62 protein-coding genes and 2 tRNA genes (1 of these 64 running past the window's edge) are annotated in these 55,838 nt (G+C 50.8%); 41 read left to right on the plus strand and 23 right to left on the minus strand.

Features of this window, described 5'->3' with window-relative positions; translation table 11 throughout:
* The 4 genes from BN3003_RS19025 to BN3003_RS00545 all read left to right on the plus strand — a co-directional run.
* On the plus strand, positions 1–231 hold a 231-nt coding region (locus BN3003_RS19025), incomplete at its 5' end, for a hypothetical protein (protein WP_058304793.1).
* Between the two features lie 712 nt (positions 232–943).
* On the plus strand, positions 944–1,906 hold the full coding sequence (locus BN3003_RS00535) for a DNA/RNA non-specific endonuclease (RefSeq protein ID WP_058304794.1): 963 nt from the start codon (positions 944–946) through the stop codon (positions 1,904–1,906).
* A 21-nt stretch (positions 1,907–1,927) separates the two neighbouring features.
* A complete protein-coding gene (locus tag BN3003_RS00540; protein WP_058304795.1) occupies positions 1,928–2,179 on the plus strand; it encodes a hypothetical protein in 252 nt (83 codons plus the stop codon).
* A gap of 141 nt (positions 2,180–2,320) precedes the next feature.
* Positions 2,321–2,761: a hypothetical protein gene (locus BN3003_RS00545; RefSeq protein ID WP_058304796.1), complete on the plus strand. Its 441-nt coding sequence runs from the start codon at positions 2,321–2,323 to the stop codon at positions 2,759–2,761.
* A gap of 97 nt (positions 2,762–2,858) precedes the next feature.
* Here BN3003_RS00545 and BN3003_RS00550 read toward each other — a convergent pair whose 3' ends face one another.
* The 4 genes from BN3003_RS00550 to ribF all read right to left on the minus strand — a co-directional run bounded on the left by BN3003_RS00550 (position 2,859) and on the right by ribF (position 8,032).
* Positions 2,859–3,617 carry a phosphodiester glycosidase family protein gene (locus tag BN3003_RS00550; protein WP_108721465.1) on the minus strand — a complete coding sequence of 253 codons (759 nt, stop codon included), beginning with the start codon at positions 3,615–3,617 and terminating at the stop codon, positions 2,859–2,861.
* 55 nt (positions 3,618–3,672) lie between these two features.
* Entirely contained in the window at positions 3,673–4,167 is a 495-nt protein-coding gene (locus tag BN3003_RS00555) for an SMI1/KNR4 family protein (RefSeq protein ID WP_058304797.1), read from the minus strand.
* A 95-nt stretch (positions 4,168–4,262) separates the two neighbouring features.
* Positions 4,263–7,052, minus strand: a complete 2,790-nt coding sequence (gene ileS, locus BN3003_RS00560; RefSeq protein WP_058304798.1) for an isoleucine--tRNA ligase — start codon at positions 7,050–7,052, stop codon at positions 4,263–4,265.
* A 47-nt stretch (positions 7,053–7,099) separates the two neighbouring features.
* Positions 7,100–8,032: a bifunctional riboflavin kinase/FAD synthetase gene (gene ribF / locus BN3003_RS00565; RefSeq protein ID WP_058304799.1), complete on the minus strand. Its 933-nt coding sequence runs from the start codon at positions 8,030–8,032 to the stop codon at positions 7,100–7,102.
* Positions 8,033–8,271: 239 nt separating this feature from the next.
* Here ribF and BN3003_RS00570 point away from each other — a divergent pair, with 239 nt between their 5' ends.
* Both BN3003_RS00570 and ubiD read left to right on the plus strand, forming a co-directional pair.
* The gene (locus BN3003_RS00570) at positions 8,272–9,018 is read left to right on the plus strand and encodes an amino acid ABC transporter permease (RefSeq protein WP_108721466.1); all 747 of its coding nucleotides are present in this window, start codon (positions 8,272–8,274) and stop codon (positions 9,016–9,018) included.
* A 97-nt stretch (positions 9,019–9,115) separates the two neighbouring features.
* The gene (gene ubiD, locus BN3003_RS00575) at positions 9,116–10,591 is read left to right on the plus strand and encodes a 4-hydroxy-3-polyprenylbenzoate decarboxylase (RefSeq protein ID WP_058304801.1); all 1,476 of its coding nucleotides are present in this window, start codon (positions 9,116–9,118) and stop codon (positions 10,589–10,591) included.
* 64 nt (positions 10,592–10,655) lie between these two features.
* Here the strand turns inward: ubiD and BN3003_RS18720 are convergent, their stop codons facing one another.
* Positions 10,656–10,850 carry a hypothetical protein gene (locus BN3003_RS18720; protein WP_147645281.1) on the minus strand — a complete coding sequence of 65 codons (195 nt, stop codon included), beginning with the start codon at positions 10,848–10,850 and terminating at the stop codon, positions 10,656–10,658.
* 27 nt (positions 10,851–10,877) lie between these two features.
* Here BN3003_RS18720 and BN3003_RS00580 point away from each other — a divergent pair, with 27 nt between their 5' ends.
* The 3 genes from BN3003_RS00580 to ettA all read left to right on the plus strand — a co-directional run bounded on the left by BN3003_RS00580 (position 10,878) and on the right by ettA (position 14,522).
* Positions 10,878–12,065 carry an extracellular solute-binding protein gene (locus BN3003_RS00580; RefSeq protein WP_058304802.1) on the plus strand — a complete coding sequence of 396 codons (1,188 nt, stop codon included), beginning with the start codon at positions 10,878–10,880 and terminating at the stop codon, positions 12,063–12,065.
* 192 nt (positions 12,066–12,257) lie between these two features.
* A complete protein-coding gene (locus tag BN3003_RS00585) occupies positions 12,258–12,557 on the plus strand; it encodes a hypothetical protein (protein WP_058304803.1) in 300 nt (99 codons plus the stop codon).
* A 297-nt stretch (positions 12,558–12,854) separates the two neighbouring features.
* The gene (gene ettA / locus BN3003_RS00590; RefSeq protein ID WP_058304804.1) at positions 12,855–14,522 is read left to right on the plus strand and encodes an energy-dependent translational throttle protein EttA; all 1,668 of its coding nucleotides are present in this window, start codon (positions 12,855–12,857) and stop codon (positions 14,520–14,522) included.
* A 95-nt stretch (positions 14,523–14,617) separates the two neighbouring features.
* Here the strand turns inward: ettA and BN3003_RS00595 are convergent, their stop codons facing one another.
* From BN3003_RS00595 to BN3003_RS00605, 3 genes are all read right to left on the minus strand, one after another.
* On the minus strand, positions 14,618–15,145 hold the full coding sequence (locus tag BN3003_RS00595; RefSeq protein WP_058304805.1) for a hypothetical protein: 528 nt from the start codon (positions 15,143–15,145) through the stop codon (positions 14,618–14,620).
* Between the two features lie 147 nt (positions 15,146–15,292).
* Positions 15,293–15,367, minus strand: a tRNA-Glu gene (locus tag BN3003_RS00600).
* An 11-nt stretch (positions 15,368–15,378) separates the two neighbouring features.
* Positions 15,379–15,455 (minus strand) — tRNA-Arg (locus BN3003_RS00605).
* 132 nt (positions 15,456–15,587) lie between these two features.
* Between BN3003_RS00605 and BN3003_RS00610 the strand changes: the two genes are divergently transcribed.
* Positions 15,588–16,955 carry a 3'-5' exonuclease gene (locus tag BN3003_RS00610; RefSeq protein WP_058304806.1) on the plus strand — a complete coding sequence of 456 codons (1,368 nt, stop codon included), beginning with the start codon at positions 15,588–15,590 and terminating at the stop codon, positions 16,953–16,955.
* A gap of 746 nt (positions 16,956–17,701) precedes the next feature.
* On the opposite strand, the gene htpX is transcribed toward BN3003_RS00610, so the two are convergent.
* From htpX to BN3003_RS00635, 5 genes are all read right to left on the minus strand, one after another.
* The gene (gene htpX / locus BN3003_RS00615) at positions 17,702–18,556 is read right to left on the minus strand and encodes a protease HtpX (RefSeq protein ID WP_058304807.1); all 855 of its coding nucleotides are present in this window, start codon (positions 18,554–18,556) and stop codon (positions 17,702–17,704) included.
* 471 nt (positions 18,557–19,027) lie between these two features.
* The gene (locus BN3003_RS00620; protein WP_058304808.1) at positions 19,028–20,287 is read right to left on the minus strand and encodes a glutamate-5-semialdehyde dehydrogenase; all 1,260 of its coding nucleotides are present in this window, start codon (positions 20,285–20,287) and stop codon (positions 19,028–19,030) included.
* Positions 20,288–20,301: 14 nt separating this feature from the next.
* Positions 20,302–21,120 (minus strand): YwqG family protein, encoded by an 819-nt coding sequence (locus BN3003_RS00625; RefSeq protein ID WP_058304809.1) that lies wholly within the window; start codon positions 21,118–21,120, stop codon positions 20,302–20,304.
* Between the two features lie 25 nt (positions 21,121–21,145).
* A complete protein-coding gene (locus BN3003_RS00630) occupies positions 21,146–21,706 on the minus strand; it encodes a DNA-deoxyinosine glycosylase (protein ID WP_082625475.1) in 561 nt (186 codons plus the stop codon).
* On the minus strand, positions 21,685–22,500 hold the full coding sequence (locus BN3003_RS00635; RefSeq protein ID WP_058304811.1) for a PPK2 family polyphosphate kinase: 816 nt from the start codon (positions 22,498–22,500) through the stop codon (positions 21,685–21,687). Before BN3003_RS00635 ends, BN3003_RS00630 begins: the two co-directional genes overlap by 22 nt.
* A gap of 83 nt (positions 22,501–22,583) precedes the next feature.
* Between BN3003_RS00635 and purN the strand changes: the two genes are divergently transcribed.
* Genes purN through BN3003_RS00670 form a run of 7 tightly spaced genes read left to right on the plus strand, consistent with a single transcriptional unit; the run spans position 22,584 to position 27,151 of the window.
* On the plus strand, positions 22,584–23,216 hold the full coding sequence (gene purN, locus BN3003_RS00640) for a phosphoribosylglycinamide formyltransferase (RefSeq protein ID WP_058304812.1): 633 nt from the start codon (positions 22,584–22,586) through the stop codon (positions 23,214–23,216).
* Between the two features lie 41 nt (positions 23,217–23,257).
* On the plus strand, positions 23,258–23,938 hold the full coding sequence (locus tag BN3003_RS00645) for a DUF3108 domain-containing protein (RefSeq protein WP_058304813.1): 681 nt from the start codon (positions 23,258–23,260) through the stop codon (positions 23,936–23,938).
* On the plus strand, positions 23,939–25,198 hold the full coding sequence (locus BN3003_RS00650; protein ID WP_058304814.1) for an RsmB/NOP family class I SAM-dependent RNA methyltransferase: 1,260 nt from the start codon (positions 23,939–23,941) through the stop codon (positions 25,196–25,198). It abuts the gene before it with no gap.
* Between the two features lie 9 nt (positions 25,199–25,207).
* A complete protein-coding gene (gene grxD / locus BN3003_RS00655; protein ID WP_058304815.1) occupies positions 25,208–25,516 on the plus strand; it encodes a Grx4 family monothiol glutaredoxin in 309 nt (102 codons plus the stop codon).
* 2 nt (positions 25,517–25,518) lie between these two features.
* On the plus strand, positions 25,519–26,163 hold the full coding sequence (locus BN3003_RS00660; protein WP_058304816.1) for a DUF2459 domain-containing protein: 645 nt from the start codon (positions 25,519–25,521) through the stop codon (positions 26,161–26,163).
* Between the two features lie 15 nt (positions 26,164–26,178).
* Positions 26,179–26,817, plus strand: coding sequence for a uracil phosphoribosyltransferase (upp, locus tag BN3003_RS00665; protein ID WP_058304817.1), 639 nt, complete (start codon positions 26,179–26,181; stop codon positions 26,815–26,817).
* 16 nt (positions 26,818–26,833) lie between these two features.
* The gene (locus BN3003_RS00670; RefSeq protein WP_058304818.1) at positions 26,834–27,151 is read left to right on the plus strand and encodes a DUF2322 family protein; all 318 of its coding nucleotides are present in this window, start codon (positions 26,834–26,836) and stop codon (positions 27,149–27,151) included.
* Between the two features lie 56 nt (positions 27,152–27,207).
* Here the strand turns inward: BN3003_RS00670 and clpA are convergent, their stop codons facing one another.
* On the minus strand, positions 27,208–29,481 hold the full coding sequence (gene clpA, locus BN3003_RS00675; RefSeq protein ID WP_058304819.1) for an ATP-dependent Clp protease ATP-binding subunit ClpA: 2,274 nt from the start codon (positions 29,479–29,481) through the stop codon (positions 27,208–27,210).
* Positions 29,478–29,801 carry an ATP-dependent Clp protease adaptor ClpS gene (locus BN3003_RS00680; protein WP_058304820.1) on the minus strand — a complete coding sequence of 108 codons (324 nt, stop codon included), beginning with the start codon at positions 29,799–29,801 and terminating at the stop codon, positions 29,478–29,480. Before BN3003_RS00680 ends, clpA begins: the two co-directional genes overlap by 4 nt.
* Positions 29,802–30,013: 212 nt before the next feature.
* Here BN3003_RS00680 and BN3003_RS00685 point away from each other — a divergent pair, with 212 nt between their 5' ends.
* Entirely contained in the window at positions 30,014–30,217 is a 204-nt protein-coding gene (locus tag BN3003_RS00685) for a cold-shock protein (protein ID WP_058304821.1), read from the plus strand.
* A 117-nt stretch (positions 30,218–30,334) separates the two neighbouring features.
* On the opposite strand, the gene BN3003_RS00690 is transcribed toward BN3003_RS00685, so the two are convergent.
* The gene (locus BN3003_RS00690; protein WP_058304822.1) at positions 30,335–30,847 is read right to left on the minus strand and encodes a hypothetical protein; all 513 of its coding nucleotides are present in this window, start codon (positions 30,845–30,847) and stop codon (positions 30,335–30,337) included.
* 76 nt (positions 30,848–30,923) lie between these two features.
* On the minus strand, positions 30,924–31,442 hold the full coding sequence (locus BN3003_RS00695) for a YbaK/EbsC family protein (protein ID WP_058304823.1): 519 nt from the start codon (positions 31,440–31,442) through the stop codon (positions 30,924–30,926).
* Between the two features lie 90 nt (positions 31,443–31,532).
* Here BN3003_RS00695 and BN3003_RS00700 point away from each other — a divergent pair, with 90 nt between their 5' ends.
* From BN3003_RS00700 to BN3003_RS00715, 4 genes are read left to right on the plus strand one after another with little or no spacing between them, the layout of a single operon-like run.
* A complete protein-coding gene (locus tag BN3003_RS00700) occupies positions 31,533–32,009 on the plus strand; it encodes a methylated-DNA--[protein]-cysteine S-methyltransferase (protein ID WP_058304824.1) in 477 nt (158 codons plus the stop codon).
* Positions 31,987–32,874 (plus strand): site-specific tyrosine recombinase XerD, encoded by an 888-nt coding sequence (gene xerD, locus BN3003_RS00705; protein ID WP_058304825.1) that lies wholly within the window; start codon positions 31,987–31,989, stop codon positions 32,872–32,874. The genes BN3003_RS00700 and xerD overlap by 23 nt, the downstream gene beginning before the upstream one ends.
* 22 nt (positions 32,875–32,896) lie before the next feature.
* Positions 32,897–33,967, plus strand: coding sequence for a DNA polymerase IV (dinB, locus tag BN3003_RS00710; protein ID WP_058304826.1), 1,071 nt, complete (start codon positions 32,897–32,899; stop codon positions 33,965–33,967).
* Positions 33,968–34,007: 40 nt separating this feature from the next.
* A complete protein-coding gene (locus BN3003_RS00715; RefSeq protein WP_147645283.1) occupies positions 34,008–34,835 on the plus strand; it encodes a glycosyltransferase in 828 nt (275 codons plus the stop codon).
* Between the two features lie 104 nt (positions 34,836–34,939).
* Here the strand turns inward: BN3003_RS00715 and BN3003_RS00720 are convergent, their stop codons facing one another.
* Entirely contained in the window at positions 34,940–35,431 is a 492-nt protein-coding gene (locus BN3003_RS00720; protein ID WP_234332977.1) for a 2-thiouracil desulfurase family protein, read from the minus strand.
* A gap of 88 nt (positions 35,432–35,519) precedes the next feature.
* On the opposite strand from BN3003_RS00720, the gene BN3003_RS00725 reads away from it, so the two are divergent.
* The 5 genes from BN3003_RS00725 (at position 35,520) to BN3003_RS00750 (ending at position 39,554) form a co-directional block, all read left to right on the plus strand.
* The gene (locus BN3003_RS00725) at positions 35,520–35,909 is read left to right on the plus strand and encodes a general secretion pathway protein GspG (protein WP_108721467.1); all 390 of its coding nucleotides are present in this window, start codon (positions 35,520–35,522) and stop codon (positions 35,907–35,909) included.
* Between the two features lie 9 nt (positions 35,910–35,918).
* Positions 35,919–37,103: a bifunctional phosphopantothenoylcysteine decarboxylase/phosphopantothenate--cysteine ligase CoaBC gene (gene coaBC, locus BN3003_RS00730; protein WP_058304828.1), complete on the plus strand. Its 1,185-nt coding sequence runs from the start codon at positions 35,919–35,921 to the stop codon at positions 37,101–37,103.
* A 458-nt stretch (positions 37,104–37,561) separates the two neighbouring features.
* A complete protein-coding gene (locus BN3003_RS00740; RefSeq protein WP_058304830.1) occupies positions 37,562–38,032 on the plus strand; it encodes a hypothetical protein in 471 nt (156 codons plus the stop codon).
* Between the two features lie 200 nt (positions 38,033–38,232).
* Complete coding sequence (locus tag BN3003_RS00745; RefSeq protein ID WP_058304831.1) at positions 38,233–38,616, plus strand: carboxymuconolactone decarboxylase family protein; 384 nt, start codon at positions 38,233–38,235, stop codon at positions 38,614–38,616.
* Positions 38,617–38,792: 176 nt separating this feature from the next.
* Entirely contained in the window at positions 38,793–39,554 is a 762-nt protein-coding gene (locus BN3003_RS00750; protein WP_058304832.1) for a hypothetical protein, read from the plus strand.
* A 95-nt stretch (positions 39,555–39,649) separates the two neighbouring features.
* Here BN3003_RS00750 and BN3003_RS00755 read toward each other — a convergent pair whose 3' ends face one another.
* Positions 39,650–40,843, minus strand: coding sequence for a pilin (locus tag BN3003_RS00755; protein ID WP_058304833.1), 1,194 nt, complete (start codon positions 40,841–40,843; stop codon positions 39,650–39,652).
* 209 nt (positions 40,844–41,052) lie between these two features.
* Here BN3003_RS00755 and dut point away from each other — a divergent pair, with 209 nt between their 5' ends.
* The 6 genes from dut to BN3003_RS00785 all read left to right on the plus strand — a co-directional run bounded on the left by dut (position 41,053) and on the right by BN3003_RS00785 (position 47,427).
* On the plus strand, positions 41,053–41,508 hold the full coding sequence (gene dut / locus BN3003_RS00760) for a dUTP diphosphatase (protein WP_058304834.1): 456 nt from the start codon (positions 41,053–41,055) through the stop codon (positions 41,506–41,508).
* A 71-nt stretch (positions 41,509–41,579) separates the two neighbouring features.
* Complete coding sequence (gene mnmA, locus BN3003_RS00765; protein ID WP_058304835.1) at positions 41,580–42,674, plus strand: tRNA 2-thiouridine(34) synthase MnmA; 1,095 nt, start codon at positions 41,580–41,582, stop codon at positions 42,672–42,674.
* A 47-nt stretch (positions 42,675–42,721) separates the two neighbouring features.
* Positions 42,722–44,401, plus strand: coding sequence for an AMP-binding protein (locus BN3003_RS00770; protein WP_058304836.1), 1,680 nt, complete (start codon positions 42,722–42,724; stop codon positions 44,399–44,401).
* A gap of 263 nt (positions 44,402–44,664) precedes the next feature.
* Positions 44,665–45,864 (plus strand): MFS transporter, encoded by a 1,200-nt coding sequence (locus tag BN3003_RS00775; RefSeq protein ID WP_058304837.1) that lies wholly within the window; start codon positions 44,665–44,667, stop codon positions 45,862–45,864.
* Positions 45,865–45,955: 91 nt separating this feature from the next.
* Positions 45,956–46,735: a helix-turn-helix transcriptional regulator gene (locus BN3003_RS00780; protein WP_058304838.1), complete on the plus strand. Its 780-nt coding sequence runs from the start codon at positions 45,956–45,958 to the stop codon at positions 46,733–46,735.
* A gap of 68 nt (positions 46,736–46,803) precedes the next feature.
* Complete coding sequence (locus BN3003_RS00785) at positions 46,804–47,427, plus strand: LysE family translocator (protein WP_058304839.1); 624 nt, start codon at positions 46,804–46,806, stop codon at positions 47,425–47,427.
* Between the two features lie 120 nt (positions 47,428–47,547).
* Here BN3003_RS00785 and BN3003_RS00790 read toward each other — a convergent pair whose 3' ends face one another.
* From BN3003_RS00790 to BN3003_RS00805, 4 genes are all read right to left on the minus strand, one after another.
* On the minus strand, positions 47,548–48,036 hold the full coding sequence (locus BN3003_RS00790; protein ID WP_058304840.1) for a hypothetical protein: 489 nt from the start codon (positions 48,034–48,036) through the stop codon (positions 47,548–47,550).
* A 130-nt stretch (positions 48,037–48,166) separates the two neighbouring features.
* Positions 48,167–48,664 (minus strand): nuclear transport factor 2 family protein, encoded by a 498-nt coding sequence (locus BN3003_RS00795; protein WP_058304841.1) that lies wholly within the window; start codon positions 48,662–48,664, stop codon positions 48,167–48,169.
* Positions 48,665–48,714: 50 nt separating this feature from the next.
* Entirely contained in the window at positions 48,715–49,350 is a 636-nt protein-coding gene (locus BN3003_RS00800; RefSeq protein ID WP_058304842.1) for an NAD(P)-dependent oxidoreductase, read from the minus strand.
* A 77-nt stretch (positions 49,351–49,427) separates the two neighbouring features.
* Positions 49,428–49,838, minus strand: a complete 411-nt coding sequence (locus BN3003_RS00805) for an Rrf2 family transcriptional regulator (RefSeq protein ID WP_058304843.1) — start codon at positions 49,836–49,838, stop codon at positions 49,428–49,430.
* Positions 49,839–49,978: 140 nt separating this feature from the next.
* On the opposite strand from BN3003_RS00805, the gene uvrB reads away from it, so the two are divergent.
* From uvrB to BN3003_RS00845, 8 genes are all read left to right on the plus strand, one after another.
* Complete coding sequence (gene uvrB, locus BN3003_RS00810; RefSeq protein ID WP_058304844.1) at positions 49,979–52,000, plus strand: excinuclease ABC subunit UvrB; 2,022 nt, start codon at positions 49,979–49,981, stop codon at positions 51,998–52,000.
* A 253-nt stretch (positions 52,001–52,253) separates the two neighbouring features.
* Positions 52,254–53,039, plus strand: a complete 786-nt coding sequence (locus tag BN3003_RS00815) for a prolipoprotein diacylglyceryl transferase family protein (RefSeq protein ID WP_058304845.1) — start codon at positions 52,254–52,256, stop codon at positions 53,037–53,039.
* On the plus strand, positions 53,026–53,226 hold the full coding sequence (locus tag BN3003_RS00820) for a hypothetical protein (RefSeq protein ID WP_058304846.1): 201 nt from the start codon (positions 53,026–53,028) through the stop codon (positions 53,224–53,226). The genes BN3003_RS00815 and BN3003_RS00820 overlap by 14 nt, the downstream gene beginning before the upstream one ends.
* A gap of 120 nt (positions 53,227–53,346) precedes the next feature.
* Positions 53,347–53,631 carry a hypothetical protein gene (locus BN3003_RS00825; protein WP_058304847.1) on the plus strand — a complete coding sequence of 95 codons (285 nt, stop codon included), beginning with the start codon at positions 53,347–53,349 and terminating at the stop codon, positions 53,629–53,631.
* Positions 53,632–53,763: 132 nt separating this feature from the next.
* A complete protein-coding gene (locus BN3003_RS00830; protein WP_058304848.1) occupies positions 53,764–54,540 on the plus strand; it encodes a hypothetical protein in 777 nt (258 codons plus the stop codon).
* A gap of 34 nt (positions 54,541–54,574) precedes the next feature.
* Positions 54,575–54,955 (plus strand): hypothetical protein, encoded by a 381-nt coding sequence (locus BN3003_RS00835; RefSeq protein WP_147645285.1) that lies wholly within the window; start codon positions 54,575–54,577, stop codon positions 54,953–54,955.
* Between the two features lie 60 nt (positions 54,956–55,015).
* Positions 55,016–55,609, plus strand: a complete 594-nt coding sequence (locus BN3003_RS00840; RefSeq protein ID WP_058304850.1) for a hypothetical protein — start codon at positions 55,016–55,018, stop codon at positions 55,607–55,609.
* A gap of 60 nt (positions 55,610–55,669) precedes the next feature.
* Positions 55,670–55,838 carry the start of a hypothetical protein gene (locus BN3003_RS00845; RefSeq protein ID WP_147645287.1) on the plus strand. Its footprint extends 296 nt past the window's final position, so only the first 169 of its 465 coding nucleotides appear in the window; it begins with the start codon at positions 55,670–55,672; its stop codon lies beyond the right edge, outside the window.

The following is a 55,838-nucleotide window of genomic DNA, read 5'->3' on the forward strand; positions in this document are numbered from 1 at the left end:
ATAACTTCTGGTCTGCTTCTCAAAAGAAAAGAACGAGAAATGATTAATATCATATCTTGTCTTTACTTCTTTAGCAGTGTGAGGCTTTTCGCACTCACACTTATCGGTAATCTGTTTTTAAAGAGCTATGCTACGACACTCAAAGAACCAACCGAAGCGGCTGTTTCGTTGCTGTGTCAGCAGCGAAGAAGCCGAATCTTACGCACATTCCCCATAGCCGTCAACACCTAAAGGCAAAAAGATTAAAGGAATTTGACCACATATCTGATTTACAAAGGATTTTAAGGAGAAAGAATTTTAGAAAGCAAACGGACAACACCAAAACATTCGCGGCAACACGGAAGAAATACCCAAAATATGAGGCAATATATTAGGGGAAATGTGAAATTAAAAGCCTGACACCAAGCAGATAAGTACAAAACTGATGCTGAATGCCACTTACAAGACCAGCAGTAATTCATCTTAAATACCAGAAGCAACCTGTCTCAGCTTGATACAAATGAAGGCATAAGCGGCCTGTAAATCCCTAAAATTGATTTACAGGCCGCATCTCGATGTTTCACACATATATAGATATTCAGTTGCACATACAGAATACATACCAAACATCTATAACGATTCTCTCACCCATGTATCACTATAAGCGGCCTGTAAATGCGGTTATCTCATTTACAGGCCGCTTATAGTGAACATCTCCTAGCTCAAAGCCAGATGCTCATCCTCAATAGTCAAGTCAGTTACCCTTAATTATAGATATATAGAGCTGAATACTTCTCTTTAAAAACGCCACCACTCATTACAGGCCACCCGTAAACACCCAAACTCCGCCCGCTCTTATTTCCCAAGCTGGCATTAAGGCGCTAGAATCACTGTGTCATATATTGTCATATTAAATATTTGCAGCCTGTCTTTTTCTTATTGCTTTATATCTTAAGTCGTGTGCATGAAATTAAAATCTTATTTATCCATAGGCACTTTGCTTGCCATCAGTCTTAACCTCAGTGCGTGTTTGGAGCGCCCTAAAACCACTGAAACACAGAAGCCATCCAGCTCGTTAGAAGGTTTATTGGATGGTTTATCGCCCAAAACCAGTCACAAAGACTGTGCGCCGGCGGTGATGATGGAAGGTGTGCCGCCACAAATCAAGCAAGAGGCGTTGAACAAAAACAGCCAAAACCTGTGTTTTGAGGAATTTGCCTTGAAACATTCGGCCACATCGAAAGGGCCACTGTGGGTAGCGGAATATTTAACCCCTGAAAAAGTGGCCGCCAAAGTGAAACGCCAAGGTGAATTTCATGCGGAGGAACGCTTGCCGGCAGGACAACGCGCCGAATTGAACGATTATCGTGGCAGCGGCTACGACCGTGGCCATTTGGCGCCCAGTGGCAATATGAGCACCAAGTCGGCGCAGCAAGACAGTTTTTCACTCGCCAATATGGTGCCGCAAAATCCTAAGAACAACCAACAAACGTGGCGCAATATTGAAGAAGCAGTGCGCGAAATCGTTGAAAGCAGCAATGAACCGGTGTATTTGGTCACTGGCGTGGCATTTTTGAATGCCAAAATCGCCACCATCGGTACCAATAAGGTATTGGTGCCCAGCCATTTGTACAAAGCGCTGTACCAACCGGTCAGCGGCGTTATCAGTGCGTATTGGCTGGCCAATACCGCCACTGCTCAGCCGGAAATCATCAGTGTGTGCGAATTGGAACAAAAAACCGGCGTGAATGTGTTTCCGATGCTCAGCAAAGGCGAGCGCCGTTTAAACTATGCTTTGCCCACCACGGCGGCGCAAGTGGACAAAAACGGCAGTGTTGCCAATTTGGGTCGCGACAGCGTGACCGCTTGCAGCAACAAACTTTCTGCTGCGGAAGCAAACAAATTGTCGGTATCATTTGCCCATTAATCTAAGCCCTAAGGAGATGGCATGACTTTTTCCGCGTTTGCCGATGACAGCAGTTCTTACACCTTGGCCAATCTGACCTTGGAAAACAATGGCGATTCTGTGTCGATTTATGGCGACATCCAAATCGCACGCGATGCGCAAGGCTTGCAGCAATTATTGGAGCTGCAACACATCATCAACCAAGCGGTAGCGACCTTACAGGCCGATGCCCAGTTGCCGGAGCAATTGGCTGCCGCGCCAGTGAATGAAATCGACAATCCATTCTTGTCTTAATTGACGCACTACACACAAGCGGCCTGTAAGCTCAAATGGTTTACAGGCCGCTTTTCTGTGGTGCTCACGCTTTTCATTGCACAAGCAAACACTCTATACTTAACCCTACAACGACAACACAGCGCACACGGAGGAACCAGCATGAAAACCCTGATTGTGGCCATCAGCATGGTCTTATGCAGCAACGCAGTAATGGCAGCGCCGTATGTGGTCAGTGCTGAGCCAGCCAATACCCATTACAGCGGCGCCGATGTCGATGAAACCATATACCTCAAAGACCCGAGCATGAATGTGAAGGTGTTTTCCTACAGCGGTGGCGACCCGGCCATCAATGGTGCGTATGTGAATTTGGCCGCTTACGACGATGAAAACCGCACTTGGAATGTGTTCCCATTAAAAAACGTGCTCGACTACAAAGTCTTGCCCAGCGCCAAAGCGGGTTTTGCCAAAATCGCCTTGGTCACCCAAGATTTGGACAGAAATGGCGGCGTGTATTCCTACAAATCCACGCTGTTCATCAATTTGCGCAACGCCGACCGCGCTGGCGGCACTATCGAAGTTGAGGAAATCCGGCAGAAATAAGGCTGTGCTGCCTTGGTCGGAGCCATCAACACAGACATCTGCTTCATTGTCTCATAGTCATATTCAAGCGGCCTGTAAACCTGTTACAGGCCGCATCTCAATGAGCACACCGCTCAGTTGACACCACCGCCAGCATTGGGCCTAGCAAATGGCGCATGTCTTCTCTGTTCGTTTGTGGCAAATACATGCTGGAAATCGAGCCATCCAAATACAAGGCTTGTTCGGTTTTTAAACGCTCTTGGAACACTTGCGCAAATTGGTAAAAACTCACCGGTTTTTGACTGATGGCGAAATACAAAGTCTTGCCTTTGATGCCGACGCCATTGCGGATTTTCAAGGAGGAGGCATGAGGCAAAAACTGCGGATTGATGCGTTGGTTGATGACCAACATCGGCCCAGATTGGGTGGCATACGTGGCCGGCACATGCGTTCTGGCATAATCTGCCGTGCTTAAAATCCAAGCCTGTTCCTGATTCCAAGCCAACACGCCGTTGGGCTGCATGAAAAAATTGCCAAAACCACGGTCGGTATTCAATGGTGTAAACTGTTTGCCTTGCGCCACATACAGGCCGACTGGTTGGTAATTCGCATGAAACATGCCCGCATTCATGCCAAACTGCATGCGTTCACACGCAGGCAACTCCCCACGCACCGCCGCAAACGATTGGTAAGCATGGCCGCCGTCATTGTTCAAAAACAGACGCAATTCGGCCAAGTTGTCTACTTTGATGACGTCTATCGCCACGCCATTGCTGGCAAGTACGGTGTGCGTGGCCAACTCTGCCGCATGACATGCGCTCAAAGCTGTGCTCAAACCCAGCACCAACACCAGCCATTGCCATCGCTGTTTCATCATGTTTGCCACCTTTATGCTTGGATTGTTTGAGCATCATGACTGAATATGGGTATGTTCACAAACTCGCCACGCCATCACTGGCCACCACCACCAACACCCACGCCTCAAACGTGCGCCAATTCGCAATCTCGGCATACTCATCCACAGGCGCGGCATGGTCGTAGACATCAAAATTGGCTTCATCCGTACGGGCCAAATTAAAGCCCATCCAATCGCCCATGCTTTGGTGCACGCCCACCATCACATATTCATCAGCCATGTGTATGTCTTCATGGGCCAAATGTTCTGCCAACAAGTGCTGGGCTTGCCGCAATTCGGCCGCTCCATACAGACAGAACAGACCTTGCCGTGGGTATTGCAGGAAAAACTCGCCCACACCGATTTGGCGGATGAATTCATAATACGCAGCCGGCAAGCGCATGTCTGTGGCTTCCATGATGTCGGCCAACTCGGTTTCACTGAGGGTACGCACATCAAAACGCTGCTGTGCGGTATCGCTGCTTATCCAATGCTGCAAGGTGTGCAGCGCCCGTTGATATTCTGTTGCCATGGTATGGTTTCCATAAAGATGTTTCATCTTACCAAAATCAATAAAAAAGCGGCCTGTAAAAACTTACAGGCCGCTTGTTCTAGTTTGCAATGCGCTTAAGCCAACAAACGCTCTTCGCCTTTGCCTTCGATATTGTCTATGCAACGCGCGCACAAACATGGGTGGGCGGCATTGCTGCCCACGTCTGGCAGGTAATGCCAGCAGCGTTCGCATTTTTCGCCTTCGGCTTTGTCAACAACGATGCTCAAGGTTTCGCCTTCGCTGACGCTGACTTTTGACACCATCAACACAAAGCGCAATTCTTCGCCCAAGGCACGCAAGTAGCCATAGGTTGGCTCAGGCGCAACAATGCTGACCGCCGCTTGCCATGATGAACCCACGACATCGGCCGCACGTTTGGTTTCGATTTCCTTGTTCACCGCTTCGCGCACTTCACGCACCGCTTGCCATTTTTTCGCCAATTCGGCTTCCACCGCTTCAGGCATGGCTGGGAATTCGTGCAAAGTGTGATACAGCACTGAGTCTTCGGTGCCACCGGCCAAGATTTCCCACGCCTCTTCCGCAGTGAAGCACAAGATAGGGCTGATGCCCAAAATCAAGCTGCGGGTGATGTGGTACAAGGCGGTTTGTGCGCTGCGACGGCCACGGCTGTCGGCTTTCATGGTGTAGAGGCGGTCTTTTAAGATGTCCAAATAGAACGCGCCCATCTCGTCGGCACAGAAATGCACAATGTCTTGCACCGCATAGTGGAAGGCATAGCGCGGATAATGGTCGCCGACCAAACGCTCTTGTAATTGACGCGCCAACACCACCGCATAGCGGTCGAGCGGCAACATATCGTTATAAGACACAGCATCGGTGATGGCATCAAAATCAGACAAGTTCGCCAATAAGAAGCGGATGGTATTGCGCAAACGGCGGTAGCTGTCGGTGGTGCGTTTCAAGATTTCATCGGAAATCGCCAACTCACCTGAGTAATCAGTAGACGCTACCCACAAGCGCAAGATGTCGGCACCCAATGAGTCGTTCACTTTTTGTGGCGCAATCACATTGCCGATGGATTTGGACATTTTCTGACCTTTGCCATCGACCACAAAACCATGGGTCAACAATTGGTTGTACGGCGCACGGCCAGCGGTGGCGCAAGCGGTCAACATCGACGATTGGAACCAACCGCGATGTTGGTCTGAACCTTCCAAATACAAATCGGCCGGCCATTTCAATTCTTCGCGCTGTTTCAATACCGCGAAATGGGTCGAACCTGAGTCAAACCACACGTCCAAAGTGTCGGGCAATTTGTCGTACACATCAACATCGGCCGCATCCAACAACTCGGTTTTATCGAGCTTGAACCACGCTTCTATGCCTTCTTGCTCAATGCGTTTGGCAATGATTTCGATGAATTCGGCACTCTTAGGATGCAATTCGCCAGTTTCTTTGTGGGCAAAGAAGGCCATAGGCACGCCCCAGTTGCGTTGGCGTGACACACACCAGTCTGGGCGGCCTGAAATCATCGCTTCCAAACGCGCACGGCCCCAAGCAGGGAAGAATTCGGTGTCGTCGACCGCATTCATCGCCACATCGCGCAAGACTTTGCCTTCAGTGCCAGCTTTATCCATGCTGATGAACCACTGTGCAGTGGCACGGAAAATAATTGGGGTTTTGTGGCGCCAGCAATGTGGGTAGCTGTGCTCCATTTTTTTGAACGCGAGCAAACGGCCGTTTTCTTTCAACCAGTCGATGACGATTTCATTCGCTTCCCACACGGTTTTGCCGGCCACGCGTGGCACGTCAGAACGGAAACGACCGTCGTTCATCACTGGGCAATCAATCGGCAAGCCGTATTTCAGGCCGACATTGTAGTCGTCCAAACCGTGTGCAGGCGCGGTGTGTACCATGCCCGTACCGGCATCGGCGGTAACGTGTTCACCGACGATAATCGGTACGATGCGGTCTAAGAATGGGTGTTCAACTTCCAAGTTTTCCAAGTTGATACCGACGGTTTCGCCCAAGACTTCAAAGCTTTCAAAACCGTAACGTGCTGCTGCGCCTTCAACCAAGTCTTTGGCCAACACCAGCACGCGGCCTTCGTTGCTGCGGATCAATTGGTAGACCAACTCTGGGTGCACGCTGATGGCTTGGTTGGCCGGCAAAGTCCACGGTGTGGTGGTCCAGATGACAGCCTCAACCGATTCCAATTGCTCACCAGAAAACTCAAACACTTGCGCTACCGCTTCGGCATCCAAGAATTCAAACGCCACATCCAAAGCAGGCGATACTTTGTCTTTGTATTCCACTTCCGCTTCGGCCAAGGCTGAGCCACACTCCAAACAGAAATGCACTGGTTTTTCGCCTTTGACCAAATAACCGGCTTCTTGGATTTTGCCCAAGTTGCGCACGATGTTGGCTTCGGTGCCGAAATTCATGGTTTTGTACGGATTGTCCCAATCGCCGATGATGCCCAAGCGGATAAAGTCTTTTTTCTGACGCGCGATTTGTTCTTCCGCGTATTCGCGGCACAATTGGCGGAATTTGGCGGCAGGGATTTCTTTGCCATACAGTTTTTCTACCATCAATTCAATCGGCAAACCGTGGCAGTCCCAACCTGGAACATAAGGCGCATCAAAGCCCGCCCATGTTTTGGAGCGGACGATCATGTCTTTTAAAATTTTGTTGACCGCATGACCAATGTGAATGTCACCGTTGGCATACGGCGGGCCATCGTGTAACACGAATTTAGGGCGGCCGGCCGCAATCTGACGCAATTTTTCATAGCGTTTTTGTTGACGCCACTGGTCTACCCATGCGCCCTCGCGTTTGGCAAGGTTACCGCGCATCGGAAACGGCGTGTCCAATAAATTGACGGTGGTTCGGTAATCGGTCATAACATTCTCTATCGTTGGTCTTTACTAAATTAAGCGGCCTGTAAACATCAAGCCTCGCCCCAAGCGCGTGCTTGCGACATATCTACATGTATTTGGTGTTGCAATGCTTCTAAACTGTCAAACTTCCATTCATCGCGCAATTTGTGTTTGAACGCGACCTGTATGCGTTGGCCGTACAGCGATTCGTGCCAATCAAACAAATGCACTTCACACTTTTGATTGCGGCTGTCGGTGACGGTAGGGTTCAAACCAAAACTGGCCACACCGCGGCGTTTGCCAAAGCTGCCCATCACTTCTACCACATACACGCCACTGAGGGGAAACAATAATGGCGGCAGATGCACATTGGCAGTCGGACAACCGAGCGTGCGCCCCAGCTTGGCACCGTGTTTCACATGGCCAGAAAGCACATACGGATGGCCTAACAAACGCTCGGCCAAACCCAAATCGCCTTGGCTTAAGGCCTCGCGTATCACCGTACTGGAAGCGCGGGTGTTTTCCACCATGATGCTGGAGGTATTTTCGGTCACAAACGCCGTTTGTTCTTTGAGCAGTGCAAAATTGCCTTGGCGTTTGGCGCCAAAACAAAAATCATCGCCTATCAGCAAATACTTCACATTCAATTGCCCTATCAACACCTCGTCGATAAAGCTTTGCGCCGGTATCCCTGCAAATTCGCTGTTAAAACGGCGCACATTCACCCCTTTGATATGGGGATGAATCTTGGAAATCAAACGCATTTTGTCGCGCATAGGGCTTAAACGCGGCGGCAATTCTTTGCCCATTAAGCGTGAAAAATACTCTTTTGGTTGCGGTTCAAACACCATCACCACCGCGGGCAAACCGCGGGCGTCGGCCTCGTGTTGTAAGCGCGCCAATATGTGTTGGTGCCCCAAATGCACCCCATCAAAGTTGCCGATTGTCAGCGCACAACCATTCGGGAAATGGCTTGCATCGGTTTGACCCAACCAAATTTGCATATTAATACAGTATCTTTACACTGATAAAACGTTATATTTTAAACGCTATGTGCGTTTGCAGCTAGTATAAGAATGCACTGTATTAGTGCACAGCACAATAATCTATCGCTAAAATCGGTGGCATCATGCATCGCTTTGTCTTAAACTTCGCCCTACATTAACGTTTCATGTGGCTAAATTGACAAATCACACACAGTTGTAGCCTATTGGTACACATCCCTATCTGTTGGAGTATATATATGGATTTTCGCTTTGATATTATCTACGAATATCGCGAAATGTTTTGGACGGGTGCCAAATACACTTTGGGTCTGACCGCATTTGCAGTTGCCGTAGGTACGGTTTTGGGTTTAATCGGTGCCTTATGCCGTCTGGCCAACTTTGAAAAAGGCAATATTGTGTTGCGCAGCTTGGGTTGGATTTTGCGCAATGTCTCCCTGCTGTACGTCACCCTCTTTCGCGGCACGCCGCTGTTCGTACAAATCTTCATTTGGCACTTTATTTGGTCGGTGGCCTTAATCAACCCTGCCGATGGCTGGATTATTTCTGGCGATTTGGCGCGTGAATTGCGCAAAGAATACGGCGCTTTGATTGCCGGTGCTTTGGCCTTGTCTGCCAATGCCGGTGCTTACATCACCGAGATTTTCCGTGCAGGTATTCAATCGATAGACAAAGGCCAAGTCGAGGCTGCGCGTTCTTTGGGTTTGACTTACCCGCAAGCAATGCGCCATGTGATTTTGCCGCAAGCCACCCGCCGCATGTTGCCACCGTTTGGCAATGAATTCATCACCTTATTGAAAGACAGCTCGTTGGTGTCTGCCATTGGCGTGGCCGAATTGGCTTACGTGGCGCGCACGGTTTCAGGCCGCTTTTCGATTTACGAAGAACCTTACTATGCCATTGCCTTGATTTACTTGGTGATGACCATCGGTTTGGCTGCTTTGTTCTCATGGCTGGAAAAACGCTACCGCATCGGCGGCCGTTAATCCCCTGCTATTGTTCACGCACAAGCCCGACTCAGTTCGGGCTTGTTTGTTTTTGTGCCATAATGCCTGCCATGATTAAGCGGCCTGTAAAGACACCATGAAATATGCTGACCTGCGCGACTTCATCGCCCAATTGGAATCCCAACAAAAACTCAAACGCATCGCCCACCCCGTGTCACCGCATTTGGAAATGACCGACATTGCCGACCGCGTATTGCGTGCCGAAGGCCCGGCCTTGCTGTTTGAGAACCCCACCACCAACGGCAGCCGTTACGACTTCCCCGTATTGGCCAATTTGTTTGGCACCACCGAACGCGTGGCCATGGGCATGGGCGCGAAAGACTTGCGCGAGTTGCGCGAAATCGGCCAAACCTTGGCTTATTTGAAAGAACCTGAGCCACCCAAAGGCATCAAAGACGCGTTTTCCAAGCTGCCACTGTTAAAAGACATTTGGTCTATGGCGCCGCACGTGGTCAAAAAAGCGCCGGTACACGACATCGTGATTGAAGGCGACGATGTCGATTTGTCCATCTTGCCAATACAGCATTGCTGGCCAGGCGACGTGGCCCCGTTGATTACCTGGGGCTTGACCGTCACCCGTGGCCCGCACAAAAAACGCCAAAACTTGGGCATTTACCGCCAACAAGTGATAGGCAAAAACAAAGTCATCATGCGCTGGCTCGCCCACCGTGGTGGGGCTTTGGATTTCCAAGCACACAAACAGGCCAACCCCAGCCAGCCTTACCCTGTGTCTGTGGTGTTAGGCTGCGATCCAGCCACCATCTTGGGCGCGGTCACCCCTGTGCCCGATACCTTGAGCGAATACCAATTCGCGGGCTTGCTGCGCGGCTCACGCACCGAATTGGTGAAATGCATAGGCAATGATTTGCAAGTGCCTGCGCGCGCCGAAATCGTGCTCGAAGGTGTGATTTATCCCGATGAAACCGCGTTGGAAGGCCCATATGGCGACCACACCGGTTATTACAATGAGCAAGACCACTTTCCTGTGTTCACGGTGGAGCGCATCACCATGCGCCAAAACGCCATTTACCACAGCACCTATACGGGCAAACCAATAGACGAGCCGGCGGTATTGGGCGTGGCCTTGAATGAGGTGTTTGTGCCGCTGTTGCAAAAGCAATTCCCTGAAATCGTCGATTTCTATTTGCCGCCAGAAGGCTGTTCTTACCGCATGGCGGTGGTGAGCATGAGGAAACAGTATGCCGGCCATGCCAAGCGTGTGATGATGGGTTGCTGGAGCTTCTTGCGCCAATTCATGTACACCAAATTCATCATCGTCGTTGATGAAGATGTGGATGTGCGCGATTGGAAAGAGGTGATTTGGGCGATTACCACGCGCATGGACCCGGTGCGCGACACGGTATTGGTGGAAAACACGCCGATTGATTACTTGGATTTTGCCAGCCCCGTTTCCGGCTTGGGCGGCAAAATGGGCATGGACGCCACCAACAAATGGCCGGGTGAAACCAACCGTGAATGGGGCGTGGTCATCAGCAAAGACGCAGAAGTGAGTCGCCGCGTAGATGCCATGTGGTCGGAGCTAGGCTTGTAAGCCCTTCATTTAGCGCCACAATGCGGCCTGTAAACCTTGATTCAATCGGTTTACAGGCCGCTTATCATTTATGCTCAATCTTAGCTTTCGTGTTTCTCACCACAAAACTCATCAAAAATAGATATTGCGCATGACGCATGCGGATTAAATACGTTTTAATGTTGACAGCCTCAGGTTTATCTTTTGATTCAGCAGTATGAGTATTTCCGTTATAATCGGCGCGGATTGTGCCCACCACGGGTGGGTGTAACGCTTTCATTTAATTCGACAGGGAAAGATAACCTATATGAAAAAATTGCTCTTTGCTCAAGTTGTCACGTTGGCTCTGCTAACTGCATGTGGCGGAGGTAACACCCAAACTCAAACTTCAAGTGAAACCAAAGCCGATACCAGTGCAAGCAACACAACTGCCGCAGCCAGCAATACCCAAGCAGGTGCTGATTTACCACAAACTCAAGAGTTGAACATCTACAACTGGTCTAACTATGTGGACGAATCGACTGTAGAAGAATTCCGCAAACAATATTCGTTAAAAGTGAATTACGATTTGTATGAAAACAATGAGGCTTTGGAAGCCAAGGTGTTGACAGGCAAATCAGGCTACGATTTGGTGGTACCGGGCATCGCCTTCTTGCCACGTCAAATCAAAGCCGGCGCTTACCAAAAAGTGCACAAAGAGTTGATTCCGAATTACAAAAACATCGATCCAAAATTGCTGAAATTATTGGAACAAGTCGATCCAGGCAACGAATACGCCGTGCCTTATTTCTCAGGCTTGAACACTTTGGCCATCAACAAAGACAAAGTCAAAGCCGCTTTGGGCACCGACAAGCTGCCTGAAAACGAATGGGACTTGGTATTCAAACCAGAATACACCAGCAAATTGAAATCTTGTGGCATCAGCCTGTGGGATTCACCAAGTGAAATCTTCCCATTGGTGGTGAAATACATAGGTAAAAACCCTGCCGATTCTAATTTAGACGACTTAAAAGCCGCGGCAGACGTGTTGAAAAAAGTCCGTCCTGACATCAAACGCTTCAGCCCATCGTTCATCGATGAATTGGCGCGTGGCGACATCTGTGTGGCAGTCGGCAACGGCGGCGACATGAACATGTCGAAAAAACGTGCTGAAGAAGTGAAAAACGGCGTCAACATCGAAGTCTTGACCCCTAAAGGCATGGGTTTCTGGGTGGAATCTTGGTTGATTCCTGCCGATGCGAAAAACATCGTCAACGCCCACAAATACATGGACTGGACGTTGAAACCTGACATCGCTGCCCGCAACGCCGCTGAAGTCACCTTCGCACCAGCGAGTTTGCCAGCACGCGAATTGATGGACAAAAAACTGGTGGAAACCCGTTCGATTTTCCCGAACGACGCCGATGTGGCCGCAGGCTTCTTAATGCCTGAATTGAGCCCAGATGCGAAGAAATTGACCGTGCGCTTGTGGCAAGAATTGCGCAGCGGTTCTTAAATCCTGCATGCGTTAATCAAGTGTCGCAACAGCCCAAATGCTCAGGCATTTGGGCTGTTTTGTTGACAGGCCACTTGTTATCGTGCCGCTCCGCCCTCTGTTAAGACGGGTTCAAATGCGTAAATGGCGAAACTCAGGTGAATTTGGGGCAGTCCTACTGTATATTTTTAATCACCCGTTTTAGGAATGGCAATGAAAACAAGTATTTTATTCGGCAGTGTTTTGTTGGGCAGCATGGCATTGGCACAAGCAGACAATATTCCTTCCGACAGCAATGCCCGCATCCAAGAAGAGCGCACCGTCGTTCGCCAAGTCACCACCCAAACCGGCGACATGCCGGCGCAAATGACCACCACCAGTCAATCCACTGCTCGTGAAGTCAGCATCGACCCTGCGCCCAATTTCACCATAGACGGTCAACCGGCTTACGAAATCAAAGAAGTGATTACCACCACGCCGGTACAAGTAGACACACAGACCATTACTGAATAAAGGGTGTTAAACATAGAAATGTTAAGCACACGATAAAGTTTACAGGCCGCTATTAATGCGACCTGTAAGTCTTTTTAACGACTTCACCAACACGTTTTCAAGCTTAGGCTGTACAGCATGCGCTTTTAAGCCATGCACACTCACCATCAGTCGCCAGTGGTCATGTCTCCCACCAACACCCAAACAAAGCCGATATCCAGCACAGATCCCGTCCCAGCGCAAAAACCCTGCTCATGCCACTGGTAAGTGTGGCGCAATTGGGTACAATAGCCGTTTTTATTCCAACGAGACGACAACATGAGCCAATACGTATTTTCCATGCTGCGCGTGAGCAAAGTGGTGCCGCCGCAAAAACAAATCATCAAAGACATTTCCCTGTCTTTCTTCCCCGGTGCCAAAATTGGCTTATTGGGTTTGAATGGTTCGGGTAAATCAACGGTGTTGCGCATCATGGCGGGCGTGGACAAAGAGTTTGAAGGCGAAGCCATCCCCATGTCTGGCATCAACATCGGCTATTTGCCGCAAGAACCAGAATTAGACCCAAACAAAACCGTGCGTGAAGAAGTGGAAAGCGGTTTGGGCGCGGTGGCCGATGCACAAAAACGCTTGGACGAAGTGTATGCCGCTTATGCCGACCCCGATGCCGATTTCGATGCCTTGGCCGAAGAACAGGGTCGCTTGGAAGCGATTTTGGCCGCAGGTTCGGGCGACAATGTTGAACACCAATTGGAAATTGCCGCCGATGCGCTGCGTTTACCGGATTGGGATGCCAAAATTGAACACCTGTCGGGTGGTGAAAAACGCCGTGTGGCCTTGTGCAAATTGTTGTTGTCTAAGCCTGACATGTTGTTGTTAGACGAGCCGACCAACCACTTGGATGCCGAATCAGTAGAATGGCTGGAGCAATTCTTGGTGCGCTTCCCTGGCACGGTGGTGGCGGTAACGCATGACCGCTATTTCCTCGACAATGCCGCCGAATGGATTTTGGAACTGGACCGTGGCCACGGCATTCCTTGGAAAGGCAATTACTCATCGTGGTTGGAACAAAAAGAAAACCGCTTGGCGACTGAGTCTAAACAAGAAGCCGCGCGCATCAAATCGATGAAACAAGAGTTGGAATGGGTACGCCAAAACGCCAAAGGCCGCCAAGCCAAGTCCAAAGCGCGTATTGCCCGTTTTGAAGAAATGTCGAGCTACGAATACCAAAAACGCAATGAAACCCAAGAAATCTTTATCCCAACTGCCGAGCGTTTGGGCAATGAAGTGATAGAGTTCACCAATGTGACCAAGTCTTTTGGCGACCGCGTGTTAATCGACGACTTGAGCTTCAAGATTCCCGCTGGTGCCATCGTCGGCATCATCGGCCCGAATGGCGCGGGTAAATCGACTTTGTTCAAAATGATTACCGGCAAAGAAACGCCTGATACCGGCACTGTCAGCATCGGTCAAACCGTGCAATTGTCTTATGTCGACCAAAGCCGTGGCAATTTGGGCAATGACAAAACCGTGTTCGACGAAATCGCCGACGGCCGCGACATCTTGCAAGTGGGCAAATTTGAAACCCCTGCCCGCGCTTACTTGGGCCGCTTTAACTTCAAAGGCGCTGACCAAAGCAAAATCGTCGGTCAATTGTCTGGTGGTGAACGTGGTCGTTTGCATTTGGCCAAAACGCTGATTTCAGGCGGCAATGTGTTGCTGCTGGACGAACCATCCAACGACTTGGACGTGGAAACCTTGCGAGCCTTGGAAGACGCATTGTTGGAGTTTGCTGGTTCAGTGATGGTGATTTCGCATGACCGCTGGTTCTTAGACCGCATTGCCACCCACATCTTGGCCGCCGAAGGCGATTCTAAATGGGTGTTCTTCGATGGTAACTACCAAGAATACGAAGCCGACAAAAAACGTCGCTTGGGTGAAGAAGGTGCCAAACCAAAACGCATCCGCTACAAACCTGTAACACGTTAAACCTGTTCTTGCCCATCACCGATGGGCAAAGCTTAAAAAAGCGGCCTGTAACTGTTTACAGGCCGCTTTTTAGATTACTGTGCCACACATCAGGCTTATTTGCCCAACCATTTCACTTTGTCTTCGTCTTTCATGTTCGGCAATTGCGCGGTCATGGCTTTGTCGACATCACAATTACCAGCTACCACACCCACACCCACGCCAGCGCTGCCATCTGGGTTTTTACCGGTCACCAAACGGCTCAAACCTTGAGCCTTGGCGGTTTTCACATCGGCTGGAGAGGCCAAATTTTGTGTCCAAGTAATGTGACGGCCACTGGTCGAGAATTCATTGTATTTTGGATTGGTAGTGCGCAACATCAATGGCGATTGGATGTCTTGGTGCACCACTTGCACGCCGGCCACAACATTGTCTTTGATGCCGTACATGGCCAATACTTTGCCTTCCTTACATTTGTAAGCCACTTCAGCATAAGAATCAAACTTCACATTGGTTTGCACTGGTGTGGTCGCTTGCTCAGTAGCTTGTGCGGAAGGTTTTTTATCGCCACCGCTGGAAGCACATGCAGTCAAAGTCATTGCCACCAAAGCGCTTACTGCCCATTTCGTCATGTTTACTTGCATATTGTCATCCTACTTAAGCCTGAAAAAGTGGGGTCAGAGTATCACGCTTGGGTATAAGTTCCAAGTTAAGACGTGCAAAAATCACCACAGTATTGATGCGACACACAGACATGAAAAAAGCCAGCTACAAGAGCTGGCTTTTAATGTTGGTACGCCCACGGGGAATCGAACCCCGGTTGCCGCCGTGAAAGGGCAGTGTCCTAACCGCTAGACGATGAGCGCGTCTGTTTCAGTGGTGCACCCGGAGCGATTCGAACGCCCGACCCTCTGGTTCGTAGCCAGATACTCTATCCAACTGAGCTACGGGTGCATCTGAAAGAGAAGCGTATTATAGGAAGTGACTGGCTATGCGTCAAGCTCTTTTTATAAAAATATGCATAAAATTCGATATGCACCTGATTTTAGCGCTAAAATAGCGTGTTTTTGTTTTTGGCCGCGTCCCATGTTACGCTCTGACGATTTACACATCTTGCAGCAACAATTTGATTTTTTAAACACCCCCATCGTCATAGTAGATACCGAGGCCACGGGCGGCAATCTGTATTTGGACAGATTAACCGAAATTGCCTTGGTTCGTTTCGATAAAAACGGCATCACCACTTATCAGCAATTGATCAATCCCGAACACGGCATCAGTGCCTTTATTGAAGACTTAACCGGCATCAGCAATGAGATGGTGGCCGATGCGCCCCGCTTTGCCGACATTGCCGATGAATTGGCACTGTTGTTACAAGATGCAATCTTGGTGGCGCACAACAGCCGTTTTGATTACCAGTTCTTGCGTTTGGCCTTTAAGCGTTGCGGGCGCAACTTAAGCATGTTGCAACTGTGCACGGTGAAATTGTCGCGCCAACTCTATCCGCAATTCTTCAAACACAACCTCGACAGCATCATTGAACGCTTCGACATCCATTTGCCACAACGCCACCGCGCCATGGCCGATGTGGCGGCTTTGACCCAGTTTTTAAGCCATGCCAGTCATGAAAAAGCCGAGCAATGGCAAACGGCGCTGCGCAAACACGTCAATCCGGGTCTGTTTCCACAATGGCTGTCACATGGTTTGCGCAAGCAAATCAAAGCCTTGCCCGATGAATACGGCGTGGTGTTAATTTGGCATGCTGGCAGCAGCGAGCCCAAGGTGCGCGTGTGCGAACACATGTTCCAAGACATGTGCCAGAAATTTCAAGCCAAGCAAGCGCAAGACTGGTTTGCCAGCATAGAACGCATCCAAGGCATCAGCGCCATCGGCCCCATCGATGCCGCCATCACCGCCAGTCGCTACCACCACGCGCAAAAGAATGCGTTTTACACCATCGCTTTTGTCGCCAATGAGCGCCACCAGATGCAAGCGAAAATTCGCCCTTTGGCCAGTGAACATGCCGACACGCCGCCGTTTGGCGTGTTTGCCCACCCCAAAGCGGCCAAAAAAGCCTTATTGGAATGGGCACGCAAACATGGTTTCTGCCCCAAACAATTGGACATCTTGCCGCAAACCTTGGCCCACGATGCCAGTTGTCCCATCCAATTGAGCAAGCAATGCCACGGCTTGTGTCCGCACCTCAGTGCCGAAGCCGCCATTGAGCAAGGGCTGCAAGCGTTTGCACATGAATTGCCCATAGCTGGTTGGCAAAGTAAATGGTCACACCACATCAGCGAAACCGACCCTGTCACCGGCATGAGCAAGCAGTGGACACTGTCACGCTCAGCGGTGCAATGCGAAGACGGCTCATGGCTGTGGGATGCGGCGGTGTTCCAAGCCTTAAAAGACAGCTTGCGCAAACCCAAGAGCGTGCATGTGCTCAGTGCTTAAACACGTTGTAAATGAGCAATACAAGCGGCCTGTAAACTCTAAAAGACATCCGTCCTAGGCTTACAGGCCGCTTATCAATAATCTTGTGAATACACCTACCAACTGGCCATCAGTTGTTCAATATTTGTACTGACTCCTCACCCATCCAACACGTGAACTGTACTCATGCCGGTATCTCCATCAAGAGTGGTAACAAGCTATAAAAAGCGGCCTGTAAGTTTACAGGCCGCTTATATCAATAAGCTCACATCGTTTTATCAGCCATCCATCAGCCTCACTGCTCCAACACTGTTCCCAAACACCACTAAAACACGTCACTAATGGATTGCACTGACATCCCATCTATCAATCGCAGCAGCAAAATAAAAGTGACCTGTCACTTACAGGCCGCACTTATCAATAGCCACAGTGTATCATTTCTCGCCCTTCCATCAGTCCCTCTGCTCCAATGTTTTTACCAAACACATTCAACACGCTGGCGATGAACTGCGCTAATAGCGTAACCCATCAACAACAGTAACAGCATATCAAAAGCGGCCTGTAAGTTTACAGGCCGCTTAAATCAATAGGCTCAACGCATTGCTTGCACAAAAACCATCAGCACCACTTCTCCAAACACAGCCAAAACACGCGACCAATGAATGAGCATTAACATCTCTATCCATCAACAACAGCAAGCACATACAAAAAAGCGGCCTGTAATTTACAGGCCGCTGATTGCTGTATTCACACGCAACAAGACTTGGTTACTGTTTTTGTAAAGCCGCGATGCGGTTGTCCAAGGTCGGGTGGGTGCTTAACAAAGAGTCTTTTTCACCACCGGCGATGCCCATTGCATTCATCTCTTTCGGCAAAGTGCTTTCGCCATTGCCTTTTAAGCGTTGCAAAGCGGCAATCATTTTTTGTGGGCCAACCAGCTTGGCCGCGCCGGCATCGGCACGGTATTCGCGTTGGCGGCTGAACCACATCACCACGAAGCTGGCCAAGAAGCCGAACAAGAGTTGCAATACCATGCTCACCAAGAAGAAGGTGCCACTGCTTTCCGCTCCCTCTTCGTCGGAGTTATTGCCGGCCACCATATTGGCGATTAAGCGCGACAAGAACACCACAAACGTGTTCACCACGCCTTGGATCAAGGTCAAAGTCACCATGTCGCCATTGGCCACGTGCGACATCTCGTGTGCCAATACCGCTTCCACTTCTTCGCGCGTCATGCCGTTTAACAAACCGGTACTGACCGCCACCAAAGAATTGTTTTTGCTCGGACCGGTGGCAAACGCATTTTCTTCAGGCGCATCGTAAATCGCCACTTCAGGGCGTTTCAAACCCAATTGGCGCGCTTGGTTGTCGACGGTATTCAATAACCATGCTTCGGTTTCATTGCGAGGCTGTTCAATCACATAAGCGCCGGTCGATTTTTTCGCCATCCATTTGGACATCATTAAAGACATGATGGAGCCGGTAAAGCCCACCACCGCCGAGAAGGCCAATAAACCCATCAAATTATTGGGGTTACCACTGATACCCAAAACCGACAAAATAATGCCGATGACCAGCATCACCGCCAAGTTAGTCAGAATAAAGAAAAAAATCCGCTTCATGTGTTCCCTTTTATATGTGCATTAAAGTGTGTTTTCAACATGAATAATATTAAGGCATTTTTTTCAAATTTCAGATTTTTTAAGCAATTTTACATACACATAGCAGCCGTTCAATCCTGAATGTTTAAACTATGCAGACACTCTAAGCAGCCATCTGTCCTAACTCCATCCTATCAGCGCCTGAATTCATCTATCTGCAACACAGTATTTACCATCCTAACTCACTCTGACTTTTAAGCTGACTTAGCCCTAAAATCTCCGTATGCGCTTTAAAAATACCCCGCGCAGTGTTCGGTATCAACACTGATGCAAACACTCCCACCTCACCACTACATACGGCATTGCAGCAACCCATGCGGCCTGTAAACCCAACCCTGTCTTACAGGCCGCATGGTCATCAATGCTCTAAAGCAGCCACAAAAAAAAGCCATACCGACAGGCATGGCTTGTTGATTGATATTTGTACAGAATTTAAACGCGCACTTGGCCGCTGCCCAATACAATCCATTTTTGATTGGTCAAACCTTCCAAACCTACGGGACCGCGCACATGGATTTTGTCGGTAGAAATGCCAATTTCCGCGCCCAAACCGTATTCAAAGCCATCGGCAAAACGCGTAGACGCATTGACCATCACGCTGGCCGAATCGACTTCACGCAAGAAGCGTTGGATGTCGGCATAATCGTTGGTGACGATGCTGTCGGTGTGATGGCTGCCATAGTGGTTGATGTGGGCGATGGCCTCGTCCAAACCGTCGACCACGCGCACAGACAATATCGGCGCCAAATACTCGGTAAACCAATCTTCCTCAGTCGCGGCTGCGATGTTGTTTAACACCGCCTGCGTGCGCTCACAGCCGCGCAATTCAACTTCTTTGGTGGCATAAGCGGCCTGTAAACGCGGCAACACAGTCGCTGCAATGTCTTGGTGCACCAATAAGGTTTCCATGGTATTGCAAGTACCGTAACGTGAGGTTTTGGCATTCATGGCGATGCTCACCGCCATGTCCAAATCGGCATCGCGGTTGATGAACACATGACACACGCCGTCCAAATGTTTGATGACAGGCATGCGCGCTTCCTCGGTAATGCGTTTCACCAAGCCTTTGCCACCGCGCGGGATGATCACATCAATAAACTCATTCAAAGCCAACATTGCGCCCACTGCGGCGCGGTCGGTGGTTTCAAACAAACGCACACACGCTTCTGGCAAACCGGTTTCACGCAAAGCTTGGTAAATGACTTTGGCGATGGCTTGGTTGCTGTGGAACGATTCTGAACCACCGCGCAGCAAACAGGCATTGCCTGATTTCAAGCACAATACCGCCGCATCTATGGTCACATTCGGGCGCGATTCGTAAATCATGCCGACCACGCCCAAAGGCGCGCGCATTTTGCCCAGTTTCAAACCATTGGGCAGGATTTTAAAATCGTCCATTTCACCCACAGGATCGGCCAAAGCCGCTACTTGGCGCACGCCCTCGGCCATTTGCGCGATGGATTTGGCTGAAATGCGCAAGCGATCTACCATCGCCGCATCCAAGCCATTCGCTGCCGCCGCGGCCGTGTCTTGGTCATTGGCAGCCAAAATATTGTCTTGCTCTGCCTCTAACAATTCGGCCATGCGCAATAAAGCCTGATTTTTTTGCGCGTTTGTCGCTGCCGCCAACACCCGAGATGCGGCTCTGGCATCTTCACCGTATTGACGCACCAGCGCTACCACATCGGTCATGTTCTACCCTTTATCTAAAAACATTGCATCACGCACCAACAGCGCTCAAAACGCTGTTGGTGCAAATCTTGTTTGCGTATCCAAAAATACAGCACGCCACAATCCCCCCACATCATGCCACATTCTTTGTCGTTGCTGTCCAATTGCAACAGCAAAACCCACTCATTCGGGGTGCCATCGGCTTCAAAGAATTGCTTGGCCATGCGCGTACACAAGCGCTCCATACCGTCTTGTAAATTGGTGGAATGCCCAAGCAGCTGGTTATAGCGGCCTGAATTCATCTCATACACATGCTCTTCCAACTCACCCAAAGCCATCCACTGTTTGCGCGTCATGCCCACTTTCGGCCATGCCAAGCTGCTTTCATCGGGAAACGTGGTTTGCGGCTGAAACGAGGTGGCTGCGCTCAAAAACTGGTTTTCTGAGGCCAAGTTTTCCGGCGGCTCGGCGGGATGCAGCTCGCTCACCGTGCCATCAAAATAACGCACGGCAAAATGCCAATAATCGTCTGGCACATCGCCCCAATGCTCGTTAACCGCATCGTAAAAGAAATACAGCCAGCCACTTGCGGGCAATTGCGCCTCGCTGTCCATGGCATGGATGTCGGCCACATTGATTTGGGCAATAAAGGCCAAAGGTTTGCCATGTGCATGGGGCCAGTCTATGCTCACGGGCAAATCCGGCATGCCGCCGATTTTGCTGTCGCCCACAGCCAGCGTTTGTTGGGTTTCCAGCTTGATTTTAATGGCTGCGCGCAAGGTGGGCAGCAAATGCGTCCACAACTCTGTCAAACCGAATGCCTCAAACAAACTGGCCATTTCTGCTTTATCCACGCGCCACCCCTTTCATTCCGCTGCTTCAGTGATTAAGAAATACCCCGTCCCACGCCTGCTGCCATTGCTGTTTTTTCAGTGCATATGCCATGGTGTGAGCAGGACTGCTCGATGGCAAGGTCAGCGTGTGTATGTCAATTTGAGCGGCCTGTAAACTTCGCAAACCCCATTTGGCCGCCTGCCCTCCATTAAACCACACTTGCGCTATGCTCGGATGCTCGCGCAACATGGCAGCAATGTCGCGAATCTCGGCCGCGCGTATGGCACTGTCCAAACTGCCTTGCCGCTGTGCTTGCGCCACCACATCCCATATCACCACTGGCAACAACTGCACTTGCTGTATTTTGTCGGCATATGGCAAGCTTTGCAAATCCACACCACTGATTTCGCTCAACAAACGCCAAAATTGATTGCGTGGATGGGCATAATATTGCTGCACTTGCAGCGATGCTTCTCCCGGCAAGCTGCCCAATATCATGATTTTAGGCTGCTTGCCGATGATGGGCGCAAATGCCTGCTTTATTGCTACAGACTCTGCGCTGCTTGCAGGAGTAAGACCCGCCCTCACTTGATTTGTTTTGGCCATTCGGAAGTATCTACCACGGGGTATTGCGGATTCATTTGGCGCAAATGGTGTAATAAAATTTGCAGCACGATGATGTTGCGCGTGGACTTGGAATCGGCCGGCACCACATACCACGGCGCGGTAGCGGTCGAGGTTTTGCGCATCACGCGTGCGTATTGGCTTTGAAATTTGTCCCACAGTTGGCGGTCTTCCAAGTCGCTGGGGTTGAATTTCCAGTTTTTACACGGGTCATCGATGCGCTGTTGCAAACGCTCGCGTTGTTCGTCTTTGGAGATGTTTAAGAAAATTTTCACCACTTCCGTCCCGGTGTCGGTCAACATGGTTTCAAATGCCTTGATGTGTTCGATGCGCTTGGCTTCGGTATCGGCCGAAATCCATTCTTTCACCTTGGTCACCAACACATCTTCGTAATGGCTGCGGTTGAAGATGGCGATTTCACCGTTTTTCGGCACCACCATGTGCACGCGCCACAAATAATCACGCGCCAATTCGGCCTCGCTCGGGGCTTTGAATGCCTCGACGCGCACGCCCAATGGGTCGACGTTCTGAAACACATGGCGGATGGTACCGTCTTTGCCCGAGGTGTCCATGCCTTGCAAGATGATGAGCAGTTTGCGCTTGCCCTCGCCATACAAACGGTCTTGTAAGGCATCCAATTCGCTCGACAATTCTGCCGCCAATTGATTGCGGTCATTTTTGGTTTTGGGGATGTCTTTGCTGTATTTGCACGGATGGTCTTTCCACTGCCATTTTTTATCGCCATCCACCAAAAAACGTTTAATGTCAAAAGCCATTTTTTCTTTTCCTTTCGCTGTCGGCTATAATAAGCAGCTTGATGAATTTACAGGCCGCTTGAAAACGGTAGGACAGCAACGCAATGAATAAAAATGTGGTGATTTTAATCTCAGGTCGAGGCAGCAATATGCAAGCCATTGTCAACGCACACATCGCTGGCGCCGACATCAAAGCCGTCATCAGCAACCGTCCTGATGCCGCTGGTTTGGCTTGGGCTAACGAACGTGGCATCACCACTGCCGTCGTCAATCACCGCGACTTCGACAGCCGCGAAGCATTTGACGCCCAATTGCAACACACCATCGATGCTTACCAACCTGATTTGGTGGTACTTGCAGGTTTCATGCGCATTTTAACCGCGGATTTCTGTCTGCACTACCAAAATCGCCTGCTCAACATTCACCCTTCTTTACTGCCTTCTTTCAAAGGTTTACACACCCACCAAGCAGCCATCGATGCGGGCTGTAAATTGGCCGGCTGCAGCGTGCATTTTGTCACCCCAGAATTGGACCATGGCCCGATCATTTCGCAAGGCGCAGTACCGATTTTGCCCGATGACACCGCCGACAGTTTGGCCGAACGCATCTTGAGTGTGGAACACAGTTTGTACCCACAAGCCGTTGCCGACTTTGTAAATAACCGTTTACAAATTAAAGACGGCATCGTCACCAACCAACAGCCAGCTTCTGCCAGCAGTAAACTTTTGGCATTTTAAGCAGACTAATAATGGTTTAATTATTAGAAACCGAGGATTACATGCAACAAATCATCAAAGTTTTAGGCATTTCTGCGGTATTATTGGCAGCCAACAGCGTGTATGCACAAAGCGTGGCCTTTCCCAAAAATGCGGCCTTAACCTATTCTGGCAATGGCGGCGTGACCGCCACCATGGGTTTTAACCGCAGCAGCAGCGCTTACAACATCAACACCACGTTTAAAATTCCGCTCTACAGCATGCAATTTCGCTCCAGTGGTGGCATGAATGGCAACACCATGGTGCCTAACAGCTACAGCGATACCCGCCGTGGCAAATTGTACGCACAAGCCAAATTCAATCATGGCAGTAAAACCATTACCTATGGCAAAGCCGGTGAAAACAAAACCGCACCGATGCGTGGCGTGCCGATGGACTTGTTCAGTTTGGCATGGCAATTGTCTTTGAACAATGGCAAGGTCAGCGGCGTGTCGCAATTTACCAATGGCAAAAAAGTGTATAACGAAGCCACCAATATTCGTGCCGCAGGCACCCAAACCGTGAAATTCAAAGGCCAGCCTTTGAGCGTCAATGTGTATCGCGCCACCCGTGGCGGCGATGTGATGGAATACGGCTTGGCGCCTAGCCTGGGCAACATCCCTGCGTTGATACGCTATACCGATGACGGTAAAACCTATCAACTTAACTTAACTGCCGCGACTTTAGACGGCAAGAAATACTAAATGAACAATCCGCAACTCATTCATACCGAACGCCTGATTGCCGAAGTGAGCTTATTCCGCTCACCGGCAGACATGGTGTTGTCGAAATTCTTTAAAGACCACAAAAAACTCGGTCGTCAAGACCGCCACGAAATCGCTGAAACCGTGTACGCCGCACTGCGCCATTGGCAAAAACTGCACATGGTGTTGGGCGACAAAGCGCCTACACGCTTGTTGGCTTTGGGTGCTTTGGTCATCGGTCGCGGTGTCAGCATTGCATCTCTGTCTGACATCATCAATGAAGCCGAACGCACCGCTTTAAGCGGCCTGAAAGCCGCTAAAACTGAGTTTACAGGCCGCTTAAACACTGCCAGCGAATTGCCACAGTGGTTGGTAGAGCGCATGCAAGGCCAATACAGCGATGAAGACATCGTTGCCATCGGTCAGGCTTTAAGCCACGCCGCGCCGCTGGACACCCGTGTGAACACCATCAAAGGCAAACGCGACAAAGTGTTGGCACAATTGGCCGCCGAAGGCTTTAAAGCCGAAGCCACACCGTTCTCACCTTGGGGCATACGCTTTCAAGACAAAGCCGTCATCAACAAAAATCCTTTGTTCTTAGATGGCATCTTGGAAGTACAAGACGAAGGCAGCCAATTGCTGGCCTTATTGTCTGGTGCCAAACGCGGCGAAGTGGTGGTGGATTTCTGTGCCGGCGCCGGTGGCAAAACCTTGGCCATGGCCGCGATGATGAACAATACCGGCCGCTTGTATGCGATGGACGTGTCTGAAAAACGCTTGGCCAACATCAAGCCACGCATTGCGCGTGCGGGCGTGGGCAACATCACCCCACAACGCTTGGACCACGAACGCGATTTGCGTTTGAAAAAACTGTGGAACAAAGCCGACCGTGTGCTCGTGGATGCCCCATGCTCAGGCTTGGGCACTTTGCGCCGCAATCCCGATTTGAAATACCGTCAAAGCAACGACAGCATAGATGAATTGGTGACTTTGCAAGCGCGCATTTTGGATTCGGCGGCGCATTTGGTCAAACGCGGTGGCTATTTGATTTATGCCACTTGCAGTGTTTTGGCCGAAGAAAACCAAAACCAAATTCAAAATTTCCTATCGACCCATTCGGAATTTAGCTTGGTCAATTGCAGTGACTTACTGAAAAGTAATAAAATAGCGCTCGATACAGGCGAATTCTTGCAATTAAATCCTGCTACACACCATACCGACGGCTTTTTTGCCGCGGTGATGCAAAAATCTTCATCTTAGGAATACAGCATGAGCGTGCAACAAACCATCCAAGACATCGTGAACAGCCACAAAGTGGTGTTGTTTATGAAAGGCGACAAACGCTTCCCTCAATGCGGCTTCTCTGCGCGTGCGGTACAAATTTTACAGGCCGCTGGCTGTGAAGATTTCCACACCGTGAATGTATTGATGGACGAAGGCATACGCCAAGGCATCAAAGAATACGCCAACTGGCCTACCATTCCACAATTGTATGTGAATGGCGAATTCTTAGGCGGCTCAGACATCATGTTGGAGATGTTTGAAGCTGGCGAATTGCAAAGCGCTTTAGCAGCATAATCATGATGCGGCGACTGTGGCGCGCTGTTTGGCGACTCACACTCGCCGTATTGTCATTGATACTGATATACGGCTTGGCTGCTTGGCTTTTGGGTAAGATGTCCACCCAAGCCAGCAGCCAATTTGTACATGATACGGAACCCTGTCATGACGTGTATGTGGTCAGCAATGGCGTGCATTTGAATATTTTTCTGCCCATGCAATCAGAGGCGATGAATTGGCAACAATTCTTGCCTGCAAGCTTGGGCAAGTCAGATGCACCGATGGCACAAATCGGCTGGGGCAGCCGCGCGTTTTACACCCAAGTACCGACTTGGGCAGATTTAACCCCCAAAGTGGCTGCCCAAGCCTTGTTTTACGATGATGCGGTCTTGTACGTCCGCCCTGCTGCCATCCCCACTGCCGACCCCAAACATGTGCGCCGTGTGCGCATGTGTGCACGAGAATTGCGCAGCGTCAGCCACGACATCGTCCAACAGTTTGCATCCACCACGCCTGTATCAGGATTTCAAGACTTTTACCCTGCACACGGTCATTACACACCCTTAATGACGTGCAATGAATGGATGCGACTGCGTTTACAACACCGCAGCATGCCGATTTGGTCCCCATTTGACCGAGCCATTCTCAACCATTTACCCATTTAAGCTTAAGGCCACACCATGTCTAACCTACACATCATCGATCACCCACTGGTGCAACACAAACTGAGTTTGATGCGCCAACAAGATTGCTCTACTTACAAATTCCGTACTCTGACCAATGAATTGGCACGCTTAATGGCATATGAAGCCACCCGCGACTTCCCGGTTGAAGACTTTGACATGATAGGCTGGGAAGGCAACACCATCCAAGGCAAACAAATCAAAGGCAAAACCGTGACCATCGTACCGATTTTGCGCGCTGGCATCGGCATGTTAGATGGCGTGATGGACATGCTGCCTACCGCCAAAATCAGCGTGGTCGGTTTGCAACGCGATGAAGAAACCTTGCAACCGGTGCCTTACTTCGACAAATTTGTACCCAAAGTCGAAGAACGCCCTGCCTTAATCATTGATCCTATGCTGGCAACCGGCGGCTCTATGGTAGCCACCATTGATTTGTTGAAAAGCAAAGGCTGTAAAGACATCAAGGCTTTGGTTATTGTGGCAGCGCCAGAAGGCGTGAAAGTGGTGAACGATGCTCACCCTGATGTGAAAATTTTCACCGCCGCTTTGGACAGCCATTTGAATGAAAACGGCTACATCATCCCAGGCTTGGGCGATGCCGGTGACAAAATCTTTGGTACTGTACACCATTAATTTTTAAAGGATGGCAATGACTTTTAACGACAATTTGGCCACATTGGCAGCTGTAGACCATTTAAGCGGCCTGAACGTCTTAGATGAACACGGTGTCGTGATACACCACATTCCTGCTATCGCAGGCAAAATGGGCAGCTTGAAGCTCTACCATGCGCTGGCACAACAGTTTGATGGTCAATTGCATGCCATCGCCGCCACCCAAGGTTTGGTGTGGTTTGCCGAACATGTGGCCGATGCTGCCGCTAACCCAGGCAAACACCCGAATGTGGATTTGTTGGTATTGGTACAAGCACAAAACAAACTTTATCGCTTACAAGCCATTGCCAAATAAGCGGCCTGTAAATCCAAAAAACCGCCTTACGGCGGTTTTTCTTTTGATTCTTTGTTTCATTCCACTGCTTGAGCCAACTCTCTGTCGTTTTTGGCGGTAGGGAAAATCAATTGCACTTCGTTCAATTTATTGTCCCAGTCCACTGTCACGCGGCCACCTTCGGCCAATTTACCAAACAACAATTCGTCTGCCAAAGCCTTGCGTATCGTGGTTTGAATCAAGCGGCTCATCGGACGCGCACCCATCAATGGATCGAAACCTTTTTCCGCCAAATAGGCTTTTAAGCCATCGGTGAATTCGATTTCCACTTGTTTGGCCAACAATTGTTGCTCCAATTGCAGCAAGAATTTGTCCACCACTTGCTGGATGATGGCCTCATCCAAAGAGGCAAACGACACGGTTGCATCCAAACGGTTGCGGAATTCAGGGCTGAACAATTTGTTAATGGCCGCCATTTCATCGCCTGCCGCTTTCGAGTTGGCAAAGCCTATGCTTGGTTTGGCCAAACTTTCCGCACCGGCATTAGTGGTCATGATGATGACCACATTGCGAAAATCGGCTTTGCGGCCATTGTTGTCGGTCAAAGTACCGTGATCCATCACCTGCAACAACACGTTGAAAATGTCTGGATGGGCTTTTTCAATCTCATCCAACAACAATACCGAATACGGCTGTTTGCTGATGGCTTCGGTGAGCAAACCACCTTCTTCATAGCCAACATAGCCCGGAGGCGCACCTATCAAGCGCGATACCGCATGGCGCTCCATGTATTCCGACATATCAAAACGGATGAAGGGCACACCCAAGGCAAACGCCAATTGCTTGGACACCTCGGTTTTACCCACACCGGTTGGGCCTGAGAACAAGAAGCTGCCTATCGGTTTTTCAGGCTGGCCCAAACCAGAGCGCGACATTTTAATCGCATTCACCAAGGCCTCAATCGCCTTGTCTTGTCCAAACACCATCGATTTCAAATTGCGGTTGAGGTTTTTCAACACATTTTTGTCATCGGTAGACACTGTGGTTTCGGGAATGCGTGCCATTTTTGCAACAATTTCTTCAATCTGTTCGCGCGCAATGGTTTTGCGTTGTTTCGATTTCGGTTTCACTTTTTGCGCAGCGCCGGCCTCATCGATGACATCAATGGCTTTGTCTGGCAGGAAACGTTCGTTAATATAGCGCACAGACAGCTCTACTGCGGCTTCCAATGCTTCTTGCGTGTATTTCACATGGTGGAAGCTCTCAAACGAGGATTTCAAACCACGCAAAATGGCCACAGTTTCAGCAGGTGTCGGTTCACCAACATCAACTTTTTGGAAGCGGCGGCTCAAAGCATGGTCTTTATCAAAAATGGTGCGGTATTCTTGGTAAGTCGTTGCACCTATGCAACGCAACTGACCTTTGGCCAAAGCCGGTTTCAACAAATTGGAAGCGTCCATGGTGCCGCCCGACACACTGCCCGCACCGATGATGGTGTGGATTTCATCCACAAACAAAATCGCATTGGGCAACTCAGTCAGCTCTTTCAGGACAGCTTTAATGCGCGCCTCGAAATCACCACGGTATTTGGTTCCCGCCAATAAAGCACCCATGTCCAATGAAAACACGATGGCATTGCTGAGGTTTTCTGGCACTTGGCGGTGCACAATTTGGTAGGCCAAACCTTCGGCCAAAGCGGTTTTACCCACCCCTGCTTCGCCCACCAGCAAAGGGTTGTTTTTGCGGCGGCGACCCAAAATCTGCGTAATGCGCAACATCTCATGCGCACGCCCGATTAAAGGATCGATTCGACCTGCCAAAACTTCAGTGTTCAGATTGGTGGTGTATTGCTGTAAGGCATTATCCATGGAAGCTTCCTTTCCATCCCCGTTCCCTTGTGTGGGTGATGAAGGCTCAGGCTCGATACCATGAGCCATAAAGCGCATCACATCCAAACGCGTGATTGACTGCTGATTTAAAAAATAAACGGCATGTGATTCACGTTCTGAAAAAATGGCCACCAAAACATCGGCTCCAGTCACTTCTTTTTTACCAGCACTTTGTGAGTGCGAGATGGCAGCGTGCAGCACACGTTGAAATCCCATGGTTGGCTGTGTTTCCACTTGATTCATCAAGTGTTCTGGAACGGTGGGTGTATCGTTGACTACGCTTTCGGTTAGACGTTCTTGTAAAAGTTCAATATTAGCATGACAGCCGACTAAAACCTGATGGGCAGTTTCATTGTCAAGCAGCGACAATAACAAGTGCTCCACTCCGATTAACTCATGGCGTTTCACACGAGCATAGGCATATGCTTCTTGTAGAGTTTGTTCTAAATCTTTAGAGATCATTCTGTAGCCTCCTCCACAGTACACTGCAATGGGTATTCACTCTCTGCCGCCAAATCCATCACTTGCGATTGCTTGGTGGTGGCAATGTCCCAATTAAACACCCCACATAATCCTTTGCCTTGTTCATGCACAACCAGCATCAAAGCAAATGCTCGGGCTTCATCCATGAAAAACACATTTTGCAATACATGCATGACAAAATCCATGGTGGTGAAATCATCATTCAGTAAATATACCCCATATCGTTTCGGAGGCATCAATTCTTGTGCCAATTCATTTTCGGATTGCACCGGCGCCACAGTAGTGTGATGGACAGACATCGTAATTGGTTCCATAATTATATGAGAATGACTCTCAATTTCATTGTATGTTTTATGATTCATTGTGCGTAATTTTAACTTTTTTCGCAAACACTGCTTGACGCCTTGGGGTAAACAACGGTAAAACGTCATCAGTGGTAGGGCAATTGAACAAATGTTCGTGCGTTTACTGCATTTTTTATCAAATTTGTTTTATAGAGTTAGGAAGTTTCATGGCAACAGGTACTGTTAAATGGTTTAACGACGCTAAAGGTTTCGGTTTCATCACTCCTGATGAAGGTGGCGAAGATTTGTTCGCTCACTTCTCAGCGATCAACATGAACGGTTTCAAAACCTTGAAAGAAGGTCAACGCGTGACTTTTGATGTAACTGAAGGCCCTAAAGGCAAACAAGCATCAAACATTCAAGCTGCATAAGCTAGCGTGACATGCAGCCACCAAGCGGGTGGCTTTTTTATTAAAGCCTGTTGCTAAGTTTTACCCATAAACCATGTTACAGCGAAAATAAGAGCACATTTTATGTGCTCTTATTTTTTATTGCGCCGCCGCTATTACTTTCGCATATTCGGCTTTGCTGTCAGCACTGACCACCATAGGTTGGTACAAAACATGTTGCTTGTGATCCACATCTTCCACTTCGATTTTAAATACAAACATTGAATCTTGCGTGACATCGCTTAACCAAGCCGCTTGGCTTACAGGCCGGCCTGTAGAAACCGCATGCCAACGCTGCGCTTGGATGTTCACTTTGCCACCATTGACCAGATGGCGCCACTTGTCGCCATTTTCAAGCTGTGGTCGCGCGTCTATGAGTAAAGTTTGCACTTGGCCATTGTTCAATACTTGCGAAACGGTGATTTTATTCGGCGTCAGCGCCTTGGTGTTCACCATCACATCCCATGCAAAATACACTTGTTTCTTCAAGGGGTTCTGATACAACATCAAGCCCAAGCCTTCAACTTTGTACACGCCATTATCAGCCGGCAAAGCACCACGTTTGGTGAAATCAAATGTCTGCGTCTGCCCATTGTCCAGCTTGAAATCCAACTGTCGGCTTGGAGTGAGGTTTTGACATGCAGCCAAGAGCAAGACCGTGGCTGTTAGCAATAAGTGCTGTGATGTCTTACACATCGGTCTGTACCGCCAACTCTGCATCGCTGGGCTCTACTGCCAACCATGTGGCACCGGTCACGCGTTGCAATTCTTGTGGCGTCACACCAAACACCGCAAATGGCGAACCAGCCGCCGCCCACACCGTCGCAAATTGCAACAAACGCACGTCTAACCACGTTTTCAATGCCACATCGTGCGCCAATGGTGGCACGCCGCCGATGGCAAAACCCACTTCTTGTTTGATGCGTTTGCCTTTGGCCATTTGCAAAGACATGCCCAATTGCTGTGACACATACTCCACATCCACGCGGTGTCCGCCAGAGGCCACTATCAACACCAATTCGCCGCTGTCGGCGCTTTCAAATACCAACGAGCTGGCAATTTCACTGGGGGTGCAGCCCAACACATCCGCCGCCATTTGCGCCGTGCGCGTGCTGTCGCTCAACACCCGAAATTCATGTGCCACTTGCTGCTCGTTCAATACTTTGTGTACTTTTTGCACACTGTCACTCAACAGTAAATCTTCCATCTTCTTCGCTTTTGTCTGTGTAAAAAATGCCGCTCGCGGATAATTGTTACCGATTTCAAGTATAATGAAATGAAAACAAGGAGTCACACCATGGCTGAAACCGAAACCGCATTATACGTCCATCCTGAATTTGGACGTTTGCAATTGTATTTTCAACAAGATGCGTTGGTTGCAGTGGACTTGCCGTTTAAGCCCGCGTTTACAGGCCATTTTAGGGCGCTTCCCAGCGAGTGGCAACACAAGCTCGATGCTTATTTTGCCGGCACACTCAAGGATTTTGAAGTGCCTGTGAGCCCATTGGGCACGGCGCACGACATCAAAGTCTGGCAAGCGATGGTGGCGATTCCTTATGGACAAACCCGCAGTTATGGCGACATCGCCCAAGAAATCGGCTCGGCGGCACAAGCCGTGGGCAATGCTTGCGGACGCAATCCCATGCCCATCATCATCCCCTGCCACCGCATTGTTGGCCGCCATGGCATAGGCGGTTTTTCAGGCAGTCGTGGCGATGAAACCGTTTCCGTCAAACACTGGTTATTAGAACATGAACGCACTCACGCCCACTGATTACATTGATTTATTGCTGGAACAACTGTGGTTGCAAGAGCGCTTGAGTCAAAACACCTTAGATGCCTATCGCCGCGATTTGCACAAATTACACGACCGTTTGCTCACCGAGCATGTGCATTGGTTCAATTGCGATGGTGTGCAACTGTCACATGCCTTGTTCAATAATGATGAGAAACCTACTTCACAAGCGCGGGCTTTATCGGCCTGTAAACGCTTGTATGCGTATTTCAATGAGCAAAATCTGAAGCACCAAGAGCCGCTGTTTTACTTGCAAAGACCGAAAATCGGCCGCGCCTTACCGCCCATCATCACCGAAGACCAAATTGATGCCTTGCTGGCTGCGCCCGATGTCGACAGCCCGCACGGCTTGCGCGATAAGGCCTTGTTGGAATTGATGTACGCCACCGGCATGCGTGTATCCGAGGCCGTCGGTTTGCAACTCGGTTATGTGGACTTGCAACAAGGCGTGGTCACCACCATAGGCAAAGGCGATAAGCAGCGTTTAATCCCACTGGGTGAGGAAGCGTGTGAATGGATGGCAGAATATTTGCTGCATGCGCGGCCGTTTTTGCTCAAACAAAAACCGTGTGATTATGTCTTTGTCAGCCAAAAACGCGTCGGCATGACGCGGCAATTGGCGTGGATGATTGTCGATAAATATGCGACACAAATTGGCATACAACACATCAGTCCGCACAAATTGCGGCATGCATTTGCGACGCATTTGGTCAACCATGGTGCCGATTTGCGCGTGGTGCAAATGCTGCTCGGCCATGCCGACATCAACACCACCCAAATCTACACCCATGTGGCGAATGAGCGCTTGAAACACCTGATAGAACAACACCATCCGCGCGGTTAATGCACGAGTTTACAGGCCGCTTATGAGTCACATTGTGCGCAAAATCATCCACATCGATATGGACGCTTTCTTTGCCTCGGTCGAATTGCGCGACCGTCCAGATTTGCGCGAGCAGCCGGTGGTGGTGGCTTGGGAAGGCGCACGTTCAGTGGTGTGTGCAGCCTCTTATCCAGCGCGCAAATTTGGCTTGCGTTCGGCCATGCCGCTGAGTGTGGCCAAGCGTTTGTGTCCGCATGTAGTGTGTTTGCCGCCGCGCTTTCCCGAATACCAACAGGTGTCGCGTCACATCCACCATATTTTTGCGCGCCATACCGAGCTGATTGAGCCTTTGTCTTTGGACGAGGCCTACTTGGATGTCACCCACAACAAGCAAAACCTGCCTTATGCCTGCGAAGTGGCCAGTCACATTCGCGCCGATATTTTGGCCGAAACCGGTTTAACCGCCTCGGCCGGCATCGCCCCGAACAAATTTTTGGCCAAAATTGCCTCGGATTGGCGCAAACCCAATGGCCAAACCACCATCGCGCCACAGCAAATATCGGCTTTTTTACAACACTTGCCTTTGTCGAAAATTCCCGGTGTGGGCGAAAAAACCCAGCTCAAAATGCAGCAATTGGGTCTGACCATGCTCACTGATGTATTGCCTTTGAGCCGCGGTGAATTGGTGTTGCATTTTGGCAAATACGGCCACCGTTTGTACGACTTGGCGCGCGGCATAGACGACCGCAGCGTTAACCCCAGTCGTGAGCACCAACAAATTTCCAGCGAAACCACCCTCAGCCATGATGCATATTTGGACGACATCAGTGTGTATGTGCCTGAGCTGTGTCAGGAAGTGTGGGACAGTGCCGCCAAACGTCGTTATGCCGCGCGCACCGTCACCGTCAAACTCAAAACCGCCGACTTTCACACCCTCACCCGCTCTTTGAGTTTCAGCAGCGACTTGCTGCAAGTCAGCGATTTTCAGGCCGCTTGTCTGCAGTTGTTGCAACGCATGCCACAAGACGCGGCACTGCGTTTCCGTTTAATTGGCGTCGGCTTGAGCCAATTGCACCGCACCGACGAAGAAGGTCATCAATACTCGATGTGGTAATCGGCTACAATAAACCATCTTCTTGTTTGCCACCTTGCCCATGACGCCACCCACCTGCCATCCTGAAGCGCGCACTTATGTGACTGTTCTGTCTGACGAGAGCTACCTCAAAGGCGTGCTCACCTTGCATTACTCGCTACTGCAAACCTATCCTGCCTACCCGTTGCTGGTTTTGCTCAATGACAGCGCCTCGGCACACACGCAACAAGTGCTGACGCAAGCCAACATCCCATTCAAAATCCTGCCCAAACTCAGCTACCGAGCCAGCAGCAATGCCAGCATGCAACAAAAAGGTTGGGATGCGCTGCTCAACAATACCGCCGACAAGCTGAGTGTGTTCACGCTGACCGAATACGCCAAAATCGTTTATTTGGACGCCGACATGTTGGTGTTGAAAAACATCAATTATTTGTTTCGCTACCCTCATGGCAGCGCCGTTATTGATGTTGGCAACATCATCGAACCGTTGATGGAAGGCAAATACACCGCCGAACAATATGAATATGCACACCAATTTAATTCCGGTTTGTTTGTGTGCCAACCGAATTTAGACGATTACCAACGCTGTATGGACTTGTTGCAAACTGAGGTTGGCTTCGACCAAGAAATCTTGCGGCGGCTGTGGGCAGATTGGCAACACTCACCGCAACGCCAGCTGCCGCAAACCTGCAATATCTTCGCTGCCAATATGGCCGCTTACATCACTACAGGCGTGTGTGGTTTTACCGATGTCGAGGTCTTGCATTATGTGTATCAACCCAAGCCGTGGCACAAAACCGATTTCAATATCCACACCACCCAAGATTTTATTTACTTTATTTACCACGAGTATTTGCAAAAAGCCTTGCGTGCGGCCCAGCTGGCTTAAGCAGTCATATCAACACAGAGACAAGAACACCATCCATACCTAGCAATGCGGCCTGTAAACCCATATCCAGGTTTACAGGCCGCATGCATCATCCCAACACATGATTAACGTGCAATAACAATGATGCCATGTTGCTTAAACAAAGCCGTGCTCACGCCATCACCGACGCATAAGCGGCCGCTAAAACTGCCATCGTAAATCTGGCCGTTGCCACAAGAAGGGCTTTTGCTTTTCAAATACACGGTGGTGATACCAGCGGCCTGTAAGCGCTGCAAGGCCAGCAATGCCCCTTGCTTGAATGCCTTGGTCACCTCTTGACCGTGCGCATCCAGCACTTGCGCCGTGCCCTCCCACACCGCCGCACCATCGCCACCGACAATTTCCGCTGGTGCGCGTGGTGTCGCCAAGCCGCCCAAGGTCTCGGGGCACAGCGGTAAGACTGTTGTTGGCATTGTGTGCATGGCCAAATCTGCCGCCAAAGCCGCGTCCCAACAATCGCCACCGTCGTAACGCACTTTGTGCCCACACAAACACGCGCTCACCGCCACAGCTTCCATATCAGCAGCGGTTTCACAGTGTATTTTTAAGGTTTTCACACCCATTTCATCCCCAACGCCCAATGTTCGTGCTCGCTTAAAGCGTGTAACATCGCGGTATCTCAGTTTCACAGTAAGAAAGCCGATTATGTCCTTAAATCGCATCGCCACCAAGCAAGAAGTGATTGCACGCATGACCCAAGGCACCGATGATGTTATCTCGGAGCATGCCCAATTTGTGCGCACCGACAATGGTTATTGGGTGGCTTGGCACGAACAAACTGCCGCAGTCATCCATGAAGATGCCGCCGCCGACGAAGCGTGTTTTTGGGTGGAAGGTGTGGCCACACTGGACGAATTGTTGAACATGCTCACCAATGGTGATTTTGATGAAATCGAAGACTTTGATGGCGACGAGGCCGAATGGGACGAGGTGGTGTTGGACTCTGATGTACACCATCATCATGAGCATGACCATGACCACGAGCACCATCACGACCATGATTGCGACCACCCTAACTGCGACCATCACCACTGACACTACGCCATGAGCCCACACAAACACATCTTACTCGCCATCACCGGTGGCATCGCCGCTTACAAATCCTGTGAATTGGTGCGCTTATTGAAAAAAGCCGGCCACGAAGTGACCGTCGCCATGAGCCACAGCGCCACCGAATTCATCCATCCGAACACGTTCCAAGCCTTGAGCGGCAATCCAGTCTTGCTCGATACCCACGGCAGTTCCGGCGGCAACGGCATGGCCCACATCAACCTCACCCGTGAAGCCGATGTGATGTTGATTGCGCCCGCTTCGGCCAATACCATCGCCAAAATAGCCCACGGCATTGCCGACAACCTCATCAGCAATTTGGTCGCCGCGCGCACCTGCCCGTTGGTCATCGCGCCGGCAATGAATGTGCAAATGTGGTTCAATCCGGCCAATTTGCGCAATATCGCCCAGCTCAAAGACGATGGCGTGGTGATTTTGGAACCGGCGTCCGGCGAACAGGCTTGCGGCGAAATCGGCGTCGGGCGCATGTTGGAAGCGGCGCAATTGGCCGATTTATTGCCCGATGTGTGGGCGAGCAAATCGCTGTTTGGCATGAAGGTGATGATTACCACCGGTGCCACGTTTGAAGCGATAGACCCCGTGCGCGGCATCACCAATATTTCTTCAGGCCAAATGGGCATCGCCTTGGCGCGCGCTTGCCGCCGTGCTGGCGCTGAGGTCACCTTGATTCACGGCCAAGTACAGGTCGCCTTGCCCGATGGCATGGCGCACACGATTGCAGCCAGCAGCGCCGACGCCATGTACCGCGCCGTGCACCAACACATCGCGGTGCAAGACGTGTTTATTTCGGTGGCAGCTGTAGCCGATTACAAGGTCAAAAACAGCAGCAACCAGAAAATCAAAAAACAAGTCGGCGTTGCGCCGGTGATTGAGTTAAGCGAAAACCCCGACATTTTGGCCAGCGTCAGCGCCTTGGACAATCCGCCGTTTTGCGTCGGTTTCGCCGCCGAAAGCCATGATTTGCTCAACCATGCCCGCGCCAAACGCATACGCAAAAACGTGCCTTTGCTGGTGGCCAACTTGGTCGGCGAAGCCATGGGCAAGGCCACCAACCACGTCACCCTCATCGACGATGAGGCCGAAACCGAATTGCCAGCCATGGGCAAAGACGAAGTCGCCACTGCCATCGTCAACCGTGTGGCCGAATTGATGCCGTAATGCTTAAAGCGGCCTGTAAATACTGATTTGAGTGTTTACAGGCCGCTTATTCATGCTGGCACAACGTGTTCCACCCGCTGTTGCTAGCTGACGAAGTACTGAGCAGCCATTAGGTGCATCAGCTCTGCACTACCAAGCCTGTTTAATGGCGGCACGGGCAGATGTGTACGGCCTGCTTGTATCCAGCAGAAGTTTACAGGCTGCTTATCAACGATTGCTGTGGCAATATGGCAGAGTGTTGCAATACCTGTGTACAAATGCTGCATGTTAAACCGGCCCTTAACCCCAAGCGATGTGTGACGCACAAGGCTGCAACACGGTATTTCCATGCCCCATGCTGCCTGCTGAAACCCAGAAAAAATTTTCAGGCCGCATCTACCACCGTGACCATACTGTGACACAACAACAGATTTCTTAAGCATCTGCCCCCTCCGATTCACTGTTGCAAGGACGTATTCATGCTGCGCGCTCTCATACCCTGTTTGTTGTTTTGTGCCTTGAGCGTGTTGCTGCTGGCACAAAAACACGCCGGCTTTATGCTGTATTTATTATTGCCCATCATGTTGGTGTATTTGCTGACAAGCGCGTGGCGCATTCGCAAGCAGCCGCAGCGCCTGCCAGAATTGCCGCTGAAAATGCTGTTGTGCCTGACCAGCATCAGCGCCATCGCCATGGTGCACATGCATTATCACCAACAAGCGCGTACTGAGGCCAATCGCGTGGTCACGGCCATCAGCGCTTACCATCAAAGCCACGGTGCTTATCCAGACAGCTTACAGGCCGCCAACATACACGTCGCACCTGCCGCGCGCATCTTCTATTCTTTGCGCGAGCAGCAGCCAAGCCTGTTCTATCCCACCACGTTTACGCCATTTGAAACCTACGACTACCAGTTCGATACCCAACAATGGCAACACCGTGCCGATTAAACACCAGCGGCCTGTAAACGATTTACAGGCCGCTTATTGCATGCTGCGTGTCTTTATCTGTTTGACTGCTTGATGGTTTGACTGCTGCTTATGGCGGTTTGTCTGCCGCTCATCTCGCCCCATCCTTGCTGCACCTGCACCCCAAAACACGCTAAAATCAAGCCCATTACCCACGCAGTCTACCCATAAAGAGAAATACCATGTCAGAACAAGATTACCAAAATGGTTTAAAAGTACGCACCGAAGTGATGGGCGAGGCCTTTGTTGCACGCGCACAGGCCAACACCACCGCATTGACCCAGCCCTTGCAAGATTGGATTAACGAACACGCTTGGGGCTCGACTTGGCAGCGCGACGGCGTACTTGAACGCAAAACCCGTTCGCTGATTACGCTTGCCATGCTCACCGCCTTGAAATGCCCGACCGAACTGAAAGGCCACATCCGCGGTGCGCTTAACAATGGTTGCAGCGTCGCCGAAATCCAAGAAACCTTGCTGCACAGCTTGCCGTATTGCGGCGCCCCTGCCGCCCAAGAAGCTTTCCGCGCCGCGCAAGAAGTGTTGGCTGAATTGGATTTGCTCTAAATACACCAGCTCACCCCATGCTTAAAGCCTGAACACAAGCCGATACAGGCACAAAGCAGCCGAACACTGCCAAAGTCGCGTTGATCATTCTGGCTGTGTATGGCCAGCCATCAAGCGCTGCAATCGCTTTGTTTAACCCGTGCATCATGCCAGTTGACTGAGGAGAACATGAGCACATGGCCAAACGCCCAGACACTTTTTCCAAGTCTTTCCCAAGTTTGACTGGATGGCAGCGCAACTTCGGCACCGCACACCAAAGTCAGACGTTGCAACGCATCGCCTGCATGGTGTTGGCAGCCAGTGTCTTGGCGTGGTGTTATGCCATGTTGCGCTGTTTCAATCCTTTGACCACAGTGCTGAATGCCTTAGCACTCAGCCATGACAGCTTTGGCTGCAGTAACAAACAGCTGCAAACATGGTTGCAACAAGGTTTTGTGTGGCTGCAGTTGGCGGTGTGGGCATGGGGCTGGCGCTGGATGTGGCAACGCAGCGTGCGCCACGCGCATCAAATCAAGTATTACACCCTGACCCAACAAGGCTATTTTGATCGCTTTGCCAGCATTATTGAAAAAACTTGGCTGCCGTGGCTGTGGTATGGAGCCTTGGGCATATTGATTTTGTTCATGTTGGCCAGCGCCTTGTTTGCCATCCAACCCAGTACACCCCCGTCACTGGCTACTGCGACCGTGCATTTTGACCATGCCATGCTTCTCAGTCGAAGCTATTTCACTTGGCTGCCCGCACGATTGCTCTTGCTGGCATTGGCGTATTTCTACTGTAACCTGCTGCTCACTTTTTACCGCTACCGCCAACTGCAGCTGCACCGTTTAAACGATTTGGCCACGTTTAAAACCCATTATCGCGCCCATCAACAAGCGCAGGTCAGCAATCCTTCCCTATCCACTTACGTGTGCAGCAAGGCCAGATGGAAACGATGACAAGCACACGCATCAGTCGGTTTAAACCCAGCCATGTCCCACCATACAAACAAGCGGCCTGTAAACACTTACAGGCCGCTTGTTAGACAGCTCGCTTATTCAACCACTGTACACGCCGTTGGCACATCGCGTTTGCGGATGGGGTTGGAACCTGAGGTGAACATTTCACACTGCCATAAGCCGGCGCTGTCGCGCACCAAGCGCATTTGCACATTGTGGTTGCTCAAGTCATGGCCCAAGACATAGCCCGCTCCGACCACATCGAATTCGGCTTCGATGGCGTCCAGTTTGGTCACACCATTGACATTCACATAACCGGCACCACTGGGATTGCTGATTTGTACCTTGCCGTTGTTGTGCAATACCTCATCTATCGGCGTTTTTAAGGCGCTCAGTTCTTCAAAAGCCTTATGGTATTGCGCTTTGGACACATAATTTTGGTACATGGGCAAGGAAATGGCGGCCAATATCCCCATTAAGGGCACCGACAGCGTGCACACGCCGGCGAACAAACCGATGGCCGCCGCCATATTGGTGGTGCCACGCAAGATGCGCATCATGCGTGCCGGCTGTTTGGAATATTGGCGCACAATGGATTTCACCCGTTTTTGGGCAAATTTAAAATAATACTGGTTGGCTTTGAGCGGCATCCACACCACGCGCCACAATAGCCACAAGGCCACGACAGCCAAAGCACCAGCTCTCATCACCGCAGCCAACACTCCACCCAGCACCAACACCAACAGCGGTATGGACAAGGTCAACAAGGCCATGCCCCACATGCCACGGGCAGCAAACCAATAACTGCCACCGAGCAAGGCCGCCCAGTTATAGCGGCTTTTTTTGCCTGCTGCCAAGGCATCAAATTCGGTCAGATAATAATCGGCCTTGCTCTCGCCCACCAAAGCAGTGAACAATTCCTGCCCATCGGGCAAGGTTTGTGCCGCAGCGTTGGCTGCGCCTTGCTCTTGCACATGGGCATGCGGTTCTGCAGTGGGCGCAGGCGGTGGCTGTTGTATGCTGGCAGGTTTGGCCGTCATCACAGTAGGTGTGGTGTGGCGCGGGCTGATGTCCAGTGCCGGTATGGCTTCGTTTGCCAAATTGGCATCGCTGGCGCGCAATTGCGCATCGTAACGCGCACGCGTTGGCGCATCCAACAGCCACGCACTGGCTTTGTCCAACACTTCTGGATTGAAGTGTCCCAAGGCTTTTTGGGCGTCTATGGCAGCCTGTATGTCGGCGCTGCTGGCTTGCATGTCCAAACCCAGTAATTGATACAAATTGACCATGGCTTCCCCTTTTGTCAGGTCAGGTATTGAAGTATTCGCTCGCGGCTTCATTATTGGTGAAATTGCAAACTTTGTGAAGTTAACCATGCTTTTAGTTAAATGGCTTTTGCACAAACACAAACTTAAGGCGCTGCACCGCAATTGCATGAAGTTTGCCGGTGTTTAGCGTAAAATGGCGGCTTTATTTTTATTCTAAGACGAAAGCCGCTATGTCTGACGCTCAAGTACAACTCAAAATCATCAACCCGCACATGGCGGAGCAATTGCCTGAATACGCCACCGCGGGCTCGGCCGGTTTGGACTTGCGTGCTGCCTTAGATGCGCCTTTGACTGTTGCGGCAGGACAAACCGTATTGATTCCGACAGGTTTGGCCATGTATTTGGGCAATCCGCAGTTGGCAGCGATGATTTTGCCGCGCTCAGGTTTGGGCCACAAAAACGGCATCGTGCTTGGCAATTTGGTCGGTTTGATTGATTCCGATTACCAAGGCGAATTGAAAGTGTCGTTGTGGAACCGCTCGCAAGACGATTTTGTGGTGGAACCGCTGGCGCGCATCGCCCAACTCATCATTGTACCGGTGGTACAAGCCCAGTTTGAAATCGTTGACGAATTTGTCGCCAGCGACCGCGGTGTAGGCGGATTTGGCTCTACAGGCCGCCATTAAGCGCTTGTAACTAGATTACTTAGTTTAATTTTCTACAGTAAAACCCTAATACTTATGGCATAGTGCATCACATGATTTGGCAAACACAACAACTCCCACCCCATACCAAAGTCATCGTCGGTTTGTCCGGCGGTGTGGACTCCTCTGTTACTGCGGCTTTATTGAAGCAGCAAGGCCATCAGGTCAAGGGCGTGTTCATGCAGAACTGGGAAGACGACAACAACGATGAGTATTGCTCCATCAAGCAAGACTCGCTCGATGCGATGGCGGTGGCGGACATCTTGGACATAGACATAGACATCGTCAATTTTGCCGGTGAGTACAAAGACCGCGTGTTTGCGTATTTCTTGCAGGAATACCAAGCCGGTCGCACTCCCAATCCGGATGTGTTGTGCAATGCCGAAATCAAATTCAAAAGCTTTTTGGATTATGCATTAGAACAAGGCGCAGAAGTGATGGCCACCGGCCATTACGCGCGCAAAGCGGTGGTCGATGGCGTGCATTATCTGCTCAAAGGTTTGGATGGCAACAAAGACCAAAGCTATTTCTTATACCGTTTGAATCAATACCAATTGAGCAAATCCATTTTCCCATTGGGCGATTTGGAAAAACCAGAAGTGCGCCGCATTGCTGCCGAAGTGGCTTTGCCCACTGCGGCCAAAAAAGACAGTACCGGCATTTGCTTTATTGGCGAGCGCCCGTTCCGTGAATTTTTGCAACAGTATTTGCCCACCAACAATGGCGTGATGCGCACCCCCGAAGGCAAGCAAGTGGGCGAACACGTCGGCCTGATGTTTTACACCTTGGGTCAACGCAAAGGCTTGGGCATAGGCGGCCCAGGTGAGCCTTGGTTTGTCGCCGACAAAGACTTGGCGAAAAATGAATTAATCGTGGTGCAAGGGCATGACCATCCTTTGTTGAAATCACGCTCTTTGACCATGCACGACTTGAGTTTTACCCTACCGACACGCCCACTTGAAGGCGAGTACACGTGTAAAACACGTTACCGCATGCAAGATGCGCTGTGTGAATTGCGCTATATTGATGACAATAACATCGAGTTGCGTTTTAAAGAACCACAATGGGCAGTGACACCGGGACAATCTGCGGTGCTGTACGATGGCGATGTGTGTTTGGGTGGTGGCATCATCACCAGCCGCGCTTAAACGCCGTTACTGCCTCAAAAAAATCAATAATTTTTAGGAGAGACGCTATGGAAAAAATTTGGTTATCACACTACGATGAAGGCGTGCCTGAGTACGCCGATGTTACCGCTTATTCTTCCATCAGCGCCGTGTTCAATGAAAGCGCCGCCCAATACGGGCAGCGCCCAGCGTTTACCAATATGGGAAAAACGCTGACTTATGCCGAAACCAAACAATACGTCGACCAATTTTCCGCCTATTTGCAAAATGTGTTGAAACTGCCCAAGGGCGAACGCATCGCCATCATGATGCCGAATGTGTTGCAATACCCGGTTGCCGTGTTTGGTGCTTTACAGGCCGGTTATGTGGTAGCGAACGTCAATCCTTTGTATACCCCGCGTGAATTGGAACACCAATTGGTCGATTGTGGTGCCACCACCATCGTGGTATTGGAAAACTTCGCCAATACCTTGGGTTTGGTATTGAAAAACACACCGGTGAAAAACGTCATCATCGCCAACATCGGCGAGATGCTCGGCGGCGTCAAAGGCATGTTGGTGAATTTTGTGCTGCGCCATGTCAAAAAAATGATTCCGGCTTACAACATCCCCAATACCATCGCTTTTAAAGACGCGTTGGCGCAAGGCAAGAACCACCCTTTCCACCCAGTTGAGCTGACCTTAGAAGACATCGCCTTCTTGCAATACACCGGCGGTACCACTGGTGTGGCCAAAGGCGCGATTTTGACCCACGGCAACATCGTTGCCAATATGCAGCAAGCCGGCGCTTGGATTAAGGCCAAACTCACCCGCGATGGCGAAATCATCCTCACCGCCTTGCCGCTGTACCACATCTTCTGCTTGACCGTGAACCTGATGATCTTCACCAAAATCGGTGCACACAATATTTTGGTGACCAACCCGCGCGACATTCCGGCCTTGGTCAAAGAAATCGCCAAATACCGCGTGACCGTGATTACCGCAGTGAATACCTTGTTCAATGCCTTGGTAAACAATGCCGATTTTGCCAACGTCGACTTTTCCAATCTGAAAATATCGGTCGGAGGCGGCATGGCAGTGCAAAAAGCCGTGGCCGACAAATGGCAAAAAATCACCAAACAACCGATTATTGAAGCCTATGGTTTGACCGAAACCAGCCCGGGCGTGTGCGTCAATCCACTGTCGTCGACCTCGTATTCAGGCAACATCGGCTTGCCGATTTCCAATACCGAAATCGACGTGCGCGATGGTGAAGGCAAATCGGTCGGCATAGGCGAAGTCGGCGAATTGTTTGTGCGCGGCCCGCAAGTGATGCGCGGCTATTGGAACATGCCCGAAGAAACCAAAAAAGTGTTGGGCGACGACGGTTTCTTGTCCACCGGCGATGTGGTGGTGGTGAACGAGCAAGGCTTTGTCAAAATCGTCGACCGCAAAAAAGACATGATTGTGGTGTCTGGCTTCAATGTCTATCCGAATGAAATTGAAGACGTGGTTGCCGGCCATCCAGGTGTATTGGAAGTGGCATGTGTTGGTGTACCAAGTGAAAAAACCGGTGAAGCCATCCGTTTGTTTGTGGTGAAAAAAGACCCTAACCTGACCAAAGAAGACATCATCGCCTTTTGCCGTGAAAATCTCACTGGCTACAAAGTGCCGAAAGACATCGTCTTCAAAAACGAATTGCCCAAATCCAATGTCGGCAAAATTCTGCGCCGCGAATTGAAAGACGCGCCCGCCACCGATCACGCTTAATCAATGTTGACTGCTGACGTGTTTTACAGGCCGCTTGATGCGGCCTGTAAGCCATTGATGCCAAATTATTTCATCTAATTGGCATTAATTGATTGCAATTACACAGCAGACGCCATAAGTAAAAAACCAAGCTCAGCAAGGCTTACAGGCCGCTTGCTCAAGCTTGTATTATCCCATTTGGTTTTATTTAATTGCTCCAACGAGAATCACTCGTCATAATAACCGACAAATCACTGATTCAATTGCATTCGTGAGCCATTTTTATGTTAGCAAACACAAAACTTCCCCCAGAATTTGCTGTGGTCCTCATCCTCACGTTTGGCGCGTTTTCTTTGGGTATGGCGGAATTCACCACCATCTGGTCGCTGCCGCAAATGGCCAACAGCTTGGGTACCACCACCACGCAAATTGGCCCTGCCGCCAGCTTCTATGCTTTGGGGGTATTGATAGGCACGCCCATCTTGGCCTTATTGGGCAGCCACATCAGCCGTCCCAAGCTGTTAACGTATGTATTGGTGTGGTGTTGCATCGGCAACCTGGCCACGTCCTATGTCAATTCTTATGAACAATTGCAATGGGTGCGCTTTTTCTGCGGCATGCCGCACGGCGTGTTTTTGGGCGTGTCTGGGGTGATTTTTTCGCAAATGTTATCGCCCAACAAATGGGGCATGTCCATCGGCATCTTGATGTCGGGCATAGGTTTGGCTTTTTTGCTGGTGGTGCCACTGACCACGTATTTTGGCGAGGTCCAAGATTGGCGCGCCATCTTCCGCGTCGTCGCCTTAATGGATTTGCTCATCATTGTGTTGCTGCACGATTTGATACCGGAATTGCCGCCGTATACCGCCAAACCGGCATGGCAAGAAATCAAAGCCTTGACCAACCCGTTGCTGTGGTGGATTTTGGCCATCAGCGCCACCGCCATTTGTGGCCGCATGGCAGTGTTTGCCTATGCCACGCCGCTGATTACCGAAGTGGCGATGATGCCTGCCACGCAGTTGCCACTGATTGCCATCTGCGGCGGCATAGGCACTTTGATGGGTTTTGCCTGGGGTGGCTATTGGTCCGATAAAAACGTGCACAAAACCTTGGGCTATGCCTTGCTGTGGTGCTTGTTGGTCATGGGTTTGTTTGATGTGCTCATTGTGACCCAATCGGTATTCCTCACTTATTTGGCGTTTTTCCTGCTCGGCACCATCACCGTCATCGTGCCTTCCTTACAAGTGTTGAGCATGCGTTATGCACCGGAAGACCGCACCTTATCCTCTTGTTTAAACCATGCCGCCATGAATGCCGCCAATGCCGCCGGCCCTTTGCTCGCCGGTTTGCTCATCGGTGCCGGCTATCACTGGGAATCGTTAACTTGGATGGGCATGCTCATTTGCCTATTGGCTGGCTTGATATTCCTATTGGGCTGGTGGCTGCTCAAACCCAAATTAGCAACACCACCCACTCAAGCTTAAAACCATGTTTATTTCATTTACAGGCCGCTTAACTGCTACAAGCGGCCTGTAAACCGTATCCTCACATATCAGCTGTTGTTAACATACCCGCATGAATTCCGACACCCACTTTTGGTACGACCCCGCATGGCCGGCTCTGGAAACGCGCACGGCCCACAACAGCCGCGCCTGTTACCGTATGCACAGCCACCGTGCGCATTCGTTTGGTTGCGTCGATGCTGGCGTGACCGTGTTGTCGTTTGCCGATGGCACTCTGATGCCCTTACAGGCCGGTGATGTGTTGTGGCTGCCGGCTGAATTGGCGCACTGCTGCAATCCGCCGCCGCAGGAGCATTGGGCTTACCAAATGATGTATGTCGCCGCCTCTGTGTTCACCACCGCGCCTGCCCATGCACACACCATTATGGTCTGGCGTGACCCTGCGCTGTACCAACGCTTTCAACACCTGCATCAAAGCCTACAAGCCCATCTGCCCTTGGCGCACAAACAAGCTGTGTTGCTCACGCTGTTGCACGAAGTCTTGCACGAGCTGGCCTACCCACCGCTGTGGCAGCACACACCGCAGCCCTATGCTCCCGACCCACGCCTGAACGCCTTGCTGCAACAGCCCGATTTTCTGCACTGGAATGTCGCCCACATGGCCAGAAGCGTGCACATGAGCCGCTACCATTTTATGCGCTGGTTTCAGGCGCAAACCGGCTGGTCGGCGCACGCCTATCAGGTCAATGTGCGCATCGCCCAAGCACGGCAACGTCTGCGTGCAGGCGACGCCATCGCCGCTGTGGCGCATGATTTGGGCTTTGCCGACCAAAGCCATTTTCAACGCGTGTTCAAAGCGCACACCGCCGCCACGCCCAAACAATACCAATAGCGCACTTTTCTTCAATACCCGCCGCGGGCAAACGCGCACCATGAGCGTTTCCTTACTCAGGAGTTGCCATGGAATTGTTTGTACTCGTCGGCATCAGCCATTTTTTGGCTTTATTGTTGCCCGGCGCCGATTTTTTATTGATTGTGCGCTTGGCCAGCCGCGCTGGCTGGCGCGCCTGTCTGCCTTTGTGCAGCGGCATCGCCTTGGGCAATGGTGTTTACATCGTATTGGCGTTCAGCGGCTTGCAAGTATTGCAACACACGCCGTGGCTGTTACAACTCATCCAAGGCTTGGGCGCGATGTATTTGCTGTATTTGAGTGTATTGTTGTTGCTGCCCAATGCCGCGACCACACTCAGCAGCGCCAGCCCAACCGCATCAGCCGCTGTGCCGGCACGGCGCGCCTTGATGGGTTTGCTGTCGGCCTTGCTCAATCCCAAAAATGGTTTGTTTTACCTCAGCTTGGCCAGCGTGTTAAGCCAACAACACGCCAGCACAGTCTTGTATGTGGCCTGTGGCGTGTGGATGTTGGCCGTAGTGTGGTTGTGGGACATGGTCTTGGCGCGCTTGCTCAGTGCGCCGTGGTTTTTAAGGCGTTTGCAGCAGTATTTGCCGCTGATAGAACGTGCGGCCGGCGTGATGATGGCGCTGTTGGCGTTCAGTATGGTGTGGACTTTGTTACGGGGAATATGAAACAGCGAGCATATTGCTTCATTCCATGCACAAAGACATAAGCGGCCTGTAAACCCTTGCTATCAGGGTTTACAGGCCGCTTATGCTACTATTCACAATCAGATGCTGTGCAGACGACACTCAATGCTTTTTGCCATTGCCACTGGCTACCACAAACAGCAATAAGGCCGCGGCGACATAGCCTAGCAAAGTTGCCGCTACCGACATGGAGCCGTCCAAATAGCCACCCTGACCTGCCAACAACGGCGCTAACAGCCAGCATATCAACGACGCGCCTAGGGCAAACAAGCCGATGTGCGCCAATACCGAGTGCGGGTTTTCCGGCGCTTGCCATGCCGCCACTTCTTCTTTCAAAGCGCTGACTTGCTGTTGCAAATCGGCAATTTCGGCGGCACCATCGTCTTCGATTTCATCCAATAATTGTTGCAATTTCGCTTGCTCGGCCAACAAGCTGGCGCGCTGCAGCCGCGCTTGTTCGCGTTTGCTTGGTTCGGCCGCTGGCGCGGCGGCGCTGGCACTTTCAGTGGGCACAGGCAAATGGTTGACCGGCGCATGTTCAATGATGTCTTCGTGCATGGCCATGGTTTCAGTGGTTTGGGTTTGCGACATACAGCGACCTCTTGGTGGACGGTGATGGTGGTCTTGATTATAACCACAAACCCTGTTTGAGCAAGCCCAGTTAACGCAATAAAGCGGCCTGTAAAGCATTTACAGGCCGCTTGTTATCGCGATGGCGTCATCAAAACATGGTATTGCCATTGGCGACGGCTTCAGGCACCGCTTGTTGCACATCCCAATGTTCAACGATTTTGCCGTCTTTAACGCGGAAGATGTCGACCACAGCCGTGCCACGGTCTTGCGGCTGCTCGCGCGACAACACGTGCAACACCACCAAATCCCCTTGCACAATCACCCGTTTGATGTCGCTGCGCGCTTGCGGGTGTTGCTGAAAATACGGCACAAAATAGGCCACAAACGGCGCGGCACCATCACCCACATACGGATTGTGCTGGATGTATTCAGAGCCAATATGGCGTTTTACCGCCGCTTCCACTTGGTGGCGCTGAAACACTTGCTCATAAAAATCCACCACCACTTGGCGGTTGCGCTGTTCTTGTGCCGACAAACCTGTGTCTGCTGGTTGCACCACGCGCGTGGGCACGCGTTTGGCCAAGACGGCGTTGCTCACGCCCAAGGCCAAACTGGCCATCACAATACTGCTGAGAAGTTTTTGCATGTCTTTATCCTTAGTGTGACAGCGGCCTGTAAGCCGCTGCAATACAGTCTTCAAGCAGCTTCGGCAACCACGCTGAAACGCTGATTGCGGTGTTGGGGCTGGAGCGCTTCGTCGATTAAGGCGATGGCATAGTCGGCATACGACACATAGCTGTTGCCGGCTTGGTTCACAATCAATTCCTCGCTGCCCAATTGGTAAGCGCCGCTGCGTTTGCCTTCGGCATCAAAAAAGGCCGCTGGGCTTAAAAATGCCCAGTTCAAATCGGATGCGGCCTGTAAATCTTGCAGGTTTTGTGCTTGATTGCTGGCGGTGGGTTTGTAGATATCAGGAAACTCAGGTGTGTCGATGAGGCGCACGGTGTGCTCAGGATTGACGAACAAACTGCCGGCACCTCCCACCACCAATAAGCGCGTGGCACTGTGTTGCAACAAGGCAATCAAATGTTGGCCCACTGCCACATGCAGGTGAGACAATTCGCTCGGCGCACCAAACGCATTGATGATTACATCAAACGGCGCCACATCGTCGCGGCTCAAGGCCAAGGCGTCTTTTTCGATGACGGGTACGTCTTGGCTGATTTTGCTGGCGTCGCGCACAATGGCGGTGACATCCAAATTTCGCGCCAAGGCTTCGTTTAATAAGGCCTGACCTTGTTTGCCGCTGGCGGCGATAATGGCGATTTTCATGGCATATCCTTTAGTATTAGTAATAATCATTGTTACAAATTTAAACGCAATAAGACAATAGGCCTTATTGCTGTGTACTACTGCAAACTGTCTAATGCGTCCTGTAAGCTTTGTGCCTGCAATTGCTGCCGCCACACTTGCTCCAGATTCGCATACATCTGGCTTAACACGGTTTCAATTTGGCAACCTATGTCGCACTGCACATTGCTGCCGCTGTGGATGGCAAACAACTCATGCTCGGCATCCACCGCTTGCAACACGTCCCAAAATGAAATGTCGCGCGCCGGTTTGCACAAGCGCAAACCACGGTTGGTTTGCACCGCCGTAATCAAACCGGCCTGTTTCAATTGACCAACCAAACGCCGCACCACCACCGCATTGGTGTTGATGCTACCTGCCATCCATTCAGAGGTCAGGCTCATGGGGTCTGTGGCGGTCGCCACCATGGACAAAATGTGGATGGCCATGGACAAACGGGTGTTTTTCATTTGTAACAATCATAATTACATATACTGGTTTTGACAAGTTCCTCTTACGAAAAGAATCCTTGCCGCTGGGTGAATTATACGTTGATACTTGTTTGTAAACAGGGCAACATAAGTGTTTGCTTGCGTTGCAGAGATGTGTGATGGAAATCATTGAATACCCAGACAGCCCGTTTAAGTTGCACCAACCGTTCCCACCTGCCGGCGACCAACCCACGGCGATAGCCGGTTTGGTCGAGGGTTTGCACGATGGCTTGGCCTACCAAACCTTGCTGGGCGTCACCGGTTCGGGCAAGACTTACACCATGGCCAATGTGATTGCGCAAATGGGCCGCCCTGCCATCATCATGGCGCACAACAAAACCTTGGCGGCGCAATTGTATGCCGAGATGCGCGGTTTTCTCCCCGAAAGCGCGGTCGAGTATTTCGTGTCTTACTACGATTATTACCAACCCGAGGCCTATGTGCCCAGCCGCGATTTGTTCATTGAAAAAGACTCCAGCATTAATGAACACATTGAGCAAATGCGCCTGTCTGCCACCAAAAGCCTGATGGAGCGCCGTGATGTGGTGATTGTCGCCACTGTGTCGGCGATATACGGCATCGGCGACCCATCTGAATACCACCAAATGATTTTGCACCTCAAAGAAGGCGGCAAAATGGAGCAGCGCGAAATCATTGCGCGCTTGGTGGCGATGCAATACGAGCGCGGCGATTTGGATTTTGAACGCGGCTCGTTTCGCGTGCGCGGCGATGTCATCGATGTGTTTCCAGCCGAAAACTCGGAAATCGCGCTCAGAATCAGTTTGTTTGATGATGAAGTGGAAACCTTACAGACGTTCGACCCGCTTACAGGCCGCATTGAAAGCCGTGTTGGCCGTTTTACCGTCTACCCGTCCAGCCATTATGTGACCCCGCGCGATACCGTGCTGAAAGCGTGTGACACCATCAAAATCGAATTGGCCGACCGCATTCAGTTTTACAACAATGAAGTGCGCTTGGTGGAAGCGCAGCGCATCGAGCAGCGCACGCGTTTTGATTTGGAAATGCTGTATGAAATGGGTTTTTGCAAAGGCATTGAAAACTACTCACGCCACTTCTCGCGCCGCCCAGCGGGCGCAGCACCACCGACTTTGTTCGACTATCTGCCCAAAGATGCCATCTTGTTTATGGACGAATCGCATGTGACCGTGCCGCAAGTCGGCGCCATGTACAAAGGCGATGCGGCGCGCAAACAAAACTTGGTCGATTACGGCTTCCGCCTGCCCTCAGCACGCGACAACCGCCCGCTCAAGTTTGAAGAATTTGAAACGCTGATGCCGCAAACCATCTTCGTTTCTGCCACACCAGCCACTTATGAAGAAGCCCACGCGGCGCAAGTGGTGGAACAAGTGGTGCGCCCGACTGGCTTGCTCGACCCAGTGTTGGAAATCCGCCCTGTGGGCACCCAAGTCGACGACTTGATGAGCGAGATTACCAAGCGCTCGGCCATAGGCGAACGCGTGTTGGTGACCACGCTGACCAAGCGCATGGCTGAACAACTGACCGATTATTACAACGACTTGGGCATCAAAGTGCGCTATTTGCACAGCGACATCGACACCGTCGAGCGCGTGGAAATCATCCGCGATTTGCGCCTGGGATTGTTTGATGTGTTGGTGGGGATTAACCTGCTACGCGAAGGCTTGGACATCCCCGAAGTGTCGCTGGTGGCGATATTGGACGCTGACAAAGAAGGCTTTTTGCGCAGCCGCCGCAGCCTAATCCAAACCATAGGCCGCGCCGCGCGCAACATCCATGGTAAAGCCATTCTGTACGCCGACAAAATCACCGATTCCATGCAAGCGGCGATAGACGAAACCGAACGCCGCCGCGCCAAACAAATCGCCTTTAACGAGGAACACGGCATCACGCCGACGCAAATCGTGAAAAAAGTCGGCGATTTAATCGATGGCGTTTACCATGAAGAATCAGGCGGCAAAGGCAAAAAAGGCAAGGTCAAAACCGCCAAACTCGATACCGAAGAAGCGGTGATCAAAGAAGTGGCGCGTTTGGAAAAAGCCATGTTCGCCGCCTCGCGCGATTTGCAATTTGAAGAAGCGGCCGAATTGCGCGACCAAATCCGTGCGCTGAAAGAGAATTTATTGTTCGGCGCTGCACCTTAATGTCGCGTGTATTGGTAAACCTTTAATGCGGCCTGTAAATGCACTTTAAGCATTTACAGGCCGCATTGTTAATACCGTCGGTAGCAATACCATGTACTGCCTCTGAGTCACGGTCTTCCTAGCCTCATGTCATGCTAATCTATAAATGAATCCAACCCTGTATTACCACAGCCAAGACAGCGGCCTGTAAGCCTTTGTTTTCATGCCCATACAATGTGGGTATGATGATTTCATCTGTACACGAGCACAGCCCATGTTAGAAGCCCTCATCATTCACGACCAAACTGCCGCCCGCATCGTCCATTCCACATTGGAATTGTTGGCCTTAAGCGGCGGCTTTCTGCTGTACCGCCATTTGAAAAAGCGCCGTGGCGACACGCAAAACCTGTGGCGCAGCAATGGCGTGTGGGTGGTATTGGGCTGTCTCATTGGCGCCGGCATAGGCAATAAAATCGTCTCGGCCTTGCACCATCCACTGTTAATGCAACAGTTGTGGCAACAATCACCGCAAGCCTTTTTCATTGCCGTGTTTTCAGGGCAAAGCGTGGTCGGCGGCCTGCTCGGCGGCTGGATAGGGGTGGAACTGGGCAAGAAATACGCCGGCATCAGCAGCCGCACTGGCGATGATTTTGTGGTGCCGATTTTGTTTGGCCTCATCATCGGGCGCTTGGGCTGTTTTTTGGCCGGCGCTTACGACGGCACTTGGGGCATACACAGCAGCGTGCCGTGGGCAGTGGACTTTGGTGATGGCCCGCGTCACCCTGCAGCCTTATATGAAATGCTGTTAGCGCTGTTGGCCTTGTGCCTGTATCCGTGGTGGCGACAGTATTTACAGGCCGGCTTAGGACTGCGCTTTCGCGCTTTAATGATGGCATATTTGCTGTGGCGCTTGTTTATTGATGGTTTAAAACCGATACCAGAGGGCTGGCCACTGGGCATGGCGGGGATACAGTGGGTGTGCTTAATCGCCTTACTACTCATCATCACCCTGAGTTTGAAAGCGACACTGACACGCGACAACCGCCATGCCAAGACCTAGCCAGCACCACGCCAGCTCAGGCTGCTTCAAAGCCTTGTTGTTGCTTCTTGCATCGCTGGTTTTGTTCCCTGTGTTGGTGTATGGCTATTGCACTTTGAATACACCGCTTAGTACCAGCCGCGATGCCACACTCGTGCTGATTTTGGTCAGCGTGGCCATCGTGACATTGCTGTTACGGCGCTGGTAAGTGCTTGCTTACACCACATTTTATTGCAATAAGCACAGCATTGCTCGACGCACACGCACCGAGCATGGCACAGTAGCAGCATAGTGCTGTACTCACCACCACTTGTTTGAGCACAAAGCCATGGAAAATCCCTACCAAACACCAAAACGCAAAATCCCCAAGCACGAACTCACCCACCTCAACAGCAAACAGCTGTGGCTAAAAATCATCGCTTTGGTCGTATTGGCGTGTTTGTTTTTACCGGCATTGTTTTACGGTTTGTGCTTCTTAATCTTATCCACAAGCGGCATGAACGACTCCACGTTTTTAATCGGCGGCTTATTGGGTTTGGTGGTGGCGCTGTTAACAGGCTATGGCTTTATGAAGCTATTGCGTTGGCGGGGCGATGACAAAGGTGATGTTTAAAGCCATGTGGCAACACTTAGTATGTAAAGGAAAACCGATGACAGCATCAGACCAAGACCACAACCCAGAAGACACTCTTAGGATTGCATCACTCAATAGTTGCGCTGCAAGAAATGGTGTAAGGAGATCAATATGGCAAAACCGTCTTCTGAGCAGTTACCCGACATCCGCACCGTGGCTTTGCTGCTGTCGCCCTTGCTCATCTTGGGCATATTGGGACTGGTATTGGGCAATCAAAGACTGCAATTATTGGCTGTGTTCGGCCTGTATTGCTACGTACTCTCTCTTTGCTATATCGCTTGGCTGCATTATCAACAAGCATTTGAGCACAAATTCAATACTCCTAAAACCATATCCCCACCAACCGCCCAAAGCATGGCATGGTGGTGTTTGCCACTCATATTCGTGAGCGCCTATGCTGTATTCTTCGGCAATGCCATGTTAATCATTTTCGGAGCGGTCAGCTTAATCGCCTATATTGTCATGGTGTTTTTCTTTTCCAAACTCCAGCATCGTTATCAAGCGCAGCGCCCCATGCGCAAGCCCAATGCCAAAGCTCTCACCAGCACACCCTCAACTACCCAAGCCATCAGCCCATCTCGCCAATCGTCACCCATCATTCAACCCACACGTTCTCCCACTCAAGCATCACCTATGGTTCAGCCCATCACAACGCCTGCTCAAGCATCACCCATCGTTCGACCCACAACTGCGCCCATTCAAGCATCACGGACCACGCCGTCCACAAAGTCCCGCAAAAAACGGCACAATACCGTCAGGCTCAAGCCCAAAGGCAGCGCTTCCAACTCAAACGGCCCCGTCATCATCGTTGTCCTTATACTGGCTGGCGTCGGATTGGTGGTGTTATTGCTGCCCATCATCTTCATTGGGGCGTGTTTTTTGCAATAACCCAGATTCACAGTCAAAATTTAGGATGCATACCATGCTCAATCGCCCTTACTACCGTTGGATAAAAATCACTATCCTGTTATTGGTCTTTATCGCCAGTGTATGCGCACTGAGTTCTGGTGACCAGCTTTGGGTGATGATAGGCACACTAAGCATGGGCATCTTGTGCGTGTTTATCATCCCCTTTCTGCAACTCACCTACCAAGAATTCAAAGAGCGCGCCCTCACCTTCGCATACTCTGACCCACACGATGACACTTCTCCCGCCCAAACAGGCAAACTCAGGTGCTTAGTCAAAACCCTCATCACGACGATGTCGGTACTCAAACCCATCATCATCGGTCTCTTTGTCATCACCGGTGTGGGCGTATTGTTGTTACCGATTGCTTTCATAGCCTTGTGTTTCAGCAGTTGATGTGGGTTTACAGGCCGCTTGTCTGGCTGCACTGAGACTTCAAGGTGCAGCAAATGACATATGCACACGCACTGTGTGTCTTATGTCAGTGCTTGCCCTACACTGCAATTGCACCCAGCGCGTTGGCGCCGTGACCGCATCCGTGTGAAAGGTCTTACCATGCCTCATTTCCATCAAGCCAAACCAAGTCCTCCACAGCAAACGCCCAGCAGCGACCACTTCTGCTGCCAGCAGCGCCTGCACACCATCATGGGCATTGCCTCGTGGCTGCTTTCCTTATTGGGCTTGTATGCTTTGTTGTTAGGTGCGCTGATATTCAATACAGATTGGCATGACATTGGCCGGATATTGTTGTTGTATGCCGCGGTGTTTTTCATCAGTGCCAGGGTTTTATATCGCCGACGTCAGGTGCAAGCTCCCACTCATACACAAGGCATGATGGGCATGGTCTTGCTGTTGTTTTTGTATCTGCCCGCGCTGTTTTCTGGCCTGTGCTTGGGTACTTGGTTTGTATCACCTGCACCAAGCAACGTGCTCAGTCATGTTGCAATCTGGTTTTGGTCTTACCAACACTGGGGACTCATGGCCTTATTGGCCAGTTATGTTGTTTATGGCGTGTGGCGTCTGCAGCTGAATAGGCGTACCCGCCATTAAGCAGTACTGTTTACAGGCCGCTTGTATGGCAACACAGTCTGCACCTCTGAAAGCATGAACATGAATAATATGCATACGGACAAGCATGTCGCCACACCCATCTTCCCCACATGGATAATGTTGGTCATGGATTTGTGGCTGGTAACAGGTGTGATCAGCTTGTTATTGGCGCTGTGGTTTTTGCCGTTTGATACGCCATGGCGTGCAACCGGCTGGTTGATGTTGGAAT

This window comes from Vitreoscilla massiliensis (assembly GCF_001457815.1).
Taxonomy (GTDB): domain Bacteria; phylum Pseudomonadota; class Gammaproteobacteria; order Burkholderiales; family Neisseriaceae; genus Vitreoscilla; species Vitreoscilla massiliensis.

Bases quoted from the DNA above. Each gene is read 5' to 3' on its own strand.
- BN3003_RS00535 (WP_058304794.1), top strand. From the start codon at position 944: ATGAAATTAAAATCTTATTTATCCATAGGCACTTTGCTTGCCATCAGT.
- BN3003_RS00540 (WP_058304795.1), top strand. From the start codon at position 1,928: ATGACTTTTTCCGCGTTTGCCGATGACAGCAGTTCTTACACCTTGGCC.
- BN3003_RS00545 (WP_058304796.1), top strand. From the start codon at position 2,321: ATGAAAACCCTGATTGTGGCCATCAGCATGGTCTTATGCAGCAACGCA.
- BN3003_RS00550 (WP_108721465.1), bottom strand. From the start codon at position 3,617: ATGATGAAACAGCGATGGCAATGGCTGGTGTTGGTGCTGGGTTTGAGC.
- BN3003_RS00555 (WP_058304797.1), bottom strand. From the start codon at position 4,167: ATGGCAACAGAATATCAACGGGCGCTGCACACCTTGCAGCATTGGATA.
- ileS (WP_058304798.1), bottom strand. From the start codon at position 7,052: ATGACCGATTACCGAACCACCGTCAATTTATTGGACACGCCGTTTCCG.
- ribF (WP_058304799.1), bottom strand. From the start codon at position 8,032: ATGCAAATTTGGTTGGGTCAAACCGATGCAAGCCATTTCCCGAATGGT.
- BN3003_RS00570 (WP_108721466.1), top strand. From the start codon at position 8,272: ATGGATTTTCGCTTTGATATTATCTACGAATATCGCGAAATGTTTTGG.
- ubiD (WP_058304801.1), top strand. From the start codon at position 9,116: ATGAAATATGCTGACCTGCGCGACTTCATCGCCCAATTGGAATCCCAA.
- BN3003_RS18720 (WP_147645281.1), bottom strand. From the start codon at position 10,850: ATGAAAGCGTTACACCCACCCGTGGTGGGCACAATCCGCGCCGATTAT.
- BN3003_RS00580 (WP_058304802.1), top strand. From the start codon at position 10,878: ATGAAAAAATTGCTCTTTGCTCAAGTTGTCACGTTGGCTCTGCTAACT.
- BN3003_RS00585 (WP_058304803.1), top strand. From the start codon at position 12,258: ATGAAAACAAGTATTTTATTCGGCAGTGTTTTGTTGGGCAGCATGGCA.
- ettA (WP_058304804.1), top strand. From the start codon at position 12,855: ATGAGCCAATACGTATTTTCCATGCTGCGCGTGAGCAAAGTGGTGCCG.
- BN3003_RS00595 (WP_058304805.1), bottom strand. From the start codon at position 15,145: ATGCAAGTAAACATGACGAAATGGGCAGTAAGCGCTTTGGTGGCAATG.
- BN3003_RS00610 (WP_058304806.1), top strand. From the start codon at position 15,588: ATGTTACGCTCTGACGATTTACACATCTTGCAGCAACAATTTGATTTT.
- htpX (WP_058304807.1), bottom strand. From the start codon at position 18,556: ATGAAGCGGATTTTTTTCTTTATTCTGACTAACTTGGCGGTGATGCTG.
- BN3003_RS00620 (WP_058304808.1), bottom strand. From the start codon at position 20,287: ATGACCGATGTGGTAGCGCTGGTGCGTCAATACGGTGAAGATGCCAGA.
- BN3003_RS00630 (WP_082625475.1), bottom strand. From the start codon at position 21,706: ATGGCCAAAACAAATCAAGTGAGGGCGGGTCTTACTCCTGCAAGCAGC.
- BN3003_RS00635 (WP_058304811.1), bottom strand. From the start codon at position 22,500: ATGGCTTTTGACATTAAACGTTTTTTGGTGGATGGCGATAAAAAATGG.
- purN (WP_058304812.1), top strand. From the start codon at position 22,584: ATGAATAAAAATGTGGTGATTTTAATCTCAGGTCGAGGCAGCAATATG.
- BN3003_RS00645 (WP_058304813.1), top strand. From the start codon at position 23,258: ATGCAACAAATCATCAAAGTTTTAGGCATTTCTGCGGTATTATTGGCA.
- BN3003_RS00650 (WP_058304814.1), top strand. From the start codon at position 23,939: ATGAACAATCCGCAACTCATTCATACCGAACGCCTGATTGCCGAAGTG.
- grxD (WP_058304815.1), top strand. From the start codon at position 25,208: ATGAGCGTGCAACAAACCATCCAAGACATCGTGAACAGCCACAAAGTG.
- BN3003_RS00660 (WP_058304816.1), top strand. From the start codon at position 25,519: ATGATGCGGCGACTGTGGCGCGCTGTTTGGCGACTCACACTCGCCGTA.
- upp (WP_058304817.1), top strand. From the start codon at position 26,179: ATGTCTAACCTACACATCATCGATCACCCACTGGTGCAACACAAACTG.
- BN3003_RS00670 (WP_058304818.1), top strand. From the start codon at position 26,834: ATGACTTTTAACGACAATTTGGCCACATTGGCAGCTGTAGACCATTTA.
- clpA (WP_058304819.1), bottom strand. From the start codon at position 29,481: ATGATCTCTAAAGATTTAGAACAAACTCTACAAGAAGCATATGCCTAT.
- BN3003_RS00680 (WP_058304820.1), bottom strand. From the start codon at position 29,801: ATGTCTGTCCATCACACTACTGTGGCGCCGGTGCAATCCGAAAATGAA.
- BN3003_RS00685 (WP_058304821.1), top strand. From the start codon at position 30,014: ATGGCAACAGGTACTGTTAAATGGTTTAACGACGCTAAAGGTTTCGGT.
- BN3003_RS00695 (WP_058304823.1), bottom strand. From the start codon at position 31,442: ATGGAAGATTTACTGTTGAGTGACAGTGTGCAAAAAGTACACAAAGTA.
- BN3003_RS00700 (WP_058304824.1), top strand. From the start codon at position 31,533: ATGGCTGAAACCGAAACCGCATTATACGTCCATCCTGAATTTGGACGT.
- xerD (WP_058304825.1), top strand. From the start codon at position 31,987: ATGAACGCACTCACGCCCACTGATTACATTGATTTATTGCTGGAACAA.
- dinB (WP_058304826.1), top strand. From the start codon at position 32,897: ATGAGTCACATTGTGCGCAAAATCATCCACATCGATATGGACGCTTTC.
- BN3003_RS00715 (WP_147645283.1), top strand. From the start codon at position 34,008: ATGACGCCACCCACCTGCCATCCTGAAGCGCGCACTTATGTGACTGTT.
- BN3003_RS00725 (WP_108721467.1), top strand. From the start codon at position 35,520: ATGTCCTTAAATCGCATCGCCACCAAGCAAGAAGTGATTGCACGCATG.
- coaBC (WP_058304828.1), top strand. From the start codon at position 35,919: ATGAGCCCACACAAACACATCTTACTCGCCATCACCGGTGGCATCGCC.
- BN3003_RS00740 (WP_058304830.1), top strand. From the start codon at position 37,562: ATGCTGCGCGCTCTCATACCCTGTTTGTTGTTTTGTGCCTTGAGCGTG.
- BN3003_RS00745 (WP_058304831.1), top strand. From the start codon at position 38,233: ATGTCAGAACAAGATTACCAAAATGGTTTAAAAGTACGCACCGAAGTG.
- BN3003_RS00750 (WP_058304832.1), top strand. From the start codon at position 38,793: ATGGCCAAACGCCCAGACACTTTTTCCAAGTCTTTCCCAAGTTTGACT.
- BN3003_RS00755 (WP_058304833.1), bottom strand. From the start codon at position 40,843: ATGGTCAATTTGTATCAATTACTGGGTTTGGACATGCAAGCCAGCAGC.
- dut (WP_058304834.1), top strand. From the start codon at position 41,053: ATGTCTGACGCTCAAGTACAACTCAAAATCATCAACCCGCACATGGCG.
- mnmA (WP_058304835.1), top strand. From the start codon at position 41,580: ATGATTTGGCAAACACAACAACTCCCACCCCATACCAAAGTCATCGTC.
- BN3003_RS00770 (WP_058304836.1), top strand. From the start codon at position 42,722: ATGGAAAAAATTTGGTTATCACACTACGATGAAGGCGTGCCTGAGTAC.
- BN3003_RS00775 (WP_058304837.1), top strand. From the start codon at position 44,665: ATGTTAGCAAACACAAAACTTCCCCCAGAATTTGCTGTGGTCCTCATC.
- BN3003_RS00780 (WP_058304838.1), top strand. From the start codon at position 45,956: ATGAATTCCGACACCCACTTTTGGTACGACCCCGCATGGCCGGCTCTG.
- BN3003_RS00785 (WP_058304839.1), top strand. From the start codon at position 46,804: ATGGAATTGTTTGTACTCGTCGGCATCAGCCATTTTTTGGCTTTATTG.
- BN3003_RS00790 (WP_058304840.1), bottom strand. From the start codon at position 48,036: ATGTCGCAAACCCAAACCACTGAAACCATGGCCATGCACGAAGACATC.
- BN3003_RS00795 (WP_058304841.1), bottom strand. From the start codon at position 48,664: ATGCAAAAACTTCTCAGCAGTATTGTGATGGCCAGTTTGGCCTTGGGC.
- BN3003_RS00800 (WP_058304842.1), bottom strand. From the start codon at position 49,350: ATGAAAATCGCCATTATCGCCGCCAGCGGCAAACAAGGTCAGGCCTTA.
- BN3003_RS00805 (WP_058304843.1), bottom strand. From the start codon at position 49,838: ATGAAAAACACCCGTTTGTCCATGGCCATCCACATTTTGTCCATGGTG.
- uvrB (WP_058304844.1), top strand. From the start codon at position 49,979: ATGGAAATCATTGAATACCCAGACAGCCCGTTTAAGTTGCACCAACCG.
- BN3003_RS00815 (WP_058304845.1), top strand. From the start codon at position 52,254: ATGTTAGAAGCCCTCATCATTCACGACCAAACTGCCGCCCGCATCGTC.
- BN3003_RS00820 (WP_058304846.1), top strand. From the start codon at position 53,026: ATGCCAAGACCTAGCCAGCACCACGCCAGCTCAGGCTGCTTCAAAGCC.
- BN3003_RS00825 (WP_058304847.1), top strand. From the start codon at position 53,347: ATGGAAAATCCCTACCAAACACCAAAACGCAAAATCCCCAAGCACGAA.
- BN3003_RS00830 (WP_058304848.1), top strand. From the start codon at position 53,764: ATGGCAAAACCGTCTTCTGAGCAGTTACCCGACATCCGCACCGTGGCT.
- BN3003_RS00835 (WP_147645285.1), top strand. From the start codon at position 54,575: ATGCTCAATCGCCCTTACTACCGTTGGATAAAAATCACTATCCTGTTA.
- BN3003_RS00840 (WP_058304850.1), top strand. From the start codon at position 55,016: ATGCACACGCACTGTGTGTCTTATGTCAGTGCTTGCCCTACACTGCAA.